56 protein-coding genes (1 of these 56 cut by a window edge) are annotated in these 57,303 nt (G+C 53.7%); 27 read left to right on the forward strand and 29 right to left on the reverse strand.

Annotated features, from left to right (window positions below; all coding sequences use genetic code 11):
- Positions 1-223 precede the first annotated feature (223 nt).
- Complete coding sequence (locus QMG93_RS04695; protein ID WP_281933941.1) at positions 224-802, forward strand: hypothetical protein; 579 nt, start codon at positions 224-226, stop codon at positions 800-802.
- 94 nt (positions 803-896) lie between these two features.
- Here QMG93_RS04695 and QMG93_RS04700 read toward each other — a convergent pair whose 3' ends face one another.
- The 7 genes from QMG93_RS04700 to QMG93_RS04730 form a co-directional block, all read right to left on the reverse strand.
- Positions 897-1,235 carry a hypothetical protein gene (locus tag QMG93_RS04700; RefSeq protein ID WP_281933943.1) on the reverse strand — a complete coding sequence of 113 codons (339 nt, stop codon included), beginning with the start codon at positions 1,233-1,235 and terminating at the stop codon, positions 897-899.
- A 208-nt stretch (positions 1,236-1,443) separates the two neighbouring features.
- A complete protein-coding gene (locus tag QMG93_RS04705; protein WP_216798151.1) occupies positions 1,444-2,763 on the reverse strand; it encodes a 6-phospho-beta-glucosidase in 1,320 nt (439 codons plus the stop codon).
- Positions 2,756-3,742, reverse strand: coding sequence for an N-acetylglucosamine kinase (locus tag QMG93_RS04710; protein ID WP_281933948.1), 987 nt, complete (start codon positions 3,740-3,742; stop codon positions 2,756-2,758). The genes QMG93_RS04705 and QMG93_RS04710 overlap by 8 nt, the downstream gene beginning before the upstream one ends.
- 29 nt (positions 3,743-3,771) lie before the next feature.
- Complete coding sequence (locus QMG93_RS04715; protein WP_281933950.1) at positions 3,772-4,782, reverse strand: LacI family DNA-binding transcriptional regulator; 1,011 nt, start codon at positions 4,780-4,782, stop codon at positions 3,772-3,774.
- 134 nt (positions 4,783-4,916) lie between these two features.
- The gene (locus tag QMG93_RS04720; protein ID WP_281933952.1) at positions 4,917-6,287 is read right to left on the reverse strand and encodes an ABC transporter substrate-binding protein; all 1,371 of its coding nucleotides are present in this window, start codon (positions 6,285-6,287) and stop codon (positions 4,917-4,919) included.
- A gap of 42 nt (positions 6,288-6,329) precedes the next feature.
- Positions 6,330-7,211 (reverse strand): carbohydrate ABC transporter permease, encoded by an 882-nt coding sequence (locus QMG93_RS04725; RefSeq protein WP_281933954.1) that lies wholly within the window; start codon positions 7,209-7,211, stop codon positions 6,330-6,332.
- Complete coding sequence (locus tag QMG93_RS04730; protein WP_281933956.1) at positions 7,208-8,101, reverse strand: carbohydrate ABC transporter permease; 894 nt, start codon at positions 8,099-8,101, stop codon at positions 7,208-7,210. Before QMG93_RS04730 ends, QMG93_RS04725 begins: the two co-directional genes overlap by 4 nt.
- A 410-nt stretch (positions 8,102-8,511) precedes the next feature.
- Here QMG93_RS04730 and QMG93_RS04735 point away from each other — a divergent pair, with 410 nt between their 5' ends.
- Positions 8,512-9,846: a DUF2252 domain-containing protein gene (locus tag QMG93_RS04735; RefSeq protein WP_281933958.1), complete on the forward strand. Its 1,335-nt coding sequence runs from the start codon at positions 8,512-8,514 to the stop codon at positions 9,844-9,846.
- Positions 9,847-10,003: 157 nt separating this feature from the next.
- On the opposite strand, the gene QMG93_RS04740 is transcribed toward QMG93_RS04735, so the two are convergent.
- Both QMG93_RS04740 and QMG93_RS04745 read right to left on the reverse strand, forming a co-directional pair.
- Complete coding sequence (locus QMG93_RS04740; protein ID WP_281933959.1) at positions 10,004-10,873, reverse strand: hypothetical protein; 870 nt, start codon at positions 10,871-10,873, stop codon at positions 10,004-10,006.
- A 126-nt stretch (positions 10,874-10,999) separates the two neighbouring features.
- A complete protein-coding gene (locus tag QMG93_RS04745; RefSeq protein WP_281933960.1) occupies positions 11,000-11,893 on the reverse strand; it encodes a LysR family transcriptional regulator in 894 nt (297 codons plus the stop codon).
- 170 nt (positions 11,894-12,063) lie between these two features.
- On the opposite strand from QMG93_RS04745, the gene QMG93_RS04750 reads away from it, so the two are divergent.
- Genes QMG93_RS04750 through QMG93_RS04765 form a run of 4 tightly spaced genes read left to right on the forward strand, consistent with a single transcriptional unit; the run spans position 12,064 to position 17,126 of the window.
- On the forward strand, positions 12,064-13,035 hold the full coding sequence (locus tag QMG93_RS04750; protein ID WP_281933962.1) for an ABC transporter ATP-binding protein: 972 nt from the start codon (positions 12,064-12,066) through the stop codon (positions 13,033-13,035).
- 18 nt (positions 13,036-13,053) lie between these two features.
- The gene (locus tag QMG93_RS04755) at positions 13,054-14,145 is read left to right on the forward strand and encodes an ABC transporter substrate-binding protein (protein ID WP_281933964.1); all 1,092 of its coding nucleotides are present in this window, start codon (positions 13,054-13,056) and stop codon (positions 14,143-14,145) included.
- 12 nt (positions 14,146-14,157) lie between these two features.
- A complete protein-coding gene (locus QMG93_RS04760; RefSeq protein ID WP_281933966.1) occupies positions 14,158-15,828 on the forward strand; it encodes an ABC transporter permease in 1,671 nt (556 codons plus the stop codon).
- A gap of 5 nt (positions 15,829-15,833) precedes the next feature.
- Entirely contained in the window at positions 15,834-17,126 is a 1,293-nt protein-coding gene (locus QMG93_RS04765) for an MBL fold metallo-hydrolase (RefSeq protein ID WP_281933968.1), read from the forward strand.
- On the opposite strand, the gene QMG93_RS04770 is transcribed toward QMG93_RS04765, so the two are convergent.
- Positions 17,123-17,977, reverse strand: a complete 855-nt coding sequence (locus QMG93_RS04770; protein ID WP_281933969.1) for an EcsC family protein — start codon at positions 17,975-17,977, stop codon at positions 17,123-17,125. The two genes, QMG93_RS04765 and QMG93_RS04770, sit on opposite strands and share 4 nt — an antisense overlap.
- Positions 17,978-18,468: 491 nt before the next feature.
- Here QMG93_RS04770 and QMG93_RS04775 point away from each other — a divergent pair, with 491 nt between their 5' ends.
- The 10 genes from QMG93_RS04775 to QMG93_RS04820 all read left to right on the forward strand — a co-directional run bounded on the left by QMG93_RS04775 (position 18,469) and on the right by QMG93_RS04820 (position 27,416).
- A complete protein-coding gene (locus QMG93_RS04775; protein WP_281933970.1) occupies positions 18,469-20,190 on the forward strand; it encodes a proline--tRNA ligase in 1,722 nt (573 codons plus the stop codon).
- 61 nt (positions 20,191-20,251) lie between these two features.
- Complete coding sequence (locus QMG93_RS04780; protein WP_281933972.1) at positions 20,252-20,497, forward strand: hypothetical protein; 246 nt, start codon at positions 20,252-20,254, stop codon at positions 20,495-20,497.
- A gap of 367 nt (positions 20,498-20,864) precedes the next feature.
- Positions 20,865-21,755 (forward strand): AraC family transcriptional regulator, encoded by an 891-nt coding sequence (locus tag QMG93_RS04785; RefSeq protein ID WP_281933974.1) that lies wholly within the window; start codon positions 20,865-20,867, stop codon positions 21,753-21,755.
- A gap of 5 nt (positions 21,756-21,760) precedes the next feature.
- A complete protein-coding gene (locus QMG93_RS04790) occupies positions 21,761-22,666 on the forward strand; it encodes an alpha/beta hydrolase family protein (RefSeq protein ID WP_281933976.1) in 906 nt (301 codons plus the stop codon).
- Positions 22,667-22,819: 153 nt separating this feature from the next.
- Positions 22,820-23,359, forward strand: a complete 540-nt coding sequence (locus QMG93_RS04795) for a TetR/AcrR family transcriptional regulator (protein ID WP_281933978.1) — start codon at positions 22,820-22,822, stop codon at positions 23,357-23,359.
- 85 nt (positions 23,360-23,444) lie between these two features.
- Positions 23,445-23,900, forward strand: a complete 456-nt coding sequence (locus QMG93_RS04800; protein WP_281933980.1) for a hypothetical protein — start codon at positions 23,445-23,447, stop codon at positions 23,898-23,900.
- Positions 23,900-24,262 carry a DUF6463 family protein gene (locus QMG93_RS04805; RefSeq protein WP_281933982.1) on the forward strand — a complete coding sequence of 121 codons (363 nt, stop codon included), beginning with the start codon at positions 23,900-23,902 and terminating at the stop codon, positions 24,260-24,262. Before QMG93_RS04800 ends, QMG93_RS04805 begins: the two co-directional genes overlap by 1 nt.
- 211 nt (positions 24,263-24,473) lie before the next feature.
- A complete protein-coding gene (locus QMG93_RS04810) occupies positions 24,474-24,977 on the forward strand; it encodes a C40 family peptidase (RefSeq protein ID WP_281933984.1) in 504 nt (167 codons plus the stop codon).
- 220 nt (positions 24,978-25,197) lie between these two features.
- Entirely contained in the window at positions 25,198-26,064 is an 867-nt protein-coding gene (locus QMG93_RS04815) for a DUF72 domain-containing protein (RefSeq protein ID WP_281933985.1), read from the forward strand.
- Between the two features lie 443 nt (positions 26,065-26,507).
- Positions 26,508-27,416, forward strand: a complete 909-nt coding sequence (locus QMG93_RS04820; RefSeq protein WP_281933986.1) for a hypothetical protein — start codon at positions 26,508-26,510, stop codon at positions 27,414-27,416.
- 154 nt (positions 27,417-27,570) lie between these two features.
- On the opposite strand, the gene QMG93_RS04825 is transcribed toward QMG93_RS04820, so the two are convergent.
- Positions 27,571-27,879, reverse strand: a complete 309-nt coding sequence (locus tag QMG93_RS04825; protein ID WP_281933989.1) for a hypothetical protein — start codon at positions 27,877-27,879, stop codon at positions 27,571-27,573.
- A gap of 64 nt (positions 27,880-27,943) precedes the next feature.
- Positions 27,944-28,357, reverse strand: a complete 414-nt coding sequence (locus QMG93_RS04830) for an S-layer homology domain-containing protein (RefSeq protein ID WP_281933991.1) — start codon at positions 28,355-28,357, stop codon at positions 27,944-27,946.
- 323 nt (positions 28,358-28,680) lie between these two features.
- On the opposite strand from QMG93_RS04830, the gene QMG93_RS04835 reads away from it, so the two are divergent.
- The 3 genes from QMG93_RS04835 to QMG93_RS04845 all read left to right on the forward strand — a co-directional run bounded on the left by QMG93_RS04835 (position 28,681) and on the right by QMG93_RS04845 (position 30,747).
- Entirely contained in the window at positions 28,681-29,010 is a 330-nt protein-coding gene (locus QMG93_RS04835) for a hypothetical protein (RefSeq protein ID WP_281933993.1), read from the forward strand.
- A 527-nt stretch (positions 29,011-29,537) separates the two neighbouring features.
- Positions 29,538-30,191, forward strand: a complete 654-nt coding sequence (locus tag QMG93_RS04840) for a hypothetical protein (protein ID WP_281933994.1) — start codon at positions 29,538-29,540, stop codon at positions 30,189-30,191.
- Positions 30,192-30,216: 25 nt separating this feature from the next.
- Positions 30,217-30,747, forward strand: coding sequence for a hypothetical protein (locus QMG93_RS04845; RefSeq protein WP_281933996.1), 531 nt, complete (start codon positions 30,217-30,219; stop codon positions 30,745-30,747).
- Between the two features lie 278 nt (positions 30,748-31,025).
- Here QMG93_RS04845 and QMG93_RS04850 read toward each other — a convergent pair whose 3' ends face one another.
- The gene (locus QMG93_RS04850; protein ID WP_216795727.1) at positions 31,026-31,232 is read right to left on the reverse strand and encodes a helix-turn-helix domain-containing protein; all 207 of its coding nucleotides are present in this window, start codon (positions 31,230-31,232) and stop codon (positions 31,026-31,028) included.
- A 200-nt stretch (positions 31,233-31,432) separates the two neighbouring features.
- On the opposite strand from QMG93_RS04850, the gene QMG93_RS04855 reads away from it, so the two are divergent.
- Both QMG93_RS04855 and QMG93_RS04860 read left to right on the forward strand, forming a co-directional pair.
- Positions 31,433-31,696 (forward strand): hypothetical protein, encoded by a 264-nt coding sequence (locus QMG93_RS04855; RefSeq protein ID WP_281933999.1) that lies wholly within the window; start codon positions 31,433-31,435, stop codon positions 31,694-31,696.
- A gap of 207 nt (positions 31,697-31,903) precedes the next feature.
- Entirely contained in the window at positions 31,904-32,308 is a 405-nt protein-coding gene (locus QMG93_RS04860; protein ID WP_281934001.1) for a hypothetical protein, read from the forward strand.
- Positions 32,309-32,502: 194 nt separating this feature from the next.
- Here the strand turns inward: QMG93_RS04860 and QMG93_RS04865 are convergent, their stop codons facing one another.
- The 3 genes from QMG93_RS04865 to QMG93_RS04875 form a co-directional block, all read right to left on the reverse strand.
- Positions 32,503-33,447, reverse strand: coding sequence for a DUF4367 domain-containing protein (locus tag QMG93_RS04865; protein ID WP_281934003.1), 945 nt, complete (start codon positions 33,445-33,447; stop codon positions 32,503-32,505).
- A complete protein-coding gene (locus tag QMG93_RS04870; protein WP_281934005.1) occupies positions 33,444-33,998 on the reverse strand; it encodes an RNA polymerase sigma factor in 555 nt (184 codons plus the stop codon). The genes QMG93_RS04865 and QMG93_RS04870 overlap by 4 nt, the downstream gene beginning before the upstream one ends.
- Before the next feature lie 155 nt (positions 33,999-34,153).
- Positions 34,154-36,181 (reverse strand): peptidoglycan D,D-transpeptidase FtsI family protein, encoded by a 2,028-nt coding sequence (locus QMG93_RS04875; RefSeq protein ID WP_281934007.1) that lies wholly within the window; start codon positions 36,179-36,181, stop codon positions 34,154-34,156.
- 238 nt (positions 36,182-36,419) lie between these two features.
- Here QMG93_RS04875 and QMG93_RS04880 point away from each other — a divergent pair, with 238 nt between their 5' ends.
- Positions 36,420-37,481 carry a YiiG family protein gene (locus QMG93_RS04880; RefSeq protein WP_281934009.1) on the forward strand — a complete coding sequence of 354 codons (1,062 nt, stop codon included), beginning with the start codon at positions 36,420-36,422 and terminating at the stop codon, positions 37,479-37,481.
- Between the two features lie 66 nt (positions 37,482-37,547).
- Here the strand turns inward: QMG93_RS04880 and QMG93_RS04885 are convergent, their stop codons facing one another.
- On the reverse strand, positions 37,548-37,826 hold the full coding sequence (locus QMG93_RS04885) for a DUF3784 domain-containing protein (protein WP_088833591.1): 279 nt from the start codon (positions 37,824-37,826) through the stop codon (positions 37,548-37,550).
- A gap of 105 nt (positions 37,827-37,931) precedes the next feature.
- Here QMG93_RS04885 and QMG93_RS04890 point away from each other — a divergent pair, with 105 nt between their 5' ends.
- Complete coding sequence (locus QMG93_RS04890; RefSeq protein WP_281934013.1) at positions 37,932-39,023, forward strand: M24 family metallopeptidase; 1,092 nt, start codon at positions 37,932-37,934, stop codon at positions 39,021-39,023.
- Between the two features lie 81 nt (positions 39,024-39,104).
- Here QMG93_RS04890 and QMG93_RS04895 read toward each other — a convergent pair whose 3' ends face one another.
- On the reverse strand, positions 39,105-40,838 hold the full coding sequence (locus QMG93_RS04895) for a sensor histidine kinase (protein ID WP_281934015.1): 1,734 nt from the start codon (positions 40,836-40,838) through the stop codon (positions 39,105-39,107).
- Positions 40,835-41,560 (reverse strand): response regulator transcription factor, encoded by a 726-nt coding sequence (locus tag QMG93_RS04900; RefSeq protein WP_281934017.1) that lies wholly within the window; start codon positions 41,558-41,560, stop codon positions 40,835-40,837. Before QMG93_RS04900 ends, QMG93_RS04895 begins: the two co-directional genes overlap by 4 nt.
- A gap of 168 nt (positions 41,561-41,728) precedes the next feature.
- Here QMG93_RS04900 and QMG93_RS04905 point away from each other — a divergent pair, with 168 nt between their 5' ends.
- The 3 genes from QMG93_RS04905 to QMG93_RS04915 all read left to right on the forward strand — a co-directional run bounded on the left by QMG93_RS04905 (position 41,729) and on the right by QMG93_RS04915 (position 44,219).
- Complete coding sequence (locus tag QMG93_RS04905; RefSeq protein WP_281934019.1) at positions 41,729-42,415, forward strand: ABC transporter permease; 687 nt, start codon at positions 41,729-41,731, stop codon at positions 42,413-42,415.
- Entirely contained in the window at positions 42,415-43,329 is a 915-nt protein-coding gene (locus tag QMG93_RS04910) for an ATP-binding cassette domain-containing protein (protein WP_281934021.1), read from the forward strand. Before QMG93_RS04905 ends, QMG93_RS04910 begins: the two co-directional genes overlap by 1 nt.
- A 104-nt stretch (positions 43,330-43,433) precedes the next feature.
- Positions 43,434-44,219: an endonuclease/exonuclease/phosphatase family protein gene (locus tag QMG93_RS04915; protein WP_281934023.1), complete on the forward strand. Its 786-nt coding sequence runs from the start codon at positions 43,434-43,436 to the stop codon at positions 44,217-44,219.
- A gap of 121 nt (positions 44,220-44,340) precedes the next feature.
- Here the strand turns inward: QMG93_RS04915 and QMG93_RS04920 are convergent, their stop codons facing one another.
- From QMG93_RS04920 to QMG93_RS04955, 8 genes are all read right to left on the reverse strand, one after another.
- Positions 44,341-45,210 (reverse strand): carbohydrate ABC transporter permease, encoded by an 870-nt coding sequence (locus QMG93_RS04920; RefSeq protein ID WP_281934024.1) that lies wholly within the window; start codon positions 45,208-45,210, stop codon positions 44,341-44,343.
- A 12-nt stretch (positions 45,211-45,222) separates the two neighbouring features.
- The gene (locus QMG93_RS04925) at positions 45,223-46,107 is read right to left on the reverse strand and encodes a carbohydrate ABC transporter permease (protein WP_054976753.1); all 885 of its coding nucleotides are present in this window, start codon (positions 46,105-46,107) and stop codon (positions 45,223-45,225) included.
- A gap of 80 nt (positions 46,108-46,187) precedes the next feature.
- Positions 46,188-47,573: an extracellular solute-binding protein gene (locus QMG93_RS04930; RefSeq protein ID WP_281934028.1), complete on the reverse strand. Its 1,386-nt coding sequence runs from the start codon at positions 47,571-47,573 to the stop codon at positions 46,188-46,190.
- Positions 47,574-48,174: 601 nt separating this feature from the next.
- The gene (locus QMG93_RS04935) at positions 48,175-49,443 is read right to left on the reverse strand and encodes an extracellular solute-binding protein (protein WP_281934031.1); all 1,269 of its coding nucleotides are present in this window, start codon (positions 49,441-49,443) and stop codon (positions 48,175-48,177) included.
- Positions 49,444-49,494: 51 nt separating this feature from the next.
- Positions 49,495-50,481: a substrate-binding domain-containing protein gene (locus QMG93_RS04940; RefSeq protein WP_281934032.1), complete on the reverse strand. Its 987-nt coding sequence runs from the start codon at positions 50,479-50,481 to the stop codon at positions 49,495-49,497.
- 14 nt (positions 50,482-50,495) lie between these two features.
- Positions 50,496-52,271: a sensor histidine kinase gene (locus QMG93_RS04945; protein ID WP_281934035.1), complete on the reverse strand. Its 1,776-nt coding sequence runs from the start codon at positions 52,269-52,271 to the stop codon at positions 50,496-50,498.
- Positions 52,268-53,890 carry a response regulator gene (locus QMG93_RS04950; protein WP_281934037.1) on the reverse strand — a complete coding sequence of 541 codons (1,623 nt, stop codon included), beginning with the start codon at positions 53,888-53,890 and terminating at the stop codon, positions 52,268-52,270. The genes QMG93_RS04945 and QMG93_RS04950 overlap by 4 nt, the downstream gene beginning before the upstream one ends.
- 237 nt (positions 53,891-54,127) lie before the next feature.
- The gene (locus QMG93_RS04955) at positions 54,128-54,709 is read right to left on the reverse strand and encodes a VTT domain-containing protein (RefSeq protein WP_281934222.1); all 582 of its coding nucleotides are present in this window, start codon (positions 54,707-54,709) and stop codon (positions 54,128-54,130) included.
- Positions 54,710-55,171: 462 nt separating this feature from the next.
- Here QMG93_RS04955 and QMG93_RS04960 point away from each other — a divergent pair, with 462 nt between their 5' ends.
- A complete protein-coding gene (locus tag QMG93_RS04960; protein ID WP_281934039.1) occupies positions 55,172-55,588 on the forward strand; it encodes a hypothetical protein in 417 nt (138 codons plus the stop codon).
- 154 nt (positions 55,589-55,742) lie between these two features.
- On the opposite strand, the gene QMG93_RS04965 is transcribed toward QMG93_RS04960, so the two are convergent.
- Together QMG93_RS04965 and frlD are read right to left on the reverse strand one after the other, a co-directional pair.
- Entirely contained in the window at positions 55,743-56,471 is a 729-nt protein-coding gene (locus QMG93_RS04965; RefSeq protein ID WP_281934041.1) for a GntR family transcriptional regulator, read from the reverse strand.
- A gap of 69 nt (positions 56,472-56,540) precedes the next feature.
- Positions 56,541-57,303, reverse strand: partial view of a fructoselysine 6-kinase gene (gene frlD, locus QMG93_RS04970; RefSeq protein WP_281934224.1) — the 3' portion only. 20 nt of this gene lie beyond the right edge of the window; 763 of the gene's 783 nt are visible here — the last part of the coding sequence; its start codon lies off the right edge, out of view; the stop codon is at positions 56,541-56,543.

Raw genomic sequence — 57,303 nt, forward strand, 5'->3', positions numbered from 1 at the left:
ACAAAATGGAGGGCAATTATAAATGGTTTTCCGTACGATTCTTTGAAGAAAGCCCTTACTTGACGGACTTTTACGCGTTTTCCATCCGAATCTTGGGCGGTATCTATGAAAATGGGAGGGATTTTTCTCTCTTTTGCAAGAGACGGCGTAAAATCCGCACCTTGCGGCCAAGAGAACATAAGGTGGAAAGAAGGGGGAATTGCATAGAAAGGAGCGATTCATTGTGAACACGAACCATGGAAAAGAAACGAACCGTCTCGTAACGGTACCGGTGCTGCGGAAGACGCTGGCCGCCATGATTCCGTTTTATCGGAGGATTGCTTCGGACCCCGCTTATGCCTCGGCGTGGACCCGGGGCGTGCGCCGCGCGGATCTGGATACGCTGATCCGGCTGTTTCGGCAAGTCGGCTTACCCGAGCGGAGATATGCGTCGTTGTCCACGAACGGCATCGGCTACTTCGTCGATTTCGACGCGCCGAAGCCGATTGTGCTGTACTCGAACGCCACCACGATTCGTCCGGGGATGACGCAGTTTTATTTTAACACCAAGGTTCACCGCGCCATCGCCAAGGCGATTTTGCCGCTCTATCAAGAAATCGTCAACAACCGGCCGTTCGCCTGCATCGTCGTCCGGGCGATCCGCAGCGGCAACCGAGCGCTGCTGGACCGGGTGGTTCGCAGCATTGTCGCGACCCCTCATCTGCGCTCCGTCTCCATCGAAAGCTCAGGCTTCCGGCTCAGCTTCAAATACGCGGCCAGTCCGTTCCGCTTCGACAACCTGACCTTTGGCGGCGAACCTTAACCTTCATGGCGGCAAAAGGTCCGCAGGACGGCAAATCCCCTGTGTCCGGGCGAGAGGCCGCCGGTCGCAGGGGATTTCTGGTGAGGATATCAGATTAGAGCAGAGCCGAGGCCGCCGACTGCTTCTCCTCATACTGCAGCAGCAGCGCTTCGGCTTTGTGTAAATCTTTGGCGTGTACATCAAGCTTCAAGCTTTCGGGGTGATGGAGATCGACGGCTTCGGCCGCCGTCTGGATCGCGCTCAGAGCCGCATCGGTATCGGATTTCACCCGGCATTTCACCTGCTTCGACCGTAAGAAGGCGTGCCTCGCTTGAAGGCCGCGGGCTTCGTGCCCGGAAGCGGCCATCACCGTCTTCCACTGCGCGGAGCGGCTGTATAGCAGGTACATCGCGGCAAGGACAATCAACAGGAACAATAAACCTCCCATTACCATTAGAAACACCACCTTCGTCTAATTGGATTTTGCGGACGGAGGACTGCCGGTAGTCTGGGGTGAGCGGACGCTTGCTTGCCATTACCCGTTTCCGGCCGGGTTGAAACATGGATTTTTTTGCCTCGACGCGGAACAAGCCGGCTATCGGTTCGGCGACCGATGCCGGCTTGCTGTAAGTCTATTTTAAGGTTTTAAGCATTAGAACGGCTTATACGGTCTGCGCGGCGAAAAACCGCGGCAAAAACGCTTTGTTCTGCTCCAGCATCTCGTCCAGCATCGGCTCCGCTTTGTTGACCGAGGTCACGAGCGGATGGTGGGCCAGCGCTTGCAGCGCAAGTCCGCGGTCGCCCGAGACGGCGGCGGCGATCGCCAGGCGCTCGTACGTTTTGACCGCATGGATCAAGCCCTTGGCGGCTTCCGGTACGACCGAAACCGGCAGCGGAATCGGCCCCTGCTTCGTGACGACGCAGTTGACCTCGATGCAGGCGTCCGCCGGCAGGAAGTCGAGAATGCCCTGATTGCGGACGTTCAGCGTCTGGATGTCGCGCGTATCGTTGTACAGCGACGTCATCAGCTTGACGGCGGCCTCCGAGTAGTACGCGCCTCCGCGCTTCTCGAGCTGCTTCGGTTTCTCGGCCAGCTCAGGGTCCTTGTACAGCTCGAACAATTCGTCTTCCAGCCGCTTCACCACTTCGGCGCGGGTGCCTTCCCGGGCGGACGATTCGACTTGGTCGGCCAGCATCTCTTCGGTCAAATAAAAATACTTCAAATAATAGGTCGGAATGGCGCCGAGCGAACGGATGAACGAAGCGTTCCATTCGTACTGCGGAACATTTTTGGCTGAATAGCCGTCGCGGTTCGCCAGCAGCTCCTCCAGCTTCGATTCGCCGTCGATCCGCACCTGCGTGACCCAGTGCAGGTGATTCAAGCCGACGAATTCGGCGTAGATGCGCTCCATCGGCACCTCGTAGAGGCCGGTCAGCCATTTGTACACCCCGATCGGCGAATTGCAGATGCCGACGGCCCGAATCTTCGAATGGTTGAGGATCGCTTCCGTCACCATCCCCGCCGGATTCGTGAAGTTCAGCATCCAGGCGTCCGGGCACAGCTCCTCCATGTCCTTGGCGATATCCAGCAGCACGGGAATCGTGCGCAGCGCCTTCATCATGCCGCCCGGACCGGTCGTTTCCTGGCCGATCATGCCGTAGCGCAGCGGAATCGTCTCGTCCCGGATGCGCGCTTCCAGCAGACCGACACGCAGCTGCGTCGTGACGAAATCGGCGCCCGCCAGCGCTTCCCGGCGATTGGTCGTCAAGCGGACCGTGATCGGCAGCTGCGATTTCTCCACCATGCGCTGCGCCAACTGTCCGACGATGCGCAGCTTGTGCTCCCCTTCCGGGATGTCGACCAGCCACAGCTCCGTGACGGGAAAACGGTCATGGTGCACGATAAAACCTTCGATCAGCTCCGGCGTGTACGACGACCCGCCGCCGATCACGACGACTTTCAGTCCTTTGGCTTCAGCCACCTGCAAGCACTCCCTTCAAATCGGATATGCGTCGGACTTGCTCCTGCACCGGCTCGGAGACCGTCGTGCCGTCTTTTTCCATGGCCAGCAAGATCGCCCCGACCACCGGCTCGACATCCAGCACCTGAAGCCGGCAGCCCGGCGCCTCCGGCTGCACCAGTTCTACGATATACGGATGAATGAATTGCCCGTCACCCCGGGTCAGCACACTGCCCGCAAGCACCAGATCAAAGGTCTCCCTCTGCATCCCCAGACGCCGGATCACCGCCCGGGCCGCCAGCCCGAGCTCCGTTCCCTGGACGCGGAGGATGCGGGCCGCCACACGGTCTCCCTGGGCGGCGGCTTCGAACAGCAGTGGCGTGAGTTCAAGGGGGACAGGCAGCGCATGGTCGAGAAAATAATGGAACATATGTTCGACTGAAGGGTAGTCGAGCTCCTTCGTGACCAAAGCGGTCAGCAGCGTCTCTTCCTCGCGGCCTTCCCATGCCCGGATGACTGCGCGGAACGCTTCCGCTGCTAAGTCCCCGCCGCCGCCGAAATCGCCGTACGGATAGCCGAAGCCGCCGCATTGGTACATCTCGCCCGCAGGGGAGACGCCGACGCAGTTCGTGCCGCTGCCGCAAATCGCCACGACGCCGTACGGCTTCGATGTGCCGGCGCGCAGGGCGATGACGGTGTCGCAGACGATGTCGGTGACTGGCAGCCCCAGCTCGGCGATCATCGGCCGCAGGATGCGGAAGTCGGCTTCACGGTCGGCGCCTGCCAGCCCGAAGCAGGCCGCGGCAATATCCTGCTCGCGCAGGCCGGCTTGGCCGAGCGCTTGAGCGACGGCTCGGCGGATGCTCTGCGCGGCCGTATCGCGGTCAATCTGATGGTTGCCGGGGCCGCCTTTGCCGGCTGCGACCAGCCGGCCCGTTTCGTCGGTAATGACGGCATACGTTTTGCTGCCGCCGGCATCCATCCCCAAGTAGTATTTCAATGTACTCCACTCCCATCCTATAGAGCCAGCTACGGTGAGGGGGAATAAGGTGACGTGGATTCTCTCACGATCAGTTCCGGCTTCAAGCAGACTGAAGTGTTCCGTTTCATGGAGCCGTCGATCAGCTTGAGCAGCAGGCGGACGGCCTGCTGACCCATCTGCTCCATCGGCTGTCTGACGGTCGTCAGACGCGGATGAATATCGGCGGCGAACACTTGGTCGTCATACCCGACGATGGAAAGGTCGCGCGGAATGCGGTACCCTTCGTCCCGGAACGCATCCATGACGCCGAGCGCAAGGCCGTCTTCTCCGGCAAAAACGGCCGTCGGCACGTTCCCGCTGTGCAGCCATTCCTTGGCGACGTCGAAGCCGCTGCGGATGTTGAATTCGGTGCAGGCCACGGCCAGCGGCGTCAGTCCCGCTTCGGCCATGGCCGCTTCGAATCCGCGTCTGCGCTCCCTGGCGCTGAGAAACAGCTCCGGCCCGCTCACGTGCGCGATGCGCGTATGTCCCAGGCTGATCAAATGCTTGGTCGCCTCGTAGCCGCCTGTATAGTTGTCCACATTCACCGTAGTGGCATTTGTTTTTTCAATTTGATTATCGATAATAACAAACGGGATTTTCTTCCGTTTGAGCTCCAGCACATACTGCTCTTCTTCCATGGGTGACAGCACGATGATGCCGTCGACCCGGTCTTCCTGAAACAAAAAGTTGGTCGGCTTCAAACCGCCGTTCGGAGAGGAGCACACGTTCAGCGCCAAAAAATAACCGTTCTCCTCCAAGGCTTCGTTCACGGCATGCACGATGCCGTCGAACACTGAATCCTGCAGGGTGATCAGCGTCAGGCCGATTAGTCCCGTCGACCCCCGCGCCAGATTGCGGGCGGCGGCATTAGGCCGGTAATCCAGCTCCTGAATGGCCTGCAGCACCTTCTGACGGTTGCTCTCCCGAACAGTGGGCGAATTGTTAAGCACCTTCGACACGGTCACAAGTGACAGTCCCGATTTTTTTACGACGTCCCATATGCTTACTTTTTTCATGATTAGATCAAACTCCCGGATCGGTATTCATTCTTATAAGCAATAGTATACCATAGCTCCGAATGGCCCCTCCGCAAGGAGAGGCCGGGGTGCAAGGGGAGTTGTGGCGCGGCAGGGTCAGAAGGCTTGAGCGCTTACTTTTTGGCTTTGTCGGCGTTTTTCTCCTTCAGCAGGTCGTTCACCTTTTTCTCCAACTGCGGGCTGACTTCGGCCACGGTTTTTTGCCCGTTGTCCACAAGATCCAACTCGTTCTTGACGATGTTCAAAATCTCGGAGTAGTGGGTAATCAAATGATTATACGATTCGACGCCGTATTTCAGGCCGCCTTCGACGACGTTCTTCATATCTTTGGCGTCGATCGCCGGGCTGTAGAGACTAAAATACTTTTCCGCCGCCTGCTGATTGGCCGGAGGCGTGCCGCCGCTCAGCTCGATCGACTTTTCCTGGATGTCCTTGCCGAGCTGGAATTTGATCCATTCGTACGCTTCCTTCGGATGCTTGGAATCCTTCAGGATGAGAAGCGGGTCGACATACAGCACGTTGCGGTTCTTGTCGCTGCCGCTGTACGGGACGGCGGCCACGCCGACCTTGAAGCTGTAATCCTTGACCGAGGCGAGAATCCAGGCCCCGGCGACAGACATCCCTATGCGCCCGGTGGCGAACGGATCGCCGCCCTGCCCGGCGACGGCCTTGGTGAATTCCGGCGACGGCATCACCTTGTCCTTCAGGATCAGGTCGGACAAGCGCTGGTTGACTTTGACGACCTCCGGCGAATTGAAGTGGAAGGACGTCGCATGGCCGCCGTTCGTCCACGTATCATCGGAGTAGACTTTGGCTCCGAAATACACCGGACGCATATCCTTCTCGCCCCAGACCCAGTCCATGCCGAACTCCACTTTCTCAAAATCGTCGCTCGGCTTGCTCAGCTTCTTGGCGGTTTCGACCATTTTGTCGAACGTCCATGACTTGTCTTCGTAGTCAGACGGCGGGTACGGAACGCCTGCTTTATCGAACATGTCCTTGTTGTAGAGGAGCATCGTCACGTAGCTGTAAACCGGGATGCCGTAGTTTTTGCCGTCGATTTTGTAGATGTCCATCAGGTTGTCGGGAATGCCGTAGTCGGACGCTTTGAAGTTGTCCTCTTTCATCAGGTCGGTCAGGTCGCGCAGCAAGCCCTTGTCGTAATACTCGATGAAGCCGCCTTCGCCCCAATGCGAGGTGATGTCGGGAGCCGTGCCGGCGGCAATCATCGCTTGCAGCTTCGAATCGAATTCCTCGTAAGGCGTCTTCATGATCTTGACCTTGATGTTCGGGTGCTTCGCCTCGAATTCCGGAACGAGCTTCTCGACAAAGGTTTTATCCGGAAGATCGGGAACGAACTGCGTGATCGTGACCGTGGAGTCCCCCTTGGACCCGCCATCTTTCGTGTCGCTTGCGCAAGCCGGCAGCAGTACTGCGCCTGTCAGCAGAATCGCGCCGAGACAAGCCGTCTTGTTTCTTTTCATCTTTCCTCACTCCTTCATTTGGTGACCCCGCAGACGGGTTATTCATTTCACTCCGGTCAGCACGATGCTTTCTACGAAATATTTTTGTGCGACGGAGAATAAAACCAGGATCGGAACGAGAGCCAGAACGGCCGACAGCATGACAAGGTTCCACGGCACCAGCCGGGTGGCGGACGAATACATCGCGGTCATGCCGATCGTCAGGGTGAAATGCTCGGACGAGTTCAGGTACAGCACCTGCCCGAGCAGATCGTTCCAGCTGTACATGAAGGCGAAGATCGCGACGGTCGCCAGCACGGGACCGGAGAGCGGCAGCGCGATGTTCCACCACTGGCGCCACTCGGAGCAGCCGTCGATTTTGGCCGCGTCGTACAGTTCGTTCGATAACGAAGTGAAGAACTGCCGGATGAGGAAGATGTTATAGGCGGAGCCGAAAAAAGCAGGGACGGTAATCGGTAGAATCGAGTCCATCCACCCGAGATTTTTGAACAAAATGAACTGCGGAATCATCAGGGCCGGATACGGAATCATCATCGTGCTGAGCAGAAACAGGAACAGCACGTTTTTCCCCCGGGCGTTATAGCGCGCGAACCCGAATGCGACGAGGGACGACGAAAGCACGGTCCCGATGACGCTGAAGAAGGCGATCAGCAGGCTGTTTTTGTACCACAGGCCGTACTGGTATTGGGTGAACAGGTTCTTGAAGTTGCCCCAGGCGAACTGCTCCGGGATGAGTCTGGGCGGGAATTTGAGCACTTCCGCCTGCGACTTGAACGCGGTCGAGAACATGTTGAGCGTCGGGAAAATCATGATGACCGCGATGACGATCAGCAGCAGAAAGACCAGCCACTCGAACGGGGTCGTTTTGCGTTTGCCGCCCGTTTGCCGAATCGAACGCTTCTGCGTTACGGTTGCCGTACTCATACGCCGCCGCCTCCTTCATAATGAACAAGCTTCCGGGATACCCTCATGATCAGGAACGTCATGAGCATGATCACGATGAGCAGCAGCCAGGCCATGGCCGAAGCGTAGCCCATCTTGAAAAACTTAAAGCCGTTCTGCCACAGGTAGTACACGTAAAACTGGGTGGCGTAATGCGGCCCGCCCTTGGTCATGACGAACGCCTGCGTAAACACCTGGAACGAATCGATAATGCCCATGATGAGCTGGAACAGCACGACGGGCGAAATCATCGGCAGCGTGATGCGCCAGAGCGACTGCCACCGGGTGACGCCGTCGATCTTGGCGGCCTCGTACAGAATCGGGGGCACGCCCTGCAGACCGGCGAGGAAGATGACCATGCCGGCCCCGGCGCTCCACATCGTCATGATGACCATGGCGGCCAGCGCCCAGTTGCTGTCTTCAAGCCACTTGGGGCCGTCGATGCCGAGCAGCCCGAGCGCCCAGTTAAACATGCCGATCTTGGAGTTGAACACCCACAGCCAGACGAGCGACATCGCGACGCCCGAGATCATGCTGGGAAAATAAATCGCTGTCCGGAAAAACCGCTTGAACGGAATTTTCTGATTGACCAGCAGCGCCAGAAACAGCGACAGCAGAAGCTGCAGCGGTACGCTGAATATTGTGAACAGCACCGTCGTTTTCACTCCGCGCCAGAACAGATCGTCCTGAAACATCTTGGTGTAGTTCTGCAGGCCGACCCACTTCGGCGCGCTGGTGATGTTGTATTCCGTGAAGCTGATGTAGAGCGAATACAGAATCGGGTACAGTGTGAATATCGCCGCTCCGATCAGCCACGGCGAAATGAACAGGTAAAAATATTTGGTCTCCCGTCTGCGTGCCCCCTGCCGCATGGGCAATCCCTCCTTAAAGTATAAACGTTTATATTTTTGTTGAATTAAGGCACGCCCCCTGCCGGCCGGTGCAAAGCCGCTCGTCCGGTTCTGCGCAACATAAAATTGACTTTTTCTTAATGATTTTCTGAAAAGTTTTGCCGGTTAAACTAGGATGTTGTTGAAACGAGGGGGAATTGCGGATTGCACCGAAGCTTTAAAATTATAAACGTTTATATTTTTATACGCCTATAGTAATCGTTTTCAAGGATGGCGTCAATCCCTAATTTTCCAGTCCGTCCCCGGAGACTTGCAGATAGGGAGTCCGAAGCCGGAGAGAGCCGGTTCGTACTTGAATTGACACGCTGTCGGCGCGTAAGCTACCATGAGAAAAATACTTTGCTTATCGCTGCAAAAGGGGGGAACCGCGCATGAATTCGGAGCAGCTAACGGAACGTGTCCGGCTCACGCAGAAAAGGCTGCGCAAGGAGCTGCTGAGCAGTGTGTTGGACGAGTTCGATGGGCAGATTATGGCACTGCCCGAGGCCAAACGGCTGCAGAAATACGCCAAGATGGCGGGAAGCCCGTTTTCGTTCTTCCGGGGGACTGCGTACTTGTTTTATTTTGACGTCAGCCGGGAGTGGTTTCCGTACCACAGCTCGCCGGAGCGGCCGACGTGGATTCAAGGGGATCTGCATTTCGAGAATTTCGGGGCGTTCCGCAGCGAAGAGGGGCGGATCGTGTACGACGTGAACGATTTTGACGAGGGGTATCTGGGCTCCTACCTGTATGATCTGCTGCGGATGTCGGTCAGCGTAGCGCTTGTGTGCCGGACGAAGGATATTGACGCCGATGGACAGAAGGAAGCGATCACCGCTTACTTGGACGCGTATGCGAACCAGATCCGGCGCTTTGCCCGGCGGAAGGACGATCCGCGGACGCTCGTCTTCGACAAAGACCGCACGGACGGGCCGATCCGCAAGCTGCTGAAAAAGACGGAGAAGCGGCTCGCGTCGCAGTTTCTGGAAGGCGTAACAACGCTGACGAGGACGGCGAGGCGGTTTGCCAAATCGGACGAGATTGTGCCGCCGACGCCGCAGGAGCGCCGCATGCTGGAGGAGAGCTGGCCGCAGTATCTGGAATCGCTGGAGTGGAAGACGAAGCGTTCCGACGGCTATTACGTGATTAAGGACGTGGCGGTGAAGCACGGCTCGGGCACGGCCTCCATCGGGCTGGACCGCTTCTATGTGCTCGTCGAGGGCGAAGGCGGCGAGCAGGCGCTGGACGATATCGTGATCGAGGTCAAGGAAGTGCGCGCGCCGGTGCCGGCTTATTTTATGCCGTATAACGAGGCATTTTGGACGTATTTCGGCCATCAGGGCAAGCGGGTTATCGTGACGCAGCAGGCGATGCATCACGAGGCGGATCCGTTTCTCGGCTTCTTGACGATGGACGGGCGGCATTTTTACGTTAGGGAGCGGTCGCCTTACAAGAAGCGGCTGAAGGCGGACAAACTGACGGAGAAGGAAGACCTGCTGTCCGTGCTGGACTGCATGGGCCGGATTACGGCGAAGCTTCATGCGCGGGCGGATGCGGACATGAAGCACGGGCTGATGTCGTACCACAGCGAAGAAGAGATTCAGCGCGCGATCGGACCGGACACGGACGCGTTCTGCGACTATATCGCGCATTGGGCGATCGCGTACGCGCATCAGGTTGAGGAGGACTATGCGCTGTTCGTAGGGTGGTTGGACGAGCGGAAGTAAGCCCGGTCGGCATTCGTGAACGGCGATGCGCATCATCATCTTGCGAAAAAAAGGAGCTGGTCCCTTGCAGCCGTGAAGGTTGCAGACGGGATACAGCTCCTTTGGTATTCTATGCGACATGCGCAAAAGCTTGCTTATCCGCCTGGCTCGCGCAGGCTTAGTAGCGGTCCATAATCAGCTGCGTTTTCAGCGAATCCTGGGCCAGGAACCAGCCTTTGCTTTGCAGATAAGTCACCAGCTCGTCATGCTTCTGCGAGGCGGTGTCCCGGTCGTCCGTCTTGAACGAAATTTCGACTACGTTCTCCGTACCGGAGCCGTTTGCGCTGCGGATCGGCCATACTTCGATGTACGTTTTCAGGCCGCTATAGGTGCCGGTATACCGCTTGGCCAGAACCGGGCCGTAGATGCGGGATTTTTGCAGCTTCTCGGTGCCCCAGCCGGCGTACAGCCACTTGTCGAATTTGCCTGGGGCGTTATCGATCAGCAGCTGGCGGGAATCTTTGACCGAGGGCAGATCTACGCCGCTGTAGCCGGATTTTTTGACGTCTTTGGAGCGTGTGATGCTGAGCGTCTTGTTCTGGTAGCCCCATTCCACCTGCGCCTCGTAGTTGGTGTCCGATGCGTCGAACCCTTCCTGATTAGCCTTCGTCAGCGCCGCGTCGATGTTGCCGTTGACGATCGGATAGCGCTTCTTGTAGCTCAGCTCGAACTTGCTGTCGCCTTCCTTCTTCCGAATGCGGGGACTCCAGCCGTTGCTGTAAATGTCTTTGCCGTCCGTATCCAGAAACTGCACGTTCATTTTCGTCACCTTGTCCGGCATGCCGAACGCGCTGCGGACCTCGCTCTTCAGCTTGTCGTCCGAACCCAGCACGGCGTTAGCAGGCATGAGCAGCTTCACCTCGTAATCCGGCACCAGGTTGCTTGCAGCTTTGGCAGACGCGGCAGGGAAGACGGACGATACCGTCAAAGCGGTGGTCAGGACGACCGCGGACAGCGCCCCAATCCATTTGGATCGTTTGTTCATCATCGACAACTCCTTCATGTTTTGGAATAGGCTTACACGCTAGACTGTAATGATCGTTTGTTATCTAGATGTTAAGCAGATATGTTGTTTTTGTAAAGAAAAATTTGGAAATTGGTATAAATACTAGATTTACCGGGCTTCTTGCCGCAGAAAATCGATGAACCGCTCCATGACGGCGGACTGCCGCCGGTCCGCATTGTATGCGCAGTAGACATAACGTTTGAACGGATTTTGCGGAATCGGGCGAAATTCGAGCTCCCCGCGCTCCACTTCCCGCTGCACGGCCTGCCGTGAAACGAACGACACACTCTCCCCCTGCATGACGACCTGCTTGATCGCTTCCAGCGAATCCAGCTCCATATGCGCTTTCAACTGGACGCGGTTGCTCTGCGCCCACCGGTCGGTCATTTGCCGCGTGCTGGACTCCGGTCCGTGGAGCAGAAAAGGCGCCTCGGCGAGCTGATCGGGATATAATTGCGGGTAGGTGGCCAACCGGTGATGCGGCGCGAAGACGACGACCAGCTCGTCCTCGCACACCGTTTCGGCGATCAATGGTGCCGATTGGAACGGCTCGGTGGAGAGGATACCGAGATCGATCTCGTGATTGCGCAGCAGCTCCCGGATGACAGGAGCCGTCTTGACCTGCAAGGACAAGGTGATTCGCGGGTACGCCTTGACGAAGCCGCTCAGCACCTTCGGAAGCAGGTAGGTTCCCGGCACGTAGCTGGCGCCGATCTTCAGCGTGCCGCGGCCCAGCTCGTCGAACTCTTTCACGACCCGCCCCGCTTCCTGCGCCAGCGCGTTGATTTTGACCGCGTAGTGGTAGAGCGACCGGCCGGCCTCGGTCAGAACCGTTTTGCCCGCGCGCGTCTCGAAAAGCTGCACCCCGAGCTCCTGCTCCATGCTCTTCATGTGGAAGGTTACCGTCGGCTGCTTGAGCCCGAGCTGCTCGGCGACGGCGGTAATTTTTTTGTGCTTGTCCAACAGCTCCACGATTTCCAGCTTCAGCAGACTGAAATTCAATGTGCCCACTCTCCTTGTTCGGCTCCGCATTTTCCCACAGTATAGAAAAAATCTATGCAAATGAATAGTATGCATTGAATTAATTAACATAATCTTTACGTCCCGCTGACAAACTTCTGCATTTTGCCATGTACACTAAAGCTAGATTGCAAGATAGGATGGGTTGCAGCATGGATGTGGTCATACGGGGGTTGGAAAAATCGTTCGGAGTGATGCAGGCGCTGCGCCGGACGGATCTGGTCATCAGAAAGGGGCGGTTTACGACGCTGCTCGGGCCATCGGGCTGCGGGAAGACGACGCTGCTGCGGATGATCGCCGGACTGGAGCGGCCGGACCGGGGAGAAATTCTTCTCGGCAACGAATGCTTGTTTTCGGCCGAGAGACGGATCGATCTGCCGGCGCATAAGCGGCATTTTGGCATGGTCTTTCAGGATTTCGCCTTGTGGCCGCATATGACCGTGTTCGAAAATGTCGCCTTCGGCCTGCGCGCCACCGGACAAACGAAAGAGCTTAAGCAGCGGGTGGAGGAAGCGATAGCGCAGGTGCGGCTGCAAGGGATGGAGAAGCGGTACCCGCACCAGTTGTCGGGCGGGCAGCAGCAGCGCGTGGCGTTCGCCCGGGCCGTCGCGCTGAGGCCGCAGCTGGTGCTGTTCGACGAGCCCCTCAGCGCCCTGGACGCCGTGCTGCGCGACGAAATGCGGCTGGAGCTGATGAGTCTGGTGCGGGATATCGGGCTGACGGCGCTGTACGTGACGCACGATCAGACGGAGGCCATGTCGATGTCCGACGAGATCGTCGTCATGCAGGAGGGCCGCATTTTGCAGCAGGGCACGCCCGAGGACATTTACCGCACGCCGGCCCATCCGTTCGTCGCCCGCTTCATCGGCAAGTCGAACTGGTTGGTGCCGGACCGCAGCCTGCTTCGTCCGGAGCATGTCCGCTGGTCGGAGCCGGAGGAAGGCGTGGCTACGGCTTATCCGGGCACGATCCGCAGCGTCAGCTATGTCGGGGACCGCTACGAAATCGGGCTGGACATGGGGGTTATAGGTCAATGGACGGCTTATCATTCCGCCCGCTTGCAGGCGGGAGAACACGTGACGGTGTACGTATCGCCGCAGCATATTCACCATATTAGCGAATAGTACGAGGAGGAACGACGGATGAGCATGGGGAAGGGTTTGAAAAACGGGGCTTTGCTGCTGCTGACGGCTGTGATGGGCTTCGGTATCGCCGGATGCGGAACGACGGCTGCGGACAAGTCCGCGAGCACGGGCGCAGCGACCGCGCCGAAGACGGAGCAGGCGGCCGCCAAGCCGGATGACAAGAAAGAGGACAAGAAGCTCGGGGGCAAGCTGGTCGTCTACAGTGCCGGTCCGAAGGAGCTGGCTGAAAGCATTCAGAAAGGGTACGAAGCGAAGACCGGCGTAAAGGTGGAAATGTTCCAGGGGACGACGGGCAAAATTTTGGCCCGGATGGAAGCCGAGAAGGCGAACCCGGTCGTCGACGTCGTCGTGCTGGCTTCTCTGCCGTCGGCCCAAGGGCTCAAAAAGAGCGGGCTCACCCTGGAATACAAAAACGCGGCCAACGCCGACAAGCTGGTCCCGGATTGGTCCGACAAGGACGGTCATTTCTTCGGCTACAGCGCCTCCGCGCTCGGCATCGTGTATAACACGAAGCAGGTGAAGACGCCGCCGCAGGAATGGAGCGATCTCGCCAAGGACGAGTGGAAGGGCAAGGTGAACATCCCCGATCCGGCGCTGTCCGGCTCCGCGCTGGATTTCATCACCGGCTATCTGAGCACTAAAGGCGACGGCGGCTGGGACCTGTTCGAGCAATACAAGAAAAACGGCGTCGCTCTGGCGGGTGCAAACCAAGAGGCGCTTGATCCGGTCATCACCGGAGCGAAAAGCATCGTAGCGGCAGGCGTCGACTACATGACGTACCAAGCGAAGGCGAAGGGCGAGCCGGTCGATATGGTGTATCCGGCCAGCGGTACAGTTATCAGCCCCCGCCCGGCAGCGATTCTGAAGTCGAGCAAAAACCAGGATAACGCGAAAGCGTTCATCGATTACTTGCTGTCCGACGAAGCGCAGAAGATGGTGGCGGACACCTACCTGCTGCCGGGTCGCAAGGACGTGAAAGCGAAGGACCGCGCGAGCGCCGATCAAATCGCGCAGATGAAGATCGATTGGACGTGGATGGACGCGAACGGCGACGCGGTGACGAAGAAATTTACCCAAATGTTCAAATAAGACGGTGAAGGCATGCAGGTAAGAAGCTGGATTTCTATTCGAACGGTAGGGATGACCCTCGCCTTGTTTCTTTTGGCGGTCCTGGTGGTCGTCCCGCTTTTTTTCATCTTTCTGACGAGCGTCTACCCGGAGCAGGCGCTGGATTTGTCCGCGCCGCTGCGGACCATTCTGGAGAACAAGCTCGGCGAAGTATTCTGGAACTCGATCTGGCTCGGCATCTGCGTCGTGCTTGGAACGACGGCATTGGCGCTGCCGCTCGCCTGGATCTTAGCCAAGACGAGCCTCGGCCGGCACGCATGGTTGGATATCGTGCTGCTGATCCCGTTCATGACGCCGCCGTACATCGGTTCGATGGGCTGGATTTTGTTCATGCAAAAAAACGGCTATATGGAGCAGCTTCTTCCTGTGGCGGAGGCGTGGACACCGAAGTTTTTCAGCGTCTTCGGCATGGTGGCGATCATGAGTCTGCACTTGTTTCCTTTTCTTTACTTGATTCTGCGCAACGCTTTATTGCAGATCGGCGGGAGCAAGGAGGACGCCGCCGCCGTACACGGAGGCCGATTCTTCTACAGCTTCCGGAGGATCGTGCTGCCGCTGCTGCTGTCCAGCTATGCGATGGGGGCGCTGCTCATCTTCGTCAAGACGATCGCCGAATTCGGCACGCCGGCCACCTTCGGCCGTAAAATCGGCTTTTACGTGCTGACCTCGGAAATTCATAAGTATATTTCCAGTTGGCCGATCGATTTCGGCAAGGCGACCGCGCTCGCTTCCGTGCTGCTGAGCACGTGCCTGCTGCTGTGGTACGTGCAGACGGTCATCACCCGGCGGTATACGTACCGTTTGGTCGGCGGCAAAGGAACGCGGAGCAAAATTTACCCGCTAAGCGGACTGACGCGGCTATTGGCTTGGGGTTATGTGATCGTTCTGCTGGTGCTGTCCGTGGGCGTTCCTTACTTTTCGATTATTTCCGCTTCTCTGATGAAGCTGCGGGGCGTCGGGCTCGCCTGGAGCAATCTGACCTTGAATCATTATGTGGAGCTGCTGACCTGGGGCTCCAAAAGCATGACCGCGCTGCTGAACAGCCTTGGCTTGTCGCTGGCAGCGGCGACGATCTCGGTCCTGCTGGGCACGTGGTTCGCGCTGACGATCAAGCAGTCGAAAACATGGCCGCAGCGGCTGACCGACCTGTTCAGCCTGCTGCCGAACACGGTGCCGGGCATCGTGCTGGTCGTCGGCCTGATTCTGCTGTGGAACGCGCCATGGATGCCCGTGCCGCTGTACAACACGTACGGGATGGTCGTTCTGACGTATGTCGTCTTTTTTCTGCCGTACACGGTGCAATACGTCAAAGCGAACTTTTCCCAGCTTGACGATGCGCTGTTTCAAGCGGGGCAAGTGTTCGGCGGCCGGCCGGCTTACGTCTTCCGTCGCATTTTGCTGCCGCTCATCGTCCCGGGCATGCTGGCGGGCTGGATGATGACGTTCACCATCTCGGTCCGCGAGCTGGTGGCGTCGCTGATGATTTTGCCGCCTTCGATGGAAACGTCGGCCACGTACATTTTCGCGCAGTTCGAGCAGGGGAAGGTGTCGCTCGGCATGGCCATGGCGGTCGTCTCGGTCGGCCTGACGACGCTGATGCTGCTCGGGATCGACCGGTTAAGTTCAAAACAGAAAGTGGATTGAGACTCATGCAGCTCGATATTTGGGGCGGGGCGGGCGAACACGGCCGCTCCTGCTACCTCCTACACAATGACCGCATCGGCGTCCTGCTGGATTGCGGCGTTAAAAAGACGGGCGCGGGACAATACCCGCTCGTCGACCCGAACGTCATTCCGCGGCTGAATGCCGTTTTTTTGTCCCATGCGCACGAGGATCATTCAATGGCGCTGCCGCTGCTGTACAAGCACGGCTACCGCGGCGTCGTCTGGACAACCCGGGCGACGGCGCAGCAACTGGACACGTATTTCACGTCCTGGAAAAAATATGTCAGGGGACAGTCGGCCGAGCTACCGTATGGTGACGAGCACGTGAAGGCGATCCGGTTCGCGTATTTGGAAGAGGCCGGAGCTTCAGGAGAATGGATCGACGCGGCCCCTCACGTTAAAGTCTGCTGGGGCCGGAGCGGGCACCTGGTTGGCTCCGTCTGGCTGATGCTGGAGCTGGAGGGCAAGCGTGTTTTCTTCTCCGGCGATTACTCTGCGGAGTCCGTGCTGCTTGCGGCGGATGGACCGGAAGCGCTGCCACCGGGGACGGCTGCCCAGCCTGCCGATCTGGCGGTGATCGACGCCGCCTACGGCATGGACGCTGAGGCGCAGCCGCTCCTGCTGGAGCGGCTTGCCGCCCGGATCGGGCAGGCGCTGGCGCAGGGCGGCTCCGTGCTGCTGCCGGTTCCCGCCTTCGGGCGCGGGCAGGACATGCTCGTCTGGGCGCGGGAGCGGTTCCCGGGCATTCCGCTCGTCGCGGAACGGGAGCTGCTTCAGGCGTTCGGCCCGATGCTCGACCGGGCCGAATGGCTGAAGCCGGGCGCTGCCGAGCGGATTCGGCGCTGCCTGGAAGACCCGCGAGTCGTCGCAGTGGCGACCGACGCGGAGCGGGAGCAGGCGCTGGCCGCGGGGCGGAGTGCGCTTTATTTCACCGCCGACGGGATGATGCAGTCGGAGCGCGCGCAGTGGTATTACCGCAGGCTGGCGGCCGCAGGGCACGGCTGCGTCATCTTGACGGGCCATCTAGCCGCAGGCAGCTTCGGACAGCGTCTGCTGAACGAGCCGGAGAGCGAGGGTGGCTGCTCGGTTGAAGCGATCCGCTACAAGGTGCACCAAGGCGTGACCGATGTCAGGCGGATGCTGCGGGCCTTCGGCAGCCGTCAGACCGTCCCGGTGCATACGGGACGCAGCGCGACGGATGCGCTGTGCGCAGCGCTGGCCGCGGAGGGCTTCGCCGGGCTATACTCGCTCGGGCCGGGCGAAGCGCTGCGCTTCTAGCCGCTGCGGAGCCGCTCCAGCACCCGGCGCTTGCGGTACAGCATTTTGCCCGCTTCGGCGACATCCTGCAGCGTGCCGCGGTTCAGCACCGCGCCGAAGATCATCCCGGCGACCGGGACAAGCTGGAACAGCTTCTTCCAGCCGAAGTTGTCGCGGTAGATCGTCACGACCTCGCGCCATCCCTGAAGCTGCGAGATCGCATCCCGCTGCCGGTGCTCGTTGTCGAAGTCGGCCAGCTCCTCCAGCACGGCCTTCTTCCCAACGATGTCGGAGGAGGCGAACTGCAGGCACTTGATCACGAAGACGCGCTCGCGCTTGTCGTTCGGATCGTAGCCGTACACCATCGCCATCTCCTGCAGCACCTTGAGCGACAAGCCGAGGATGGCCGGAATGTCGATGGCGAGCGTAAAGATGCCGCCGAAGCCGGTCGTCGCCCCTTGAGCCGTCGCGAAGAGGGTGCGGCTGCGGGCGAATTCGTCGGCAGCATCGTCCATGACGGCGAGCGGGAGCGAGGCGACCTCGCCTAGGGTGAGCGCATCGGCAAACGCAGGGTTGCTTTGTCGGCTCGCGAGCTGCCGGTTCAACTCGTCGAGCACGCTTTGCTCGGAGATCAGATATCGGCCGCCCGTTTGCACGAAGCTTCCGACCTCGTCGATGGCCTGCGCCAGCTTGTTCTGCAGCGCCTTCGGCGTGATCCGGTCAAGCAGCTGGAAGGGCAGCCTGCCGAGCTTTTCCCAAAACCACAAATCTTTCTGGCTCGCCTCCCACGCCTCGATGTCGAGAAGCGCCTGCCGGAGTTCCTCTTTCGTATCAGGGGCAGGCAGCGGATGAGCGTTATCATGTATCGTCATGGATGGATCAGCTCCTTTATATGCCAGTATTACGGTGCGAGTCCTTGGAAGGATGCACATGCGGGCCGGGTTACTTTCTATGCTGCGCCGGGGCGGAGGGTTATGGAAAAAGTTGTGCCTGCCGCGGAAGAAGCCGGTTGGAAGCACTTGCATCTTTGGTTAAATTGGTGTAAATTGGAATACACAACATCACGAATGAATAAAGCGAAAAGCAACGATCAAGGACATGGAACGTGCGACCGGTTGCGCCAGAGAGGGCGTCCGAGGCTGAAAGACCCCCAACCGCCGTATGCTTCGCCCCACCTTGTAGCTGCAGCGGGGAACTGAGCTGGACGTATCCGCTGCCGGGCCTCCCCCGTTATCCGAATGAAGGACCGTGCGCGCCTGCAATCCGAGGCACATGCGGTTAAACCAAGGGTGGTACCACGACACGTTTTCGTCCCTGACGAAGACGTGTTTATTTGTTTATATCCGAACTTGGAGGGATTTCCATGCGACAACAAAATCTGCTTATGCCTACTCTGCGGGAAGTCCCGGCGGATGCCGAGGCGGCCAGCCACCGGCTGATGCTGCGGGCCGGGTTGATCCGGCCGCTTGCGGCGGGGGTGTACACGTATTTGCCGCTCGGTCGCCGCGCGCTTCGCAAGGCCGAGGCGATCGTCCGGGAGGAGATGGACCGGATCGGCGCGCAGGAAGTGCTGCTACCGGCCATGCAGCCTGCCGAGCTGTGGCAGGAGTCCGGTCGGTACGACGTATACGGACCGGAGCTCGTCCGGCTGCGCGACCGGCACGACCGGGAATTCGCGCTTGGGCCGACGCACGAGGAGGTCGTTACGGCGCTCGTGCGGGACGAGATCAGCTCGTACCGCAAGCTGCCGCTAACGGTATACCAGATTCAGACGAAGTTCCGCGACGAGCGGCGTCCGAGGTACGGTCTGCTGCGCGGGCGGGAATTTCTGATGAAGGATGCGTATTCGTTCGATACGGACTGGGAAGGGCTGGATGTGACCTACCGGGCGATGTACGAGGCGTATCACCAGATTTTCACCCGCTGCGGGCTGAATTACCGGGCGGTGGAAGCGGATGCGGGCGCGATCGGCGGCGAGGGCGAGACGCACGAATTCATGGCGCTGGCGGAGATCGGGGAGGACACGGTCGTCGCCTGCGATGGCTGCGGCTACGCGGCCAATCTGGAGAAGGCGGAAGCGGCCGCCGTGCAAGCTGCGGCAGTTGAGGAAGCCGCGCCGCCGCTGGAGCGCTGGCATACGCCGGACATCCGCACGATTGCGCAGCTGACGGAGCAGCTCGGGCTGGAGGCCTCGCGGCTGATGAAGACGCTGTTGTATGTGGCGGACGGAAAGCCGGTGGCCGTTGTCGTGCGGGGCGCCGACGAAGTGAACGAATTAAAGGTACAGCGGGTTTTGGGCGCGATTCAGCTTGAGTTGGCCGATGCGGATACGGTGCAGGCCGTTACCAGCGCGCCGGTCGGCTTTGCCGGACCGGTCGGGCTGAACGTGCCTCTGCTGGTCGACCGTGAGGTCGCCGCCTTGAGCGAAGGCATCGCCGGCGCGAACGAGCGGGACTACCACTACCGTCATGTCCGGCCGGGCCGGGATTTCTCGCTGGCGCTCACGGGGGATTTCCGCGAGGTGCGGCTCGGCGATCGCTGCGTCCGCTGCGGCGAGCCGTTGACGCTGCATCGGGGGATCGAGGTCGGGCATGTGTTCAAGCTCGGCACGAAATACAGCACGGCGCTGGGCGCGAGGGTGACAGGCGTCTCCGGCACGGAGCACGACGTCATTATGGGCTGCTATGGCATCGGCGTCTCCCGGCTGTTGTCCGCGGTGCTGGAGCAGCACCACGACGAGCAGGGCATCGTCTGGCCGCTGTCCTTGGCGCCGTTTCACGCGCATATCATTCCGGTAGCCGTGGCGGACGATACCCAGCGGAAGCTGGCGGAGGAGTTGTACGAGCGGCTGCACGCGTTGGGCGTGGAGGCGCTGCTGGACGACCGCGAGGAGCGGCCGGGTGTCAAGTTCAAGGACGCCGATCTGATCGGCCTCCCGGTCCGCATCGTCGTCGGCAAGAAAGCAGGCGAGCGGGTGGTCGAGTACAAGGAGCGCCAAGCGCCGGAAGCGGAGCAGCTTACCGTGGAGGAAGCGGTACGGCGGCTGCTTGAGCTGATGAAGCCTGCGGCTTCCGAAGGCGCGTAGCAGAAGTGACGGATCGCTTGAAATAGGTAGACCCAAAACAAGATGCTAAGGAGGAACTCAAATGCAAACCGTTTCGGACTATTTGTTTATGGCCTCATTGCTGACGATTATTTTGAGTTTTGTGGGCGGAGGATGGCGGTATATTGGCGTCTCCGCGTACACCACGGATTTGCACATGCAGCAGGACCCTGGTAAAGAATTCAAACGACAGGATAACGCGGTGAAGAGATATTTCAAATCGAAGCTGTTTTGGATTGCTGCGGCAGGCATCGTCATTTCGGTTATTTTGTCGGAAATGGGGTTTTAAAAACAGCAGTTCGGAAACCTATGGGTTCCTTGCAACATCGTAGGCATTGGAAGCGAAGAACTCCCCAAAATCATGGGGAGTTTTTCTGCATGCTACGGAGCTATATTTGACAAAATAAACGCGAGGAGCAGTAATCCTAAAAGGATGAGTGTAACATCCAATTGAGAGTCCCACCAGAATACGAATTACGATGGCCACGATCATTCTCGAAATAAGCTGGATGTGACCCTTTGCATTTTGTATCGCATCCAACCAACGTACAGAATCATTATAAAAATGGGTAGAATGAAGTATAACTTCGCAAAAAATATCAAAAATATCGATCTGAAGTATATTATAGTTATGTTAACTCCATGGAGGCGTTGGAATGAAATACATGGAATCCGTAACTAAAGCGATTGCCTACATAGAAGGTCATCTATCCGATGAGATCACAGCAGATGAAATTGCGAAATGGGTAGGTTACTCCCCTTATCATTTCCACCGAATATTCCAATCGGTTACACGAAACTCCGTTTCGGAATACATTAGGAAGCGGAGATTAACCCATGCTGCTTATGATTTGTTTTACTCCAACCTCAGAATTGTAGAGATCGCAATCAAATATCATTTTGCATCTCAAGAAGCTTTTACTCGTGCATTTCAGCAAATGTTTTCTATCACGCCGGGGCAATTCCGCAAGCAAACGGATATGAAAGATACGCCGTTCCGGGCCATGGAGAAGAAGGCATTGGACGAAGTTAGGCTACGGCAATTACACAACGGAGCAGCTCTTGACCCCGTTATCATCACCAAGAGAAGACTTCAATTGGTTGGCATGGAAATACGAGGACTTCATTCTCACGTCATCGGAAAGCTATGGGACTCTTTTAGACAACACGTGTCAGCAATCGATAGAAGGCGAGATCCCGAATCTATTTATTACGCTCTAATTGAACTTACAGGAGATAAATGGGGAGTTTCTTATACCGCCTGTGTTGAGGTTGTCGAAGAGGGGAAGCTACCTGAAGGAATGGTGTATAAAGTTCTCCCATCAACAACCTACGCTGTATTCTCACATAAAGGAACCGTTGCAAGAATACAAGATACGTTTGAGTACATTTATAGCTCATGGTTGCCCAAATCGGGGAGAACACGTTTGAACCAACCGGAATTTGCACGTTACGATCACAGATATCTGGGTCCAAGTAATGAAGATTCGGAATTTGACATTTACATTCCTATTGGCCCTAAATCTAGTTACTTCGCGGAGGAATAAATGGGATGAGAGAGAACGAAAGATTACAGCAAGGGTATGCAGGTTACCATGAAGTGAAAATACCCGATGCATCGCTGGGCATAACATTTCCTATGTTGGTGATGTATCCTGCCGGCACCCCTGAACAAGCAGATCAATTGGGGCCCTTCCCGTTGGAGTTAGCGAGAGACGCCGAAGTTTTAGCAGGAAAGTTCCCCTTGGTCTTGATCTCTCACGGCACTGGCGGTTCACCGCTTATGTATCGAACATTAGCTCGGTATTTGGCGCAGAACGGTTTTATCGTCGGAATGCCTGAGCATCCGTTCAATAACAGAAATAATAACAGTCTGGATGGTACGATACAGAACCTCACCTACAGACCGAGACATATTCGGATGGCCGTCGACTGGTTTTTTGAAAATAAGATGTTTGAGGGAAAAGTAAAACAGAATGCCGTTTCTATCATCGGGCATTCGCTCGGCGGTTACACAGCTCTGGCAGCTGCGGGTGGCTTGCCAACTTCGTTTCCTCACGAGACCCCGGACAGACAACCGCAGCTCATAGAGGTTGCGCCAGATCCGCGAATCCGGTCCCTGGTATTACTGGCTCCGGCATCGGTCTGGTTTAGAGCTGAGGGGGCGTTAAGTCCAGTTACCGTTCCGATTTTGATGCTGGATGCAGAGAAGGATCCATATACTCCTTCTTTTCACGCACAAATTATATTGAAAGGGGTTGCTGACCAGCATAAGATTCAATATAGAACGGTAGAAAATGCCGGGCACTTTTCCTTTCTGAGCTCATTTCCGGAATCGATGATCACCCCATCGTTTCTTCCTTCTCAAGACCCTCCCGGCTTTGATCGGAAACAATTTCATGAGATACTTAATGCTGAAATATGGAGCTTCCTCATAAGTCAGCCATCTTTTATCTGATCTTTATAGGCATCCCGTATACGTTTAAATGGAAACCATGCTATGTATCTCTCTACTAAACGATTCGTTGAAAGCTTGTGTTGATATTTGGAAGAAGAATGATGTATGATTAAAACATACGATAACGTATGTTTCGGGAGGTGAGTGAGAATCGTGCAGCTCACGAGTGATGATTGGATTAGAGCGGGACTCGAGACGTTATCGCAATCTGGGATTGCATCCGTCAAAATCGAAGCCATCGCTCGAAAACTGAAAATCAGCAAGGGGAGCTTTTACCACTATTTCAGGGATCGCGCTGATTTACTTGAAGCGATGCTTTTCTATTGGGAAGAGCACTTGACCCGAGAAGTCATTGGCCAGATGGAGAACAGCGGCTTGTCTGCCAAAGAACAATTTCAGGCATTGGTGTACCAAAGCTTCTCGCATACGACCAAATTGCAATCGGCCATACTCGCTTGGGCCAATCAAGATGAACAGATTGGAAAGCGAGTGAAGGCGATTGAGCAAGAGCGATTGCGATACATTGCAAAACTGTTCAATGAAATGGGATTCGATCCTGCTGACTCCGATACGAGAGCGGAGATTAGTTACTTTACTTTCCTCGGTTGGATTGACCGAAGCAGCAGAGATCCGGCATTGAAATCAACCCAGTTGGCGGATTCATTTATTAATCTCATCACACAGATGTCCTAGCGCCTTTTAAATTTGATTTAAAAGGCTTTTCCGTAAACAAAACATACGCATTCGTATGTTTTTTCAATTTGAGGAGGAAGATGCGATGAGAGCCTTATTAAAGCTCGGCGGTTATTGTAATCTGGTCATTTCCATACTACATATTGTGGGATTATTCTGGGCGAAGGAATTTTTCCGGGTAACAGGTGTTGCCGAACCCATGAACCAATTATCAGCGCTTCACTATTCACTGCCTTATCTGTTAACCGTGCTAGTGGCTATCGTATTTGCCCTATTTGGCATCTACGCAGTGTATGAGGAGGGTGGATTTATCAAGCTTCCTTTTAGAAAAAACGTGATTTATGGCATTGCCATCAGCTATTTCATACGAGGGTTTGGAGAATGGATCGTGCATGCCATTCTTGGTTCTGTGAATTCTTATGAGACCCTTTACTCAAGTATAGCGATTGCAATCGGCGCCATGTATGGCTTGGGTGGATGGTACCTTTTCAAAAAAAACAAAACGATTCGTCAAACGAACGAAAATCGAGGTGATCTGTGATGCGGATTTGGAAATATAGCGGTATGTATATGATCGCGACAGGGATGATCCATAATGTTGTTGGTTTACTCATGGGTTGGGAAGTTTTGGGCCTTATGGCGCAAGACGGTTGGGTCAATTCGGTGAGTAGTGAGCCTGATAGGAACGCCATATTTTGGTTCCTGGCCATAGGCTTCTTTTGGATGATTACGGGGCATGTTTTCCATAAATATTTGAAAGAAAGTGATCATGCGCTGCCGGCTATTTTCGGGTGGTACTTACTCCTCTTCGCCGTCGTTGGTTGCACGTTAATGCCTGTATCAGGGATCTGGCTGTTTTTCCCGCAAGCCATCATGATCATCCTAGTAAAACGCAATAAGTAAGCGTTAGAAATTTGAAGAAATCCAAAGCCCATACCCTGTCAAGAATAATCCACTCATCGAATTCTCATTCATTTCTAATAGTTGTGGATATTCCTAGGAGCTACTTTGTTTCAGAAACTTCGCCGGTAAATTCCTCCAAATAAATCTATGGTACAGTTAGCTCTGGTGGCCGAGCTGGCTAACCCATTGATCCATAAGGAGGATATCCAACATGTCACAAGTGAAGAAAAATCGCCTTAGTCAATCGTTATTGGGCATAGCTCTAAGCCTTTCCATATTCGGTTCGGCAAGCTTGCTGCTGCCTGCACAATCGGCACAAGCCGCAACGGTGAGCACTTCAAAGGCAGATCAAATCGTGAAAACGGCTCTCTCTTACCAAGGTAAAGTAAAATACCGCTTTGGTGTAAAAGATCCGCAACATCTGACTTTCGACTGCTCCTCGTTCACACAATTTGTATTCAGTAAAAACGGCATTTCGATCCCATGGGGCTCCAGAGCCCAGACTCGCGTCGGAACGCAGGTAAAGGACAAAGCGCATCTGCAGAAGGGCGATCTTGTCATGTTCAGCGTCAGTACACCGGGCAAAATCAACCACGTCGGTATTTATCTGGGTAACGGCAAATTCGTCGGCAACTCTCCGAGCCGAGGTGTTGCCATCTATGATATGAACTCGGGCTATTGGAAGAACCGTTATATCACCGGACGTCATCTGTAAAATTGAACACCATCCATTATCTGTACTTAAATCATTTTGACTCCCTAGGGTCCCTACAACTATCCGGTTGTGGGGATTCCTTTTTTAATACAAACCGAGACGATGTCGAATTCATTTGTAAAATACGGATTTCATTCACGGATAAGGCAGGTTTGAGATTACAGGTATATACCGATAAAATGTAGTATAGGCTTTAAACTTGTTTAAAAGTGGTGAGTTTATGATATCAATCGGGCTTGCTGGATGGGGAGATCATGACGAGTTATATAAGACTGGAATCAGGCCGCAGGATAAGCTAAAAGAATACAATAGATATTTTAAATTGGTTGAAGTGGATAGTTCCTATTACGCGATTCATAAAGAAGATTTGTATAGTAGATGGGCATCAGACACCTCGAAGGATTTCTCATTCTTGGTGAAAGCTTATCAAGGTATGACAGGACACACCCGTCAGAATTATTCTGAAGCGGATATGGAGGGGATGTTCCGAAGCTTTAGCGAGTCGATAAAACCTATTTTAGATGCGGGCAAGTTAAAGGCGGTTCTATTCCAGTATCCACCGTGGTTTGATTGTAACCGCATTAATGTGCGCTTGCTACGAACAGCTAAGGAACGAATGAAAAATATTCCGGTGGCTCTTGAATTTCGTCATCAAAGCTGGTTTAGTACGGAAATGAGCGAAAAGACGTTATTATTTATGCGCGAGGAAGGTTGGATTCATAGTATTTGTGATGAGCCTCAAGTTTTTCCGGGTTCAGTTCCGGTCGTCTTAAAACCAACCAATGACGATTTGACAATTGTCAGGTTTCATGGGAGAAATACGGATGGCTGGACTGCAAGCGGAGCTAAAGACTGGCGAGAAGTAAGGTATCTCTATCGTTACAATCATGAAGAATTACTTGAGTGGAAGGAAAACCTCTTGAAGTTGGAAAAAGAAACCCGGGAGGTTTGCGTGATATTCAATAATAATTCAGGCGGGGATGCCGCGGCGAATGCTTTGCAACTTATAGATCTTCTAGGCCAAGAGTCAACACAACTTCCTCCCAAGCAGATGGACATGTTCGATGACACTACCAAATCGTGCTAATTTGGTTGTTGATGAGAGGTGATGAATCATGAAAGTACACAATTGTCCTTCTTGTAATACCTACAGTAGAGAATGTATAATCGTCATCCAGAATGCGCTGAACTATTCGGAAGAGATTCTAAAGTGCAGTATCTGTTCCTGGAGCGGAAAGTGGTCGGACATGAAAGTGCGGGAGATCCCAGAAGACGAACCGGTCCCAGGCGTCGAACCGATTACTGACTATGGTGTGCTTCATTCAGATACAGCTAGAATTACATATACGGGAGGTTGTTGCCCTCATTGTGGGGGGAGTGATCCTTTATGCTGGTGCATGGCGATCGATTTCTACGAGCCTCCTGCTCGTTAGCGTAACAAGGCTGCTGATCATCGCGGCGGGCTCGGGCCCGGAAGTGGGACGAATTGCACGCTAACAAGCGCAAGATGGTTTTGGAGGGAAGAATAGCGTGGAATTATCTTATTATTTCTACACTGATTTTCAAACCAGAGAAGAAATAGATGAATTTTTACTGGCGCAAGCGAGAAAGGCAGTTGAGGATCGGGCTGATTTTAAAATTAGCAGGCAGGAGGAGAGTGAAGAGGGCGAAGGAGATACGCTGGATTTTATCTGCAAATCCTTTTGCGTCAGTACGAATTTAAGCTTCGTCCAAGATATAGCCAAAGAATTTGATCTCGATGTAAATTTTCGCTTGTGGATCAGCGTTTATCCTAGTGGAGGCGCGAAGTTTATCCAGTTCATAGGTAACTTACTGAGTGGGACAACGGGAGATGCTATATTGCTAGACGAATATGATATTAAAGTGCTGGAAAGAAGACGCGAATCCCTAGCTGTGAATAACTATTATTTTGATGGAGATTTTAGTAACCTCGGGCTTCCTTATGCAAACGGGTTTTATCAAAAGTTCGTGCTGCAGGTAGCTGTTAGTAATATGAACAGTGATGTTATACAAATGTTAAAACCTGAAATCATTCATATAGCTAACGATTGTATTGACGAAGGCAAAATGAATCTAATCGAAGATCCTGGTATTCGATCCGAGTTCGGGATTTGCTGGAATGATTTCAAAGTAGATGTGCAAAAGAGGGGAAAAGGAATAAATCATGTTGGTCAAGTGATAAGTATATCCGGCGGGCATATTTATACCGATCAGCATAATCCCGGTTTAAAAGTAATGATGAATTTCTTCAAACGGGTACTGGAACGTTTTGAAGGCGATTGCGAACTAAGGATTAAAGAAGGATACCTGATCAGGGATTATAGAGAAATTGTTTTATTTGAAAGAACAGATGGTGTGATAACCGTAAATGAAAAAGCGAAGGAAAAAAGTTTATTGGATGAAGTTGGTCTTGGTTGAACAGGATCTATTCAGATTGATAATCAAGGCACTTAACCATTAGCTAAATTAAATTTTGAAAGGCTGCTGAGTTTTCTCGACAGCCGCAAAATGGGGAGAGAATTTCCTAACCCTTGTATTTCCTTCTCATTTATCCCGAAGAGGAAAAAGATGCTTAACGTTTAATCGGGAGAGAATGGTAACCAAACGCTAAATCAATCAAGGCACTTGCTTCTTGACGCTTCAACAAATCTTTTGCGCGGAATGTGAAAGAGCCATCTGCGCTTATCTTCGTATCAGGATCGACGATGCCTTGTGAAGCAAGAGTAGTGATTGCATCTTTTGCCCATGCATCGGCTGTGTCTTGCAGCTTCACTTTGCTGGTTGCCTCCGGTTCAAGCTGTTTCAAAGTTTGGATCATGACAGCAGCGGTTTGTCTTGAGATAGGTGCCGAAAGGTTCAAATCAGGGATGCTTGCGGCCAATTGCTTTCTATTCTTTTCTTCACCCCCGGCAAATCCATACCAGCCATTTGCTTTGATCAGAGCGTCAATAAATTCGCCTTGTCATGGTCCCTGTTGGATCAAATTGACTTCCTGTTTTTGCTCCCATAATGGAAAGAGCGCTGACATTGCTGATATAGGTCGTATAGCTACTGGAGTCAGAGACGTCTGAATAAGTCTGCTTCCCATCCATTTTTTGTGAATGGGCACCGGCATATGCGAGGTTATTTAGCGTCGCATAATAGAAGTATTTGTTACCGTTTTTATCTTCCTTGAATGCGATTTTATTGCCTTCCTCATCTACAAACAGTTGAGGGTGAATCATTCGCAGCTTTTGTTTTCCACTTGTTGCATCTTCTACCATGAGTGAGCCGTTCTCGTAAGCAATAGAAGTGCGGATCCAAAAGGTACGCGTATTTTGGTAGACCCCGATATATTTTTGTGCCTCCTTTTCACTCAAGGGCAAGTAAACACCTGCCCGTGGCGCTGGACTGGAAACGACTGGTTCCAGTCCTGTGAATCTTACCACTTTATTGCTGTAAACCTAAAGTTTTCAATAAACAAGGTCGATAAAGACGTATGCGAAATGATTACAAAAAACTCATAAGCACCTCGGTTGATCGTATGGGAAGATTGGGGGGATTAATTAGAACGGGATGCCCCATGAAAACCACTACCGAATGTATGTTTGATTGTGGTATACCGAACTTAGGTTCACATTAAAAGAGTTACCTGTGTTAATTGGAGAGTTAAAACGTAAATATAACCGGGAAGGATGTTTATATGATTATTTGGAAGGGTCTAGGCATTTTGAATATTGTTGTTCTAGCGATTATGTTTGTTATAGTTAATCTTTTACTATCCGCTTTGGGGCTTGGGTCAATGGATTCCAAGCTGCCGCTGGCTTTTGGCTTCATTGTATCGGGAGTTATTATCTGGTATATGGGGAAAGCACTTAACGCCAAATCGGGCAAAGTGCTAGTTGATGTGGAAACGGGACAACACTATAAACTGGGAACCTCGCACAGTCTGTTTTTCATCCCTATGCATTATTGGGGCCCTGTCAGTCTAGTGATTGGATTCATTTTAATAGTTGCATCGATATTTACATAACCCTGATTGTAGAAACATGAACAATTTCCAGATCAAAAAGTGGTCTTTTTGCATTTGGTTCTTGTCGCGGTGGCAGGTGAAAAAGCCCCATCAGTGCTGAATGAATCTGGAGCACAATAATGCTTGACGTATAACTTGAATACCGCGTAGCTACATAAAACAGGTCGATTATGGTTATTTACCATCATGATCGACCTGTTTTTGCAAATTATAACCTATGAAGCTTGCCAATGGCTGTACTAAGTTGACAGGCGAGCCCGAGACCGTCCCGCCCGTGTCGGGCAAGCTCGCTAACCTACGATGCCGAATATGTGCGCACCTCCATGATCTGGAACGGCAAGACCACACGTTATGTGGTCACCCAAAATGCCGATCTGACCCAAGTTCTCATGAAGTTGGAGGAAAGTGGAGCAATCAAAGCGTATTATGTATATGGACTGGGGCTCATCGGTCGTAAGGATGCCTAGGGAGAATATAGGATTTGTTTGATAAGCGACAAGTATGATTGACGGAGGAAGCATAGGAGTATGGACTATAGTACGATAATTAACAACTTTCAGCTGAGTCTTGAAAGAAATGGTATGGATTCTGATGAAGTAAAAGTAGCCTTTAGAGAGGCTGATTTAGTTGACCTTAATTACCTACGGGATCTCTATGGAACATACAGCAAGTCATCTTTGTTTTATAATGAAGAAGATTTAAAAGATCTAAAAAAATATGTAATACCTGAAAGTGTTGTTGATTTCTACCGTGTTTTTGAACCTCATCATATACCTCTATTAAGTGGTGGAATAGGGTTAATGACGTTAGAGTCAATAAAAATGGAGAACTCTTCTGCCTCCCCAAGTATGTATCTAATAAAATATGGCCTACTAACAATAGCTACTACAATAGGAGGCCACGTCATTTGTCTTGATTTAAATACAACAAATCATAATCAACCTCGTTTAGTAATGGCAGAGCAGTCTTTTTGTTCCTACAATGAGGATTTAGATGTGGTAGAATGCGTGCTAGTCCCTGATGAGATTGCTGAAAATTACGCCGATGATGAACCAATCGTCTTGTCATACGATTTAATCAAACAATGCCTCCCAGAAATAGCCGCATCCTTTCATGAATTTTTAGAAAAACTATCAAGTGAATCATATGAGAATATAGAGGATGATTTTCTAATCATATAATCATAACCATTGAAAGGTGAAGAATATGAATGAACTATTAAGCGAAAAAATAGATAAAATTATGGAGATATTAAGTGAAGACTACCCGCAAAGTCTGACCTATGGTGAAATTGTTAAAGATATTGCCGGGGAACAATTCACAAAAATCGATAATAGTATTTTAGAAGATTATTACTTTATTACGAATAGATATGAGAGATTAATTGGAGGAGTTATCAATGTATATAGCCAACGGAAAATTGACAAAATTCAATTTTATGCGGAGGAAATGCTACAGTTTGATGGTGAGTGGATTTGTATAGGGAAAATTGAAAGATACCCCTTGTTTATTAATAAGGTAGATGGTCATGTAACTTGCTTATTTGGAGAACCATTAGATCAAGATTATGTCTTGGAGTCATATGGAGACTTCAATAATTTTTTACTTAACTATTTTTTAGGGGAACAATATGGAGAAATTGGGTTGAAGTTTGTTGAATCTGGAGGGAGTATAGATACCGTTGGCTCTAAAGATGATGAATGGTATAAAGTGTTAGAAGAGAATCATTTATTATAATACTCAACTTTTTCGAACTCTCTTTCCAAGGCTATTGATTTTTGATAACCAGGCCATTATTTCATCCATAATTCGTCTAACGTTTTTGCGGATTTCGGCAACGGTGTGATTGACATGTGTTAATCACATAAACCATCCGGGCCGAAGGTGAAGTCTGTAAAAATATTTATAAAGGCTTATTCCAACTTGAACCGTGAGTTAGGAATGAGTTTTTTTTACATGCCTTTTCAGGGCAATCGTCGGATTGCCGGCTAGGAAATGGAATGACCCTGCGGGGCTTAGTCATCCTCCAACACAAGAAGTTCATGTAAGCTGACATTAAGCGTCCTACAAATCTGTTCTAAGGTATCAAAGTATGCAGCATTTACTTTATCGGAGCAAAGATGACTTATTGTATTGGGGCGAACATTCATTAACCGGGCTAACTCCCGTTGAGACATTCCTTTTTCTTCAATGATTTCTTTTAATCTTAGCCGAACTGGCATACCATTCTCACCTGTTGTTTTTACTTATAACTATAAACCTCTATAGAACTAATTTCAAAGAAAAATGCTTGATTGTATCTGTATTCCGATATATAATTTTGGTTAATAACGGAGTAGCGTTACAAAAATTCAAATTTTCCAGTGGAGGTAATATTAATGAATGCATTGGACTACGGCCGTCCTACGAGGAGGTTCCCGATATGGAAATGACCGAAACTACCCTTAAGGACCGATTGGATGCCGAAGAACGAGACCTGATGCGGCAAATTCAAACCTATGAAGCTTGCACCATGGCTGTATTAAATATGACCAGTGGTCAATTAATATCATTACATAAGTTAGCGGTTGAAGACATTGTTTCGACCCTTCATCGCGCAGCCCTTGATCTGCAAACCGAATTGCTGTATGTGCGGTTAGAAAAGGCGCTGAGCCTATCGTCAAAACAAGAAACAGGATTGGCCTGAAACCCAGGAGATATACAACTTTACCAAGGGGTTAAATGAAATAATGACAACGTTAACTTCAAATATTTGTAACATTTGGATGAAAAGTTCGTATGATTTAATTGAAAAATATTCCAAATTAAGGGTTTGTATGGTATTAATTGATTGAGGGCACTGGCCAGACCTCAAAATTATTTTGCACGGTGTTATTCGGAGGAGGATAAAGAAATGAAAAAAATGACAACTGCTTTGACGATTGCCGTGGTGGGAGCAAGTCTTGTTTCAAGCCCTGGCTTTGCAGCGGAGGGAACCCCGGTTCAACAAGCGCCTCAACAGCAGATTATTGTCGCGCCGCCGGAAGGCGAGGTTACGTATCATTTGGCGCCGGGTGCCGTGGCGGTTGCCGGTCCTTATGTACTCCAGCCGAACGAAGGCATTCGCATCACCTCGATTATCGCCGACGAGTACGATTGGTGGCTTATGGATCTGAGGAACAACAACCAGACGATCCGGAAAGAGCAAGCGGAAAACAATACGATTTATGTGAAACAGAGCAGCCAGTACATGCTTTTCATCAAAAACAAAAAGCAATGCACCAACTTGATGAAGGTAAATATTCGGGTGGTTCGCTAGCTGCATTCTAGGCAAAGTACAGTTCCTTCACACTTTTATTCTCGATCTGAGAAATATTATAGAGTAGTAAGGTCATAAGGACGAGACTCCCCACCGGGAGTCTTTTTTCCATTTTAAAAGTAAGCGTAAAAAAGCTCCCCGCTTTGAGCAAGCAGAGGAACTTTTTACGCTATTGATGATTCGGCATGTTAATTTTAGTTCAAGTACGCTTCGGCGATTTTAATCAATTCCTCTTTGCCCATTTTACTGAACTCGTCGATTTGATACGTATATTCGCCGTCGATGTTCCATGTGATATTTTTACTTGAGCCTTTTCCGTCTTTGTCTTTATATTCCGTGTAAAGCATCTCTACTCCCTTAACCGTGATCTTTTCCTGCTCGAAGTCGATTTTTTCATCCACGTAGGCTGTAAACGTATCCTTGGATTTAATGACAGTAACGGCTACTTCATCATTCCCTTGTTTATAAACGGACCTCAAATGTAAAAGATCATCAGACAGCTCGATCGGCATCATCGCATAATCCTTGCCTGATTCCTCCGCCTGCTTCCGCAGCTTTTCCGCCGTCGCCACCTTTTCATCCGGGGCAGGAGGATTCACCTCATTGATTGGGTTAAAGAAGACCTTAGCGTTTTCGAACTTGTAATTGCCTTCCAGATGGTCGAGAATCGTAATCGGCTTGCCTGCCATTTTGGCACGGAGTGCGGACACATCGTTAAAGACGAACGGCTTGAATCTGGTGTCCGTTTGCTTGTTCGAATTGTTCGGAACGATATAAAAGATCGCTGCCGAACCATCCGGCAACAGCTCTTCCGCCAAATCCCGGCTCATTCCTATGCGTCGGGTATCTTCTTCCGAATATTTGGCCTGGGGAGGAGCCGACTTCAACGGTTTTACCTCATAAACCGCTTGTCCCTGTTCGTTTTTCAATACCCCGTACTTCACCGCTGCAAACCCTGAAGATACCGTCAACAGCATTCCCATTGCGACCAACACACCGACTTTATATTTCACAAAAAATCGCTCCTTTTTGTTCCGCTCAGCGTACAGTTTCCTCATCACTTCTCCAGTCAAGTCAACATCGGGAATCTGCGGGTCATGAAAAAGTGCTTTCAAATCCTGATCCTTGTCCAATGTCATACGAATCCCACTTCCTTCACTTGAGCATAGTACTTCCGGAACTTTGCAGCCGAACGTCCGTATTTTTTTCGAAGATTGGCGCTGCTCTGATTCAGAATCAGGCTGATTTCCTCGTAGCTCTTATCCTCCACAAAGCGCAAAATTAACAGGTTCCGTTCTTCCACGGATAATCTCGATAGGGCTTGGTGCACAAATTCATTGAAATAGTTGGCTTCGATCTGCAGATCTATAGGTTTATTTTCCTTGTCATCCCGGTAAAAGAAGGGCAGATATTTGGCCAGCTTACGCTTGCGAATCACATCAATACAATGGTTGTAGGCAATCTTGTACAACCAAGCCCCGAACGGCACATCCTGACTGTACTTCGTCAAATTGCGAAATGCCTTCAAAAATACTTCTTGTCCGCTATCCTCCGCTTCCGTATCGCTGCCCAGCATGTGATAGCAGTAGCGGAAGATCGGCTTTTGGTAATGCTGCACGATGTTTTCGAACTTGTCGATATCACCCTCCAAGACGTCAGCAATCATCTGACGCAGTTCTGAATCGTCCACCTCGTTCACTCCCTTTCACCCTGTACAACGAACTACCCGTGCAAAAATGTGACAGTACCAACAGAATAATTAATTTTGCGTGAGCCGGGCAAGCAAGAAAAAAACAAGGCTTACTCCAACTCATCATTCGAGCAGGAGCAAGCCTTTCCACATGCTTATTTATCGGCGGCCGCTTTGCTTCCCTTGGGCACACCGTCCAGGCCGTAATATTGGTCATACGCATCGAAGATTTTGCGGGCGATCGGTGCGGCGCCCCATGCGCCGAATCCGCCCTCCGGGACGACCACGGCTACGGCGAGCGTCGGATTTTCCAGAGGCGCGAAAGCGATGAATACGGCGTTGTCGACCAACTTTTTACCGACGGATTGCGTAGAAGTGCCGGTTTTTCTAGCAAAAGGATACGGGAAGCCGTCGAAGCCTTGTACCTTGACATTGGCCATGCCTTGCAGCACCGCGTTCCACTCGGCCGCGGCAAATTCCGTTTCGTCCAGTACGACCGGTTCGTCGAACTTTTGGATCAGCTGGCCTCTATCGTAGCTTTCGATCTTGTCCACCAATAAAGGCTTGAGCCTTTTCCCTCTTGTGGCGAGGGTTGTGGCGAATTGGGCCAATTGCAGCGTCGTGTAACGTTCGTTCTGACCCCAGGAGGCAAATACCATCCGGGATTGGAACGATTCGCCCTTGTTCGTTTTAAACTCGTTGACGCCTTTATACTCTCGCGGCAAACCGCTTTGCGTGGAAACCCCCAGCCCGAACTTGGCCAAATAGTCCTCCCACACGTCTACGGCTTTTTCGCCGTACTTCGAGTGCAGCTCATTGCCGATTTTGGCTGACATAAACGTGTTGGACGAGTGCGCGATGGCCGTGGCCGGCGTCAGCCACCCGTAAGCGGCCCGGTCGGAGTTGGTTAAGCGCGAGTTGTCTTTGCCGTAGGTAAATACGCCGGTATCGTAATATTGGGTTCCAGGATGGATGAGCCCTTCCTTGAAGCCGATCAATACGGACAACGGCTTGATCGTCGAGCCCATATATACGATTGAAGTGGGATGCTTGGTCCATTCTTCCTTCGGAAAATTGCCATAGGCGGTCGTAATGGTGCCGTTGTTGACAAAAGGCTGGATACTATCGTAATCGCTTTTCGTCGAGAATCCGCTGATCCATAAGTTCGGATCGTAATCCGGCATGCTGGCCATGGTGACCACTTTGCCCGTCTTCACCTCCATCGCTACCGCATACCCCGCCCGGGCATTCGGAGCGTAAGCGAACCGGTTGCCGGAGGATTGCAGGGTTTCCAGATGGTCCATAATGGCTTTTTCCGTCATAAGCTGGACGTCCTTATCGATCGTCAAATACAGATGGTTGCCTTTCTTCGGAGTCTGCAGCGTTACCTCGGGGCCGGCAATTTTATTGGCCGCATTGACCGGAAACGCTTTGTATCCGCTTTCTCCACGTAGCTCCTTCTGGTACATCAGCTCGATGCCATCGAATCCGACCTCCTCCGTATCGACGTAGCCCTCCGTATTTTCTTTCTTTTTATAAAAGGGAAGTCCGTACTGCGATTCCCGCGCGGCAGGAAACGGCTTCATATAGCCGACCAATTGAACGGCAACCGTATTTTCCCGGTCGTAGGTCCGCGTGCTTTCCTCGATGACTTGAACCCATTTCAGTTCATCGCGCCACTCCCCGATATACGCGATTTCATCGCGAGTGAGATCCGTCTTGATCCGGCGGGGGACGTAATAGAAGGAAGGCTCCTTTGTTTTTGCTTTCGTCAGATCGAATCCGACATCCATCAGCCTGATGATGTCTTCGGCGGACAGCTTTTTGGGAGACGGGGCTCCGCGTTCCGAGAAAATTCGTTCCAGCTCGCGCGCAAGGGCAATGACTTCATCCTGCGTTTGTGCTTGCTCAATACGAAAATAAAGCGATTGGGTAGGCGTGGTATAGGCGATTGGAGCGCCTTTGCGATCGAAAATATTGCCCCGGGTGGGCCGTATGGGCGTGTTTTTATGGTTGGCTTCCTCATCCTTCAAATGTTGGCTTTCCACAAATTGAAGCATGGCAAGCCGGAGAATCAAGACCGAGAACAAACAAAACGTAATAAAGAAAAAGACATTGATTCTGGATGCAATAGTAAGTCCGCTGCTTGGCGGACGCATCCGTTCGGCTAACTTTTTCAACATCGTGCCTCCTGAGCAGGAAAAGGAAGAAATTTCTGCTATTGTACAGACGATCCAATATGAAAAAAAGGTGCATAAGCCGAGAAAAAAAGGGATTTATTTTTTAACGATTCAGAATTGTGAAAAATACCACTTTACTGGGATTTGTCCTAAAGCTTTCAAACCGATTTGCCGATAAAACAAGCTGGTATCTATTTTCCAGATTTGGACCGAAAATTTAAATCTCTTGGAGGCTTGTATTTTGAAAAAGTTCAGCTCATTTGTTGCGCTCGCGCTGCTATGCACGATGTTTACCGCCTGCTCTAATCTGAAAATAAACCGGCCGGCTGCGGAACCAAGCGGCACGACGGCCGACAAAACGTCCGGAGACGCGTCGGGTTCGAATAAAAACGACACGGCAAACATCGAAGCCTTGGACGAGGCGATGGAGGTCGAGAAATATAACGCGTATGTAGGCCTGAATAATTTTATGACCGGACGGTTAGATCAGGTGTTAACCGATTATTTTGACAAGTTTGGCGATGAAGAGCAGCCTGTCATTGACAAGAACTTCAGCTTTACCATGCTCTCGATTTCATCGGGTGACGCGAAAGCTTTGGAAACGCAGTTTGGCTTCGCCGATAAAGCGCCTGCCTTTCCTGCAATCGATCCGGTTGTCGTCCGATTGAAGCCGGCGATGAACGATCTTACGGCGATCCTGAGCGAGGCCCGCGAGTATTATAAAACCAAAGGGTATGTCGATGACCATTTTGCCAAAGCCAAAGAAATGCATCCGAAGATCGTCAAGGCGGCGGATGCGTATTATGCCGTCGCGGACGAGTACTTGAAGGCGATGGCCGGCATGGGAGCCGAGCGCAAGAAGGAAAGCCTGAAGAAATTCCAGGAGAATGACGAGCAGATCAGGTACGGGGCTTTGAAGTTTTTGGTCGATGCCCAGGCGCTGTCCGCCGAGATGGAGGAGCAGGGCGTAACGGCCAAAAACATCCTGGATCTGGATATGGAGAAGTTTAGAGCGAAGTACGACCCGCTGGTGGACGATCTTAAAAATCTGACACAGCACGCCCAGGACGAGCAACGGCTGAAGAAAGAAAAGATAGAAAGCTATACCTTGAATTCATATATAGAAGAGGCTCAAAAGGTCAAGGTGGCCGCTTCCGACATCATTGAGCGCGTGAACAAGAAACGCAAGGTGGACGAGTTTGATTTGAAAAGTCGTTTCTTTACCGAGAATCAAGACGGCACGCCGGAAAAGTTCGAAAAGATGCTTCGCGACGCCATCCAAAAGTACAACCGCTTGAAGTAGGAGTCGGACTCTCCCGTGCCCGAGGCGGCATTTCGCCGCCCGCCGGGAACATCGTGCCTTGGCCTATCAGTCCACCATATTCATGTTCACATAAACGAGCAGGATGACATATCCCAGGATAACAAGAGGAACGAGTGCGTTGCCGTAAGGGAGGTTGAGCGCGCCGGCCAAGATGAAGAGCACGCTGACGATCAGATTGTAGGTCCCGACGATTTTGGCCAGCTTCTCTTTATCGCGGACCCGGCTTTCGTTGAAACCGGATAAAAAACGGGTATATTTTTTCGCGCCGATCAGATAAGCTAAGAGATAGGTGATGAATCCCAGCAGAATGAGATGATAGTTCATAGGCAGAAACCTCCTCGTATCATCGTATATTCATAGCCTTTGATTACATTATACCAAGGATTTGTCGCCCCGGCATGAAAACATGAAGGGCAGGGGAGATTGGATATGAACGACAGAATCGCGAAGCTGCAAGCTTATATGGAGAACCGTGAATTGGACGCGGTATTGATTACGCTGCCGAAGCACGTATTTTATTTGACGGGCTACGCCTCGGACCCGCACGAACGGTTCCTCGGACTGCTGCTCGCCCGGGGAGAAGAGCCGACGCTGGTCGTCCCTGCGCTGGACGAAGAAGCTGCGCGGGGCGCGGCCAAGGGTGTCGGCGCGTTCGCTACCCATACGGATACGGACGATCCGTACGCCGTGCTCAAGGGGCTGCTGCCGGGAGGAATCCGGCGGTTCGGCCTGGAGAAGACGCATCTGACCGTCAGCCGGTTCGAACGGCTGAACGAGGCGCTCGGTGCCTCGGAGTACGTCGATGTGGACGAGCCGCTCCGCGAGATGCGGGTCGTGAAGTCGGACGACGAAATCGTACGGTTGAAGCGGGCCGTGTCGCTGGTGGAAGAGGTGCTCCGGCGCGGGCTGGAGAAGGTTGCGCCGGGAGTCACGGAAATCGAGATTGTCGCCGAGCTGGAATACCAGATGAAGAAGCTCGGCTCGGAAGGCCCGTCGTTCTCCACGTCGGTCTTGGCAGGGGAAAAGTCAGCGATGCCGCACGGAACGCCGGGGCTGCGAAAAATCCAAAGCGGCGAGCTGCTGCTGATCGACTTGGGCGTCTTCGCGGACGGCTACGCCTCCGACATTACGCGGACCTTCGCCGTCGGAGATATCGACGACGAGCTGAAGCGTATCTACGACACGGTGCTGCAGGCGAATTTGCGGGCGATTGAGGCGACGAGGCCCGGAGTGACGTACGCCAGCATCGACAAGGCGGCCAGAGATGTGATCGAGGCGGCCGGGTACGGTCCGCAGTTCGTGCACCGGCTCGGCCACGGGCTCGGCATCGATATCCACGAGTTCCCGTCGATTCATGCCGGAACGTCCGATCTTCTCGTTGCGGGCGCGGTCTTTACGGTCGAACCGGGCATATATGTTCCGGGGCTTGGCGGCGTGCGTATCGAAGACGACGTCCGGGTGACCGACAGCGGCGTCGAAGTGCTGACGTCGTTCCCGAAGGAACTGACGGTGATCGGGTAAACTTATATGAAGAAAGGTCTGCTTGCTCGTCCTTCGGACGGCAGGCAGACCTTTTTCGTATTGTTGCAAAGCGTCTAAACCTTAAGCCCCGCCAAAACGCAGCACAATCTCCGTCCCCTCGCCCGGCTCGCTGTGTACGGCAATATCGCCGCCATGCGCCAGCGTCAACTGCTTGGCGATCGTCATGCCGAGGCCCGAGCCGCTCGTTGTTTCCTCCGTATTCGTGCCGCGATAGTAGCGATCGAACAGCCGGTCCAGCGTCCTCGGGTCCATCCCCGCGCCGTTGTCGCGGATCGTGACCGTGAAGCCTTGGCCGGGCTCTGCTTTTACCGCAATGTCGATGGCTGTCTGCGCTGGGTTGTGCTTGATCGCATTGGAGATCATATTGTCGACAATGCGGGTGAACCATTTGCGGTCGATCGGGTACGTGACCGGGCTGCTCGAAGGGGAGAACGTGATGGTATAGGAGGCAGCCTGCGGATCGTTCATAAAGGCGACGACGGCCCGGCGCACGACTTCATTGACGTCCGAAGGCTTCCGGTCGAGCGGCAGCGCGTTGTTTTTCAAGCGGTATGTCAAGCTCAAATCCTCGATCAGCTCCGACATGAAATCGGACTTCTCGCGCAGGGTACGACCAATCGTCCGCAGCTCCTCTTCGGACCAGGAGTACGAGGCCGATTCAAGCACATGCGCATAGCCGCTGATCGACGATAACGGCGTCTTCAAGTCGTGGGATACGCCGGTGATCCATTCCTCGCGCGTCTGCTCCAGCCGGTTCCGCAGCTGCTCGCTGCGGGCAAGCTCCAGCCTCAAGCCTTCGAGCGATTCGTTCACTTCCCGGAACAACCGGAAGGACCCCTTCGGCTTCCTAGGCCGATTCCCGCTGACGCCGGACTTCCCCTTGCCCGCCCGGGGCGGCTGCGTATAGTTCCCCGAAGCCAATTGCTCGATGAATTCCAGCATCGCCCGGAACGGACGGCCGAAGCGGACACCGTAGACGTAGGAGAGGAGCAGAATGAACGCGGCCAGACCGATAAAATAGGCGAGAAACCCATTCGAGATGATCTGATCTATCCCTTCCCCAGCCTCCGCAGACATCCCGTCCGAGGTACGGACGATCCACGTCTGCCGGGTCGCGGGGTCAAAGTGCACCGCTTCCTCCGCCTCCGTCTTCCCCGCAGCTGAGGCGCTCCCCAGCATGTCGCCGAGGGTGGCCTCCGGACGGACCGCGTGCTCCTCCCCGAATGTGTGAAGCAGACGGCCGTCGGCGCCGTAAATGTGCAGCGAAGCCTGCTGCTGCCGCAGCGCCTGCTCGCCTGCCGGCGATAACGCCCGCCCGTCGAAGGCGGGCAGCACCTGCTGCAGCGCCTCATCGGCTTTGCGCTTCGCGCCGTAGACGACGACGTACGTCGTGCTGTCCTTCTCCACCCGATTGACGGTCAGCGTATATGGAAAAGGAAGCTTTTTCTTCCAGTAGGCGAACAGCTCTCCCGGCGCGTACTGCCCGGGCACATCGGCGGGCGCCGCGGATGAGGCGAGCACACGCCCCTCCGGGTTCACGATCTGGAGCCAGCCGCCGCGCTCCGGCAAGGCAGACGCCCATGCGGCATCGACGACGGCTTGACCGCCCTTCACGGCAAATGACGAACGGAACGCCCCTAACCCCGGGAGGCCTTCGGGATTTTGGGCGGCGTGCTTTTCCGTCTGCAGGCCGATGTAGACGAGCAGTACGAGCGCCCCCAGCGCCATGACCCCAATGAACAAGACCAGCTGCGCAACGAATTGAAAGGTGAGCCTGCGGCTGATACGGTTCATGGCAGCTCCTTAGGCGGGACGAGCTTGTAGCCGAGCCCGCGGACCGTCACCAGGTAATCCGGCTGTCCCGGGGCCCGTTCGATGCGCTCGCGGATGCGCCGGATATGGACGATGACCGTATGATCGTCGCCCATGCTGTCGATGCCCCAGACCGCTTCGTACAGCTGGTCCTTCGTGAAGATGCGGTTCGGATGCTTGCAGAGGAAGAGCAGCAGTTGGAACACCTGGGCGGGGCAGGCGACCGGCTTTCCTTCCACGCGTAATTCCCCGGCCAGTTCGTCGACCTGGAAGCGCCCGTAATCGTAGACGAGCGCGTTCGTACGGGCGGACTTGCCAGGTTCCTCCGCCTGCGGCCTGGAGCGGCGCAGCTGCGCCTTCATTCGTGCGACGACCTCCAGCGGGTTGAACGGCTTCGTAATGTAATCGTCGCCGCCCATCGCGAAGCCGGTCAGCTTGTCCAGATCCGAGCCCTTCGCGGTCACGAACAGGATCGGAGCATCCGTCGTTTCCCGGATAAACGGGCAAATCTCGAAGCCGCTTTTATCCGGAAGCATCACGTCGAGCAAAATAATGTCGTAGCGCTTCTGTCTGCACCGGGCGAGCGCCGCGGCGGCCGATTCGGCATGGTCGATGCGGCGGAAGCCTTCTTTTTTCAACACCATATCCAGCATTAGCAGGAGAGCCGGCTCGTCGTCCACCAGCAAAACAGCCGCTTCTTCCATATCTATCGTTCCTCTCTATAGTCCAAAGATGATCTGTTATTAAGTATAACGCTTCCGGGTTAACAGAACCTAAACGGCGCGGCACATGATTTATCTTGTCTTTATCCGGTGCTTCGCCGCCGTTTAGCTCCGCGGTGTATGCTGTTGGAGTGAAAGGGGAGAAGCAACATGTTAGCCATCTGGAAAAAAGAATTCGTGCAGTCCTTTAAAAGTGTGTTTTCGATCGTGACAATTGCGATTTTTACAGCGGTCTCTTATTATTTGTCGGACTTCATCGCGAAGAATAGCGCGATGCTCGGCAAGGAGGTAGCCGAAGAAGGCTATGTCAGCGGCTTGGTGCTGCTGATCTATCTCTTTGGTTTTTTGTTTATGTTTTCCCTGTTCCACGATACCATGAATCGCGAGCTGGAAAGTCGAACCATCCGTTTTCTAGTGACCAAAACGTCGCGGCTGTCGATCGTGCTGGGTAAGTTTCTCGGTATTTTCACGTACTGGTTCGTCTGCTTGCTGGTATCGTTCGGCATCATTACGGTATTCGCGGAAAAGTTTTATTTCAAGTCGTTTGGCCAGCTACTGGTGATGATTCTGTACATGGTATCCATGTGCCTGCTGCTGTCCAGTCTGATTCCCAGACGCTCGATGTCGATGTTTAGCGGTCTGCTCGTCGGCTTGGCCATCCCTCTGTTCGGGCTGTGGAGCCAGTTTTCCGACAAGCCGTGGCTGAAAATATTCAAGTATGCGACCCCGTATTATTACTTTATCGATGGCGGTTCTTGGGGCTGGGCGGTCGTTCTGCTGATGGCGGCCGTTATGTTGGGCGGCTCCATTCTGCTGCTGCAAAGGAGGGATCTGTAATGCTTGCGATCCAGACGAAGGACCTGAGAAAATCGTACGGACCGCACGAGGTGGTGCGCGGCATATCGCTGCAGGTGAACCAAGGGGAAATATTCGGATTCCTCGGCCGCAACGGCGCGGGAAAAACGACGTTCATCAACATGCTGACCGGCATCGTCCGGCCCTCGGGCGGGGAATTTTCCATTCTGGGCACGCCTCATGGGCAGTTGGACCGCGTCAAGCGGCATATCGGCGTGCTGCCGGATTACACGGAGTTTTACGGGAACGATACGGCGCTTGAGCATCTGCGGTATTTCTCGGGTGTGAAGGGGCTGAAGGTTTCCAGACAGGAATGCTTGGACGTGCTGGACAAGGTCGGCTTAAGCCAGGCGGCGCATGTGAAAACGAAGAAATTTTCGTTCGGGATGAAAAAGAAGCTGGGGGTCGCGCAGGCGATTCTCGGACAGCCCGGACTGATTTTTTTGGACGAGCCGACCTCCGGGATGGACCCCGAGTCGGCCTTGGAGATGCAGCAGCTCATCCGCACACTCGCGGACAAGCGGCAGACGATCTTCATGACCTCCCATAATCTCCACGAAGTGGAAAAGCTCTGCACGCGCATTGCGATCATGAAGCGGGGGAACATCACCGGGCTGGGCACGATCGAAGAGCTGCAGCGGACGTTCCAGCCGGGCATGCAAGTGACGGTCAAGCTGGCGGCGCGGAGCGAAGAGCTGTATGGGAAGGCGCGCGAAGCCTTACATCAGCAGGGCATTTGCCGCATCCAAAGCTGGGATGAGCGGCACCTTACGGCGGAGATTGGGGAGGAAGCGGATATAGCTGCCGTCATCCGCGTGCTGTGCTCGCATGAAGTGGATATGTTCAGCGTACAAACGGCGCGTTTGTCGCTGGAGGACATTTTTATGCTGGATTAGCTCTTGCGGGATCTCTCCTCATGGTTGACAATGGAAAATGAAAAGCCCATCTGTGAAGATGCGTTCACGCCGAAGTACATCACTCATTGGAGGAGAATGCCGCGATGGAACTGAACCTGATGACGTTTAACCTGCGCGTAAATACGCCCGTAGACGGAGGCAACGCTTGGCCTTACCGCATCCGGCACGCGGCCGCTGTGATCAAGAAGACGTCCCCCCTTGTCGTAGGGACGCAGGAAGGGACGAACGCGATGCTGCTCGACTTGGACCGGGAGCTACCGGGGTACAGCCGGCTGGGCGAAGGACGGAGCGGTTCGACGAACGAGGAAGACAGGCTCCGCGACGAATGCTGCGCGATTTACTACCGGCATGACATGCTTGCTCCGGTGGCGAGCGGGCAGTTCTGGCTGTCGGAGACGCCGGACGTGCCGGGCAGCAAGAGCTGGGACAGCAGCCTGCCGAGAATTTGTACGTGGGCTTGCTTTGAGGTGAAGGCGTCGGGACGCCGCTTCTATGCGTTCAATACGCACTTCGATCATCTGGGGCAGCGGGCCAGAGAAGAAAGCGCGCGCCTCGTGCTGGAGCGTATCCGGCGCTGTCGGGAGGAAGACGGAATTCCAGTCGTGCTCACGGGAGATTTCAATGCCTTCCCCGACAATCCCGCGATCACCGCGCTGAAGGAGCGGCTGGCGGATGCCTTCGATATTCTGGAGGAGGAGGTCGGCCGGACGTTCCATGCCTACGAAGGCGGTACGGAAGGGCAGCCGATCGACTACTTGTTCGCCACGGAAGGCGCCGAATTTACGAGAACGGTCGTACACCGCGAGCGCTGGGAAGGCGTGTATCCGTCGGATCATTATCCCGTCGAGGCGCACGTGCGGCTGCTTTAGGAGCCGGGCGGCCAGCACACTCAACGACCACCGATCAAGCACGCACACCTAAGGTCTGCTTCTCGCCCTCAACCGGGCAAAGGAGCAGACCTTATTTTGTCGGGAACATGTTCCCCTCGTCTCATCCCTTCAGCGCCCCTGCGGTCAACCCGCCGGTAATTTGCCGTTGGAAGAAGCTATAAGCGACGATGACCGGAATCATCGAGATGGCGAGTCCCGCGAACAGGGGGCCCCATTCCGTACGGTACTGCATCTCCCCCTGCATGATGGCGATCCCGACCGGAACCGTATATTTCGTCGGATCGTTGATCAGGACGGTCGCCATAATGTATTCGTTCCAGACGGTCAGCGCGTTCATAATGGCGACGGTGACCAGCCCCGGCTTGGATAACGGCAGCATGATGCGGAAGAACGTTCCGAAATACGAGCACCCGTCGATCGTCGCCGCTTCCTCCAACTCCTTCGGCAGCGATTTGTAGAAGCCGACGAGGAAGAAGACGCCGAAGGGCAATATGCCGACCGCCCCCACCGAGTAGACCAAGGTCAAGCCCAGCAGCGAATTGGACAATTGTAGCGTATTGAGCAAAAAGACGAGCGGAATCAAGCCGAGAATCGTCGGAATCATCATCGAGGCGACGTAGATGAAATAAAGCGCGCCTCGTCCCTTGAATTCGTAGCGGGCGAGCACGTAGGCGGTCGTGGCGGCCATCGCCAGCGAGAGCAGCGTGCTGCCCGCGGTGACCAGCGTTGAGTTGATGAAATAATCGCCGAAGTGCGCACGGCTCCAGACGTTGGCGTAATTTTCGAAGATTAGCGGGGACGGCAGATCCCACGGCTTTCCCTGAAGCACCTGCGGATTATCCTTCAACGAGGTGAAGAAGGTCCACAGGACCGGGTAAATGACAAGAATGCTCCATACCAGAGGAAAAAAACGGACGAGCGCTTTCGTGGCGCCATGTGCGGGTTTGCCTGCGGCGGAAGTCCCGGCCATACCCATCCCTCCCTACAATTCGATGGTTTCCCGCTTCAAGAACCGGCTCAAGATCAGCGTGGTCAGCAAAGACAGGATTAAAATCAGGACGCCGATGGTCGCGCCGTAGCTTAAGTGGTACTGCTTGAAGCCCATCTGGTACAAATAGTAGCCCATCACCTGCGTCGCGTTGTCGGGGCCGCCGTCGGTCATGAGCCGGACGATAATGAACGATCCGTTCAGCGTGGTGATGACAATGTGCAGCACCGAAGTTTTGAACTGCTCCCAGATGAGCGGCAGCGTCACGTTCCAGAACTGCTGCCACTGCCCGGCGCCGTCGATCTCCGCAGCCTCGTAGAGCGAGCTGGGAATTGCCAGGATGGAAGCGATGATCAGAATCATGTAGAAGCCGATCCCGGCCCACACGCTCGGAGGCAGCAGCGACCACATGGCGAGCTTCGCGTCGCCCAGCCAGTTCGTCTCGACCGGCTTGTCGGTGAAGAGCGACAGGAACGCATTGAGAAAGCCGAGCTGCGGATTATAGATGAAGCTCCACAGCACGCCGATGACCGCGACCGAAATAATGTTCGGGAAGAAGAAAACGACGCGGTAAAAGCCGTACTCCCGCAGCTTCAGCCGGGTCAGCGCTACGGCGAAGAAGGTGGCGATCAGCATGATCAGAACCACTTTCCAGAAGACAAGAAAATAGTCGTTCTTGATCGCTTGGCCGATAATCTCGTCGGACAGCAGCTCCCGGTAGTTGCCGAGCCCGATGAAATTCATCGTTTCCGAGCCGCCGGACCAGTCGAAGAAGCTTAAATACAAGCCGCGGAATAACGGATAGATCGTGAACACCAGAAACACCGCGAAGGTCGGCAGCAGGAAGGTCGTAATAAAAAGCGCGCGATTCCATTTCATAATACATCCTCCACTGCTAGGAAATTGGAAGAAACAAATCGGCAGGAAGAGGCCCTGCCGATCGTTCCCGGGTCGAGACGCTATTTGCTTCCTCTGACTTTAGCGGCGGCTTTCTCCATGCGGTCCATCCATTCGTCCGGCGTAATTTTCTTTTGCAGCAGCGCGATCGTGGCGTCGTTCTCGGCCTGCTCCAAGTCGGCGTTCAGCTTGAATACGGGGGCGACAATGGTGTTGCTGCTGTTGAAATATTTCATGGCCGTTTTCACGACGCCGCTGGCGCTTGACGCTTCGAGATCGGCCTTCACGTTCATGATGGCTCCGGTCAGCTCCGCCCAGCGGGTGGCCGTTTTCTTCGTGAAAATGAACTGCACGAACGCTTTGGCCGCTTCCGGGTTTTTCGCTTTCTTCGCGATGGCGATGTTGCTCGTGTATGGAATGGCGATGCTTTTGCCGCCCGGCTTCTGCATGACGGAAGGAAGGAAGCCGAATTTGAAGTCGGCCGGGACGTCCTTCTTCATCTCGTTCTCCAGCCACAGCCCGTTCGGAATCATGGCGTCTTTGCGCTGAAGGAACAGCATTTGCGAATCGGTATGGTTGATACCAAAGGAGGCGTTGTCAAAATATCCTTTGTCCCGCATAACGACCAGCTTTTGCAGTGTTTTGGCGACGGCGTCGTTCTTGAACGCTTTTTCCTTCGCCGCTTCCTGATCCTTCAAAATTTGCGGATTGTCGCCGTTCTCGGAAACGAAGCCGGAGTTGACCAGCCCGCCGACGATGTAGTACGGGTATTTGCCGGTATGAATGTAGGGGTTCATTCCCGAGGCTTTGATCTTCTCGCTGGTGGCGAGGAAGCTGTCCCAATCGGTCGGCACGGTCCAGCCGTTCTTCTTGAACAGCGCTTCGTCGTAGAACGTGCCCCAGGAGCCGAAAACGAGCGGGATCGTATAATTTTTGCCGTTGAAATCTTGAGGAGGGGCGATCAATTGGTCCGTCAGCCTGTCGCCGTCGACGTTCTTTGCGGTTTTCACCCAGTCGGAGATGTCCATAAGCTGGTCATCCTTGACCATCTGGGCTTCGTTCGATCCGGCTCCGTCGATGTAGACGACGTCGGGCGGATTGCCTTGAATCCAGCGCGGCTTCATTTGATCGTTGATCTGCGATCCGGCCGATTGTTTGATTTTCAGGTCCGGATACTTTTTCTGGAACTCGCCGATCACTTCTTTCCACCAGCTGTCGCCGTAGCCGCCGACGAAGTATTGGATCTCGAAGTCGCCTGCGATTTTGGCGCCGTCCGCCGGTTTGGTCCCGTCCGCAGGCTTCGCCCCGTCGGCGGGCTTGGCGGCTTCGCCCGGCTTGGCCGTGTCTGCCGGTTTAGCGGCTGGTGCGCCCCCGCAGCCGGCCAGCGAAAGCGCACAAAGCAGGGAGGCCATGCCCAAGGCCGTGCTTTTGGTCAATGCTTTTCTCATCTTTCGAACCCTCCTAAAATAGGATCTCTAAGGCACATCTTGATTGCGTAACCTTATCTTAGGAGGTTTGGTTCGAAAGCTCCATTGAATATCTTCCAAGAGTTCTTTATTTTTTTATGATAAACGTCACTCAAACAAATGAAATAAGCTTCCTATGCAAGGAAGCTTATTCAGAGTGTCGAGAAAGTAGTCAATCAAGGTAATAGAGGTTACGAGGGGGTGGGGTATCTACTTCCGGTCGCTGTTGTCAGTGGGAAATTTTGATTGAAGCCGCTTAACAGCGGATATTTCCCACAGACAAAGGCGAACGCTATCGCTCCTCCAGTAGATACCCCACCTCCGTATGTTTCTCTATTTTTGTCAAAAGATCTTTCTTAAACACTCTAAGCTTCCAAAACAAGGAAGCTTGTTTCATGTAGGCGAAACATGTTCTAGAAGGCGAAGACGACAAGCAATACGCAATGTACGTAATGTATGTTTGTATGCGGTCCTATTTGTTCCAAAAATTTTTTCATGCATTCCCGCACATAACCTTTATCCGAAGAGATGGGCATCGACAAATACCGTTAAAGTACTTTTTTGGTATTAAATCCCCTTCACATTACTCGCGGCTTTTCGTGAGGGCGATCTGCTGAAGCTGATCAAGGGCTGCTTGGGGCGGCATGTGGTCGACCAGGACGGCTTGGCCCATTTTTCGCGTTCCGTCCATGACCTTCTGCCAAGCAGGGTGGTTGACCGGATAAAATTGGGCCGTCTGCAGAGCTTCGAGGCTGTCTTTGACGTTTTTGTCCTTGGCCGCAAGCTTGTCCCCTACGGACTTGGTTACCGGCAGGAAGCCTTCGCGCAGAATGATGCTCTCGTAGCGCGCATCGTCGTACAGAAAGCTGATGAATTTGGAGAGCGCTTCTTTGTTCGTGTGATCCGTTTTGAAGGACACCAGCACATCCTGCACGCCGAAGGCGATAGGCGGGGTTCCGTCCTTGACCGGCATCGGTCCGATGCCCCATTTCAGACCGGGAAATTCTTTGGGAACGACGGATGTGAAATAATTGCCCGAAATCATCGTCCCGAGCTTTCCGTTCCCGAGAATGCGGTGCTTCTCGTCGCGCGTCGTGACAGTCGGTTCGGCATCAGTCAGGCCTTGGTCGTACAGCGACTTCAGAAAGGTCAGCCCTTCGACGTTTTCCGGCGAATTGATCGTCCACTGCCCGTCCTTCATCCAGCCTCCGCCCGCTCCGAAGAAGAAGTAGGACAAGTAGGCTTGGCTTTCGTTGTCCGTCAAGTCCACGCCGAAGCCTTCGGCTTTGCCCGTCTGCTTGATTTTCCGCGCCGTCTCGACCAGCTCGGACCACGTTTTCGGCGGCCCGGTCAGCCCGATTTCGTCAAAAATGTCCTTGTTGTAGTACAGGTTGCGGACGGTGGCGAGATATGGGATCGCGTATTGGGCGCCGTTCCAATAATCCATTTGCAGAAACTTCGGCAAGAGGTTCGCCTTCAACTCCGGGGACAGGATGTCGTTCCAGTCGTTGAGCAGGCCGTCCTTGGCAAAGTGGGCGTACACGTTCGTATTCAGCAGATCCGGCGGCTGATTCTTGCTGATCATGGTCGTATAGACGCCGTCGAGGATGTCCCAATTCGCCACCTGCAGCTCGACGTCTATGTTCGGATATTTCGCTTCGAAATCTTTCACGATGCTCTCCAGCAGCGGCCGTGTATCCGTGCTGTACTCTGCGGCCAGGAACTGGATCAACGCCTTTTGTTCCGCCAGAGCGGGAGAAGGGGAAGAGTCGATCCCGCAGCCGGACAGCGGCAGCAGCAGCAGCGTCAGCACAGCCGACACGGCTGCTGCAGCGGGCTTCCGTCGGTTCATTCGGTCCACCTCGATTCTTGGATTGATCGCCCGAGCCGGGGCGTGGTTTCCTTACCTTTCCACAAAAGGGAAAAGAAGCTTTTGATTTTCCGGATCGTACATGTTCTCCTTGGTGACGACCGTCGAATCGATGTTGTCGCGCAGGTTCGCTTTTTTTCCGTCGATGAGCTCTACAGCGGCCTTCACGCCCAAATATCCGATGTTAAAAGGCTTCTGGACCAGCGTGGCATGCAGCGCGCCTTCCTCCAGCAGCTTGATCTCGTAGATCGAAGCGCCGAAGCCGACAAGCTTGACGGAGGCGCTTTTGTTCAGTTCCTTGATCGCTTTGGCGGCCCCCAAGGTAGCCGTCTCGTTCAAGCAGATCATGCCGTTAATCTCCGGGTGGTCGGCCAGCAACTGCTTGGTCGCTTGGTAAGCCAGCTCCTCCTGATTCGCGGCATACCGCGTGCCGACGACAACCGCCGGCGGGTCGGCGGCGAGCGCCTCCTGAATGCCGGTTTCCCGGTCCGTGGCGGTGGGAGAGCCGCCCTTGTCGCTAAGGATCGCCACGGCGGGCCGGCCATTGGTCATGGAGGCCAGCGCCCGTCCGGCTTTTCGGCCTGCGTCCAGATTGTTGCTGGCGATAAAGCTGTCGCCGGGATTGCCGTCCAACGGCGAATCGATCACGACCAGCTTGATTCCGGCTTGTCGAACCTTCTCCGCCACGGGAACGAGCAGGTCGTTGTCGGCGGGTGCCAGCACGATCGCTTGCGGCTTCTCCGCGATCGCTTGCTCCACGAGGCCGATCTGCTCGTGCACGTCGGTTTCCTGCAAGGGGCCGCGAATGTCCGCCTTCGCCTGAAATTCTTTGGCGGCCGTCTTCGCGCCGGCCCGGACCGTCTGCCAAAATTCCGTGCGGATATCGTTGCTTTTCATAATGACGATAATGCTCTTGTCCTTGCCGCTTTCGGTCTGGACGGACTGGAGCAGGATGGCGGTATAGGCGCCCAAGGCCAAGAGGGGCACCAGCATCCACACGATTTTTTTATGCGTCTGCATCGGCTGCTCCTTTCCTACTCGCTTTTCGGGATCGTCAGCGTGACCCGGGTGCCCTTCTCCGGTTCGCTTTCGAAGCTCACGCCATAGCTCGTCCCGAAATAAAGCTGAATTCGTTCGTGCACGTTGGCAATGCCTACGCCCGTGCCACGCTCCGTTCCCGTCTTCGGCACCAGAATGTGCCGCAACTGGTCCGGCGTCATGCCGAGGCCGTTGTCCTCGATGGTGAATACGATTTTGCTGTCTTGCTCTTCGCCGGCGATGGTGATGAGCCCGCACCCCGGTTTATTTTTGATCCCGTGGTAGATGGCGTTTTCGACGAAGGGCTGGAGCAAAATTTTGATCGTCTTGCAGGCCATAATGTCTTGGGAGACGTCGATCCGGTAATCCAGCTTTTCTTTGTACCTCATCTTCTGGATCAGCAGATAGCTGCGGATATGCTCGATTTCGATGAAGATGGGCACGAGTTCGTCGCTTTTGTTGATGCTGGCGCGGAACAGCTTGGCGAGCGCGGAGGTCATGAGCACGACTTCCTCATGCTTTTTGCCCTCGGCCATCCAGATGATCGAATCGAGCGTATTGTACAGAAAATGCGGATTGATCTGCGCCTGAAGCACCTTGAGCTCGCTTTTGCGCTTCGTTTCCTCGTTGCGGATGATTTCGTTCATCAGCTCTTTCGTGTGGCCGACCATCAGGTTGAACGTGCGTCCGAGCTGGCCGATCTCGTTCTGCTGCTCGATTTCGGCGCGAATGTCGAAGTTGCCTTTTTCCACCTGCTTCATCTTATCCTGCAGGTTCTTGATCGGCTTGGAAAACCGGTGCGAGAGCACGAACGACAGCAGCAGGGTGATCGCCAGCCCGAAGACGGCCAGCAGCAGGAACGAACCTTGAATCGTGTGCTTGTTGGTGACGAGCTCGTCCGTGTAGGCGACGCCGACGATTTTCCAGCCGAATTTCGTATCGTGGACCGAATAGATCCGCGACTCGTCGCCGTCGTATGCGACGAAGCTGTCCGTATGCATCACCTTGTCGATCAGCTCGCTTTTCAGGTTGCTGTAGATAAGCTGCTGCTGCGGGTGGTAGACGATATTGCCGCCGTTGTCGACAATGAACACGTAGCCTCGCTTGCCGAGGTTGACCTGGCTGCAGATTTCGCTGATGACGCTCAAGTTGAGATCGACGAGAAAAATGCCTTCCCCCGCGATCCCGTCGGTGCTTTTCAGCTCCCGGCTGAGGGAGACGACCCAGCGGTATTCGTTCTGGATCACATGCTGGACGTGGGAGGAGGAGACGACTGGCTTGCCGCCTTCCTGCTTCGCTTGCTTGTACCAGAGCTGCTCCTCCGGCTTTGCGTTCGGATTGAGGCTGGTGCTGCGCCGGTCTGACACGAATTTGCCGTTGTAGCCGAACACCATGATGGAGGCGATGTCTTTGCGGGTATATAGAATCGACTGGAACATGTCCGAAATGCGCTTCTCGTATATCCGGCGGTCGGCCTCACTGATGAACACCGTGTTGGAAATAAAATATTTGACGTCTTTGTTTGTTAGGGCTAGGGTGGAGATATTTTCCATATTCGTGAAGTAGGACTGGATGTTGGCGCCGACCTGCTTCATGACTTCCGAGAGGTAGGCTTGCGAATTTTTCTCCACGGCGTCGGCGGACAGCCGGTAGGAGATGAAGCTGGTGATGCCGACGGAGACGAGAATCAAGCAGGAAAAGGCCGCGGCGATGCTGGAGCGGATGCTCTTGAATTGGAACAAGGGCGACGGCAGGCGGAGTACAGGCTTCATCGGCGGGTCTCCTTGGCTGTGTTGTCCCGGTATTCCGTCGGTGTGAGGCCGGAGTGCTTCTTGAAGATCAGGCTGAAATAGTTCGGATCGGCATAACCGACCTGCGCCGCAATCTCGTAGGATTTGAGCGGGGTATGCAGTAGCAGCTCCTTCGCCTTGTCGATGCGCACCCGCGTCAAATATTCGACGAACGTTTCGCCGAGCTGCTGCTTGAACACGGTGCTGAAATAGCTGGTGCTCATGAGTGTATGCCGGCACAGCTCCTGCAGGGAGAGCTTGTCGTTCGCGTAGTGCTCGCGGATATACTCGGTGGCCCGCAGCACCTGCATATGCGTCAGGCGGTTCCGCTGCTCGGAGATTTGCTCCAGCGCCAGGCTTAAAATGTGCTTCAGCCAGTCCTGGATTTCGTCCAGCGTCTTGAACCGGTACACGTCCGTCAGCCAATTGCGCTCGCCTGCGGCTGCGCGCGGTTCGTCCGCTCCGAGCTCCCGGACCGTATTCATCAGCGTGACGATCACCGATTGAATCTGCCAATAGCACGCTTCGATCGGCATCCGGGACGTTTTCAAGTGGGCAACCAGCTGCTCGATCAAGCAGTGAACATCTGCGGTCGTGCCGGTTTTCACGGCAGAGGCAAGCAGCCGATTCCATTCTGTGCCGTTATCCGGAGCGGCGGGCGGCTGTCCCTCCATATCGACGATGCCGATCACTTGGTTTTTGCCGAGCAGCAGCCGGTATTCGAGCGCGGACAGGGCGCTTTTGTAAGCGTGGGGAAGCTGCTCCAGCGAGCCGCATACGCGTCCGACGCCCAAGCTTACGGTCAAATTCAAATATTTCTCGACAAACTGCCGGATCGTTTCGGCGAGCTGGTACGCGAGCTCGTACAGGGGCATGGCCGCAAGCCCGGACACGATGGCAACGACACGCTCCTCGCGGGTGCGAAAGGCGATGCCGTTCTCCTGGCCCACAATTTCCTGCACCATGTTGTACACGGCGAAGCGCAGCAGCTCCTGGTCCCGATCGGAGGGCAGATGTCCGCCGCCGCCGAAATCGTCGATATCGACGACCATCGCCACATAGTCGGGCAGAGGCTCGGGAAGCCCGAAATAGCGGAGCCGCTCGCGGATTTCCGCATCCCCTATGGCGGTCGTTGCCCACCGTTCGAGAAAGCGCTCCTTCAGCAGGGGCAGACTTTGATTCAATTGCATATGCAGCCTCGTCAAATCTTCCCGCTGGCGGGTTTCTTCGTCGAGCTCGCCTTTCACTTTCGTCAGCAACGCGCGAAGGTCGGCCGCTGTAATCGGTTTCAAAATAAAGTCATAAGCTTTGAGCCGCAGCGCCTGCCGCGCATAATCGAAATCGTCGAAGCCGGTCAGGATGATCACCTTCACGAAAGGGTACCGGGTCCGGATCAGCCGCGTCAGCTCCAGCCCGTCCATAAACGGCATGCAAATATCCGACAGCACGAGGTCCGGTCTGAGCTGCTCCATCGCTTCCCACGCTTCCCGGCCGCTCGCATAATCGCCCACCAGCTCGAAGCCCAGCCCATTCCAGTCGATATGCTCCTTGATGCCCTCGCGTACGATCGCTTCGTCGTCCACAATCATGATTTTGTACATGCGCACCCCCGCGTTTCCAGCGTAACTTTGTGTTGAGTGTACTGTAAAAAGGGAAATTCAGGCAAGGGGATTGTGGGCGCTTTTGCATTTTTTTGTAGAAACTTAACATGCCGCCCTCGCGCATCGCAGCTACGACAAGCAATGGATCGGGGAATCGATACATCTACAAAAAATTGCTCCGCATAATTTCAAATGAAAAAGCCAGCATTCTTCAGAGAAGAACGACTGGCTCACAGCTTATTGTGAAATGTCGGTTTGGCGTTTTTCTTTTTTCCGGCGTTGAATTTTTCGCACGAGTAGCCAGCATAATGCAATCACTGCGCCGGCAGCCAGCATGGAGATGGTGAGCGTGCTTCCGCCGACCATATTTTCTGCCGCATGGCCGTAAATGTAGAACAAAATTCCGACGACATAAAATTTCGCCGCACGCCCGATGGCAGCATAACCGATCAGCTTCCAAAGGGGAAAATTCATACAACCCGATACAATGGTAAAAATCTTGAAAGGAATAGGAGTGAAAGAACCGATCATAATGGCTGCTTCTCCATGACGACGGAACATTTCGGTAACGGAGTCCAGCTGCTTTTGTTTCATGAATTTGCGAAGAATAAGATTGCCTGAAGTTTTACCGATGGCGTAGCCGATTGGCGTACCGATCATACAACCTATAAAGCCGATCGTAGCCAGCCATAAGGCGTTCCCGGGGTTTAAAGCGCTCAAGGAAATTTGAAGAAAAAACGCGGGAATTGGAAAAATAATAGCGTCGATCATGGCGTGAATGAAAAGCCCGATATCTCCAAAGCTGCGCAGAAACTCCAAAACTGAATTAATCAAGCCTGTTTGCCCCCTCAACGAAAAGAAGGGCTTGTATCTTAGTTCTAATCATTTGCATTCTCCTCGAAATCCTCTGTCCGGCAACTTCATAATATTTCGTTACTGTCATGATATCAAAAAATGGAGCGAAAGGCACTATCCCGAGGTATAGTTCCCGTCCTAGACTGAAGTCTTGGAAGCCGGACTTTTCCTAATTTAAGCTCGAGGAGTTTCAAATCCCCTTTTCGCCAATGAAGAGAATGAAAAACGGGCATAGTCCTCCGACAAGTGACAAGTTGGGGCGTGCTTGACAACGGGATTTCAGCTTGTGATGCCAATTCCGTTGCTCCGATGACAGTAGGATGGTTTTGTAGTTATAATATAAATAATGTACTTGTTGATTACACAGACCCACAACGAGAATGTTGTTGTCGGGACCAAGATTTGGTAGTAATGGGGTTGATGCGATTGAAAAAACGTTATTACATCAGCCTTGCTGCGCTTTTGATTCTCGCGGGATTTATCTTTTACAAGTATTACTATGCGAATCCTTACGCAGATCATAACATCGAACAAAAGGATCTATTAAATTCTTTTTACAGTGCTTTCAGAACGAAAGATTACGGGGCGATAGCGGATCTTATGTCAAATCACAATCCGCAAATGGTGATTACCGTAAGGATTTGGTACGGCGAGGTAACCAGCTTTCAGATAAAAGAAATTCGGAGAACTTCGGCTACGGAGAAAAAAGCAGTGGTATCTGTAACAAGCCGCCGGAATAACGCACAGCATGTCAACACGGATTACCTTAAACTTATAAAAGGTATAGACGGCTGGGAGATTAGCTCGTATGAATCCGACCTCGATTACAAATTGCCTGGTTAGTATCCGCACATATATCGAAGTGGCAAACAAAAAAAGAGTGTCGCAAAAGCCATGAAAATGGCTGAGGGACACTCTCTTGTTCATACAGCTCGTGTGTACTCTTTCTGTAAAGATAGCTGGATGGAGGCTATGCTAACCGGTAGAGGGATTCGCCTCATTTCGCGCGATGCACGGTCAGATTCACCTTATTCGTCTCGCACATGAACGTGGAGAGATGAACCGGCCGGTCGTGCGAATCGTAGGCGATTTTGACGATGCGGAACAGGTTGGCGCCGACGTCGCATTCCAGCGCTTTCGCCAGATCCTTCGTCGCTCCAATCACGTTGATAATTTTATCGTTGCTGTCGATTTCCGTTTCGTAATCTTGCTTCAAAATCTTGTACGTCGATTCGTCGCGTGCGATTTTTTTCTCCAGATCGGGGAAGCGCGTCAGCGGGTAGTGGGCCAGATCGTAAAACAGCGGCCGCTCGTTGACATACATCAGCCGTTCGAGCTCAAGCACCGGGCTTCCTTCCTCGATCTGCAGCCGCTCGGCCATATCCGCGGTAGCTGCAATCACTTCGCTGCGCAGCGTGCGCGAATTGGGGATCATCCCTAATTGGTGGCTGAATTCCGAGAAGCCGCTGACCGACAGCAGCTCGTTCTGGAATTTGCTCGAGGTGACGAAGGTGCCCTTGCGCTGGATGCGGGTGAGCGTGCCATCCTTGACCAGTTCCTCGATCGCTTTGCGGATCGTGATGCGGCTGACCTGATAGATGTCGCACAGCTCGGCTTCCGTCGGAATCTGCTCGTCGGGTTTGTATTTTCCTTCTTGAATATCGTTCTTCAGCAATTGCCGGATTTGCATGTATAAGGGCTGCGCTGTCGATGGATTTAAGTTCATAGCGTAAAATCGACTCCATGTCGCCAATGTTTCTTCTCATTATACATGCAACTTTGCCGCGAATTCCAGCTACCAGGCCCCGAAATACGTAATCGTGTGCGCCGCGGCTCGTGTTCCTTGCTCCAGGCACTGCGTCAGCGGAAGTCCGTTCATGATCCCGTACAGGAAGCCGGCGATGAACGAATCGCCCGCGCCCATCGTGTCCACGACGGTAACCGCTTCCGCCTCACGCCGGAAATAATGCTCGCCGTCGTAGGCAAGCGAGCCGTTTTCCCCCAAGGTGGCGACGGCCACCCGGGCCCCGAGCGCATGCGTTTCTTTCAGGTAGCTGCGGATATAAGCATCGTCTTGGGTATAAGAGAAGAAAGCGTAATCAATAAAAGCCGGAAGCCGCCGGGTCAAGTCGTGATGAAGCTGGTCCGAGAAGTCGAAGGAGGTGATCAGGCCCTTCTCCTTGAACCGCGGAAAATACGGCTCCGCGTGGCCCCAGATTCCGGCATGCACCAGCGCATGCCCTTCGATAAACCGCAGATCGGCTTCCGTCAGCACGAAGTGCTCCATCACCCCTTCGTGATAGTCGCCGAATTTGCGGTCGCTGCCGATCAGCTCGACGTAGGTCACGGCGGTTTGGCCTTCTTTTTGGTGCAGATGGCTGACGTCGATGCCTTTGTCCCGGATCGCCCGGTGCATTTGCTCGCCGTAGCTGTCAGTGCCGACCCAGCCGATATACGAGGCATCGCCCCCGAGCCGCTTTAAGTAGACGGCCACGTTCACCGGATTGCCGCCCGGGTAGCTTTCCTGCCTCGACAAATAGACGTCCATACAGTTGTCT

The organism is Paenibacillus tyrphae (assembly GCF_027925525.1).
Taxonomy (GTDB): Bacteria; Bacillota; Bacilli; order Paenibacillales; family NBRC-103111; genus Paenibacillus_G; species Paenibacillus_G tyrfis_B.

Coding starts and splice junctions, on each gene's coding strand:
- QMG93_RS04700 (WP_281933943.1), bottom strand. CDS start 1,235: ATGGTAATGGGAGGTTTATTGTTCCTGTTGATTGTCCTTGCCGCGATG.
- QMG93_RS04715 (WP_281933950.1), bottom strand. CDS start 4,782: ATGAAAAAAGTAAGCATATGGGACGTCGTAAAAAAATCGGGACTGTCA.
- QMG93_RS04720 (WP_281933952.1), bottom strand. CDS start 6,287: ATGAAAAGAAACAAGACGGCTTGTCTCGGCGCGATTCTGCTGACAGGC.
- QMG93_RS04725 (WP_281933954.1), bottom strand. CDS start 7,211: ATGAGTACGGCAACCGTAACGCAGAAGCGTTCGATTCGGCAAACGGGC.
- QMG93_RS04730 (WP_281933956.1), bottom strand. CDS start 8,101: ATGCGGCAGGGGGCACGCAGACGGGAGACCAAATATTTTTACCTGTTC.
- QMG93_RS04735 (WP_281933958.1), top strand. CDS start 8,512: ATGAATTCGGAGCAGCTAACGGAACGTGTCCGGCTCACGCAGAAAAGG.
- QMG93_RS04740 (WP_281933959.1), bottom strand. CDS start 10,873: ATGATGAACAAACGATCCAAATGGATTGGGGCGCTGTCCGCGGTCGTC.
- QMG93_RS04750 (WP_281933962.1), top strand. CDS start 12,064: ATGGATGTGGTCATACGGGGGTTGGAAAAATCGTTCGGAGTGATGCAG.
- QMG93_RS04755 (WP_281933964.1), top strand. CDS start 13,054: ATGAGCATGGGGAAGGGTTTGAAAAACGGGGCTTTGCTGCTGCTGACG.
- QMG93_RS04760 (WP_281933966.1), top strand. CDS start 14,158: ATGCAGGTAAGAAGCTGGATTTCTATTCGAACGGTAGGGATGACCCTC.
- QMG93_RS04765 (WP_281933968.1), top strand. CDS start 15,834: ATGCAGCTCGATATTTGGGGCGGGGCGGGCGAACACGGCCGCTCCTGC.
- QMG93_RS04770 (WP_281933969.1), bottom strand. CDS start 17,977: ATGACGATACATGATAACGCTCATCCGCTGCCTGCCCCTGATACGAAA.
- QMG93_RS04775 (WP_281933970.1), top strand. CDS start 18,469: ATGCGACAACAAAATCTGCTTATGCCTACTCTGCGGGAAGTCCCGGCG.
- QMG93_RS04780 (WP_281933972.1), top strand. CDS start 20,252: ATGCAAACCGTTTCGGACTATTTGTTTATGGCCTCATTGCTGACGATT.
- QMG93_RS04785 (WP_281933974.1), top strand. CDS start 20,865: ATGAAATACATGGAATCCGTAACTAAAGCGATTGCCTACATAGAAGGT.
- QMG93_RS04790 (WP_281933976.1), top strand. CDS start 21,761: ATGAGAGAGAACGAAAGATTACAGCAAGGGTATGCAGGTTACCATGAA.
- QMG93_RS04800 (WP_281933980.1), top strand. CDS start 23,445: ATGAGAGCCTTATTAAAGCTCGGCGGTTATTGTAATCTGGTCATTTCC.
- QMG93_RS04805 (WP_281933982.1), top strand. CDS start 23,900: ATGCGGATTTGGAAATATAGCGGTATGTATATGATCGCGACAGGGATG.
- QMG93_RS04810 (WP_281933984.1), top strand. CDS start 24,474: ATGTCACAAGTGAAGAAAAATCGCCTTAGTCAATCGTTATTGGGCATA.
- QMG93_RS04815 (WP_281933985.1), top strand. CDS start 25,198: ATGATATCAATCGGGCTTGCTGGATGGGGAGATCATGACGAGTTATAT.
- QMG93_RS04835 (WP_281933993.1), top strand. CDS start 28,681: ATGATTATTTGGAAGGGTCTAGGCATTTTGAATATTGTTGTTCTAGCG.
- QMG93_RS04840 (WP_281933994.1), top strand. CDS start 29,538: ATGGACTATAGTACGATAATTAACAACTTTCAGCTGAGTCTTGAAAGA.
- QMG93_RS04845 (WP_281933996.1), top strand. CDS start 30,217: ATGAATGAACTATTAAGCGAAAAAATAGATAAAATTATGGAGATATTA.
- QMG93_RS04850 (WP_216795727.1), bottom strand. CDS start 31,232: ATGCCAGTTCGGCTAAGATTAAAAGAAATCATTGAAGAAAAAGGAATG.
- QMG93_RS04855 (WP_281933999.1), top strand. CDS start 31,433: ATGGAAATGACCGAAACTACCCTTAAGGACCGATTGGATGCCGAAGAA.
- QMG93_RS04860 (WP_281934001.1), top strand. CDS start 31,904: ATGAAAAAAATGACAACTGCTTTGACGATTGCCGTGGTGGGAGCAAGT.
- QMG93_RS04865 (WP_281934003.1), bottom strand. CDS start 33,447: ATGACATTGGACAAGGATCAGGATTTGAAAGCACTTTTTCATGACCCG.
- QMG93_RS04875 (WP_281934007.1), bottom strand. CDS start 36,181: ATGTTGAAAAAGTTAGCCGAACGGATGCGTCCGCCAAGCAGCGGACTT.
- QMG93_RS04885 (WP_088833591.1), bottom strand. CDS start 37,826: ATGAACTATCATCTCATTCTGCTGGGATTCATCACCTATCTCTTAGCT.
- QMG93_RS04890 (WP_281934013.1), top strand. CDS start 37,932: ATGAACGACAGAATCGCGAAGCTGCAAGCTTATATGGAGAACCGTGAA.
- QMG93_RS04895 (WP_281934015.1), bottom strand. CDS start 40,838: ATGAACCGTATCAGCCGCAGGCTCACCTTTCAATTCGTTGCGCAGCTG.
- QMG93_RS04900 (WP_281934017.1), bottom strand. CDS start 41,560: ATGGAAGAAGCGGCTGTTTTGCTGGTGGACGACGAGCCGGCTCTCCTG.
- QMG93_RS04905 (WP_281934019.1), top strand. CDS start 41,729: ATGTTAGCCATCTGGAAAAAAGAATTCGTGCAGTCCTTTAAAAGTGTG.
- QMG93_RS04910 (WP_281934021.1), top strand. CDS start 42,415: ATGCTTGCGATCCAGACGAAGGACCTGAGAAAATCGTACGGACCGCAC.
- QMG93_RS04915 (WP_281934023.1), top strand. CDS start 43,434: ATGGAACTGAACCTGATGACGTTTAACCTGCGCGTAAATACGCCCGTA.
- QMG93_RS04920 (WP_281934024.1), bottom strand. CDS start 45,210: ATGGCCGGGACTTCCGCCGCAGGCAAACCCGCACATGGCGCCACGAAA.
- QMG93_RS04925 (WP_054976753.1), bottom strand. CDS start 46,107: ATGAAATGGAATCGCGCGCTTTTTATTACGACCTTCCTGCTGCCGACC.
- QMG93_RS04930 (WP_281934028.1), bottom strand. CDS start 47,573: ATGAGAAAAGCATTGACCAAAAGCACGGCCTTGGGCATGGCCTCCCTG.
- QMG93_RS04935 (WP_281934031.1), bottom strand. CDS start 49,443: ATGAACCGACGGAAGCCCGCTGCAGCAGCCGTGTCGGCTGTGCTGACG.
- QMG93_RS04940 (WP_281934032.1), bottom strand. CDS start 50,481: ATGCAGACGCATAAAAAAATCGTGTGGATGCTGGTGCCCCTCTTGGCC.
- QMG93_RS04945 (WP_281934035.1), bottom strand. CDS start 52,271: ATGAAGCCTGTACTCCGCCTGCCGTCGCCCTTGTTCCAATTCAAGAGC.
- QMG93_RS04950 (WP_281934037.1), bottom strand. CDS start 53,890: ATGTACAAAATCATGATTGTGGACGACGAAGCGATCGTACGCGAGGGC.
- QMG93_RS04965 (WP_281934041.1), bottom strand. CDS start 56,471: ATGAACTTAAATCCATCGACAGCGCAGCCCTTATACATGCAAATCCGG.